Annotated in this window: 49 protein-coding genes and 1 pseudogene (1 of these 50 only partly in view); 31 read left to right on the forward strand and 19 right to left on the reverse strand. The window is 63.3% G+C overall.

The genetic code is table 11. The features are described from left to right. The 3 genes and pseudogenes from MUU55_RS05985 to purU form a co-directional block, all read left to right on the forward strand. Positions 1-97 (forward strand): annotated as a pseudogene (locus MUU55_RS05985) (electron transfer flavoprotein subunit beta/FixA family protein); the annotation flags it as partial. Positions 98-124: 27 nt separating this feature from the next. Then, the gene (locus MUU55_RS05990) at positions 125-1,054 is read left to right on the forward strand and encodes an electron transfer flavoprotein subunit alpha/FixB family protein (RefSeq protein ID WP_244759881.1); all 930 of its coding nucleotides are present in this window, start codon (positions 125-127) and stop codon (positions 1,052-1,054) included. Positions 1,055-1,152: 98 nt separating this feature from the next. Continuing rightward, positions 1,153-2,037 carry a formyltetrahydrofolate deformylase gene (gene purU, locus MUU55_RS05995; RefSeq protein ID WP_244759882.1) on the forward strand — a complete coding sequence of 295 codons (885 nt, stop codon included), beginning with the start codon at positions 1,153-1,155 and terminating at the stop codon, positions 2,035-2,037. A 49-nt stretch (positions 2,038-2,086) separates the two neighbouring features. Here the strand turns inward: purU and MUU55_RS06000 are convergent, their stop codons facing one another. Next, positions 2,087-2,983 (reverse strand): hypothetical protein, encoded by an 897-nt coding sequence (locus MUU55_RS06000; RefSeq protein ID WP_244759883.1) that lies wholly within the window; start codon positions 2,981-2,983, stop codon positions 2,087-2,089. Between the two features lie 17 nt (positions 2,984-3,000). Between MUU55_RS06000 and MUU55_RS06005 the strand changes: the two genes are divergently transcribed. From MUU55_RS06005 to MUU55_RS06015, 3 genes are all read left to right on the forward strand, one after another. Next, positions 3,001-5,139 carry a S8 family serine peptidase gene (locus MUU55_RS06005; RefSeq protein ID WP_244759884.1) on the forward strand — a complete coding sequence of 713 codons (2,139 nt, stop codon included), beginning with the start codon at positions 3,001-3,003 and terminating at the stop codon, positions 5,137-5,139. 160 nt (positions 5,140-5,299) lie between these two features. Continuing rightward, a complete protein-coding gene (locus tag MUU55_RS06010; protein ID WP_244759885.1) occupies positions 5,300-6,379 on the forward strand; it encodes a calcium-binding protein in 1,080 nt (359 codons plus the stop codon). 369 nt (positions 6,380-6,748) lie between these two features. After that, positions 6,749-7,078 carry a hypothetical protein gene (locus MUU55_RS06015; protein WP_244759886.1) on the forward strand — a complete coding sequence of 110 codons (330 nt, stop codon included), beginning with the start codon at positions 6,749-6,751 and terminating at the stop codon, positions 7,076-7,078. A gap of 47 nt (positions 7,079-7,125) precedes the next feature. Here the strand turns inward: MUU55_RS06015 and MUU55_RS06020 are convergent, their stop codons facing one another. From MUU55_RS06020 to MUU55_RS06045, 6 genes are all read right to left on the reverse strand, one after another. Then, complete coding sequence (locus MUU55_RS06020; protein WP_244759887.1) at positions 7,126-8,301, reverse strand: glycerate kinase family protein; 1,176 nt, start codon at positions 8,299-8,301, stop codon at positions 7,126-7,128. Between the two features lie 146 nt (positions 8,302-8,447). After that, positions 8,448-9,926, reverse strand: a complete 1,479-nt coding sequence (locus MUU55_RS06025; protein ID WP_244759888.1) for an SLC13 family permease — start codon at positions 9,924-9,926, stop codon at positions 8,448-8,450. A 34-nt stretch (positions 9,927-9,960) separates the two neighbouring features. Beyond that, complete coding sequence (locus MUU55_RS06030) at positions 9,961-10,317, reverse strand: hypothetical protein (protein ID WP_244759889.1); 357 nt, start codon at positions 10,315-10,317, stop codon at positions 9,961-9,963. A gap of 177 nt (positions 10,318-10,494) precedes the next feature. Continuing rightward, entirely contained in the window at positions 10,495-11,211 is a 717-nt protein-coding gene (locus MUU55_RS06035) for a DUF6065 family protein (protein ID WP_244759890.1), read from the reverse strand. Between the two features lie 254 nt (positions 11,212-11,465). Then, complete coding sequence (locus MUU55_RS06040) at positions 11,466-12,194, reverse strand: anti-sigma factor family protein (RefSeq protein ID WP_244759891.1); 729 nt, start codon at positions 12,192-12,194, stop codon at positions 11,466-11,468. Continuing rightward, positions 12,191-12,733, reverse strand: a complete 543-nt coding sequence (locus MUU55_RS06045; RefSeq protein WP_244759892.1) for an RNA polymerase sigma factor — start codon at positions 12,731-12,733, stop codon at positions 12,191-12,193. The genes MUU55_RS06040 and MUU55_RS06045 overlap by 4 nt, the downstream gene beginning before the upstream one ends. Before the next feature lie 109 nt (positions 12,734-12,842). On the opposite strand from MUU55_RS06045, the gene MUU55_RS06050 reads away from it, so the two are divergent. From MUU55_RS06050 to MUU55_RS06085, 8 genes are all read left to right on the forward strand, one after another. Continuing rightward, positions 12,843-14,261, forward strand: coding sequence for a S8 family serine peptidase (locus MUU55_RS06050; protein ID WP_244759893.1), 1,419 nt, complete (start codon positions 12,843-12,845; stop codon positions 14,259-14,261). A gap of 416 nt (positions 14,262-14,677) precedes the next feature. Beyond that, positions 14,678-17,098, forward strand: coding sequence for a TonB-dependent receptor (locus tag MUU55_RS06055; protein WP_244759894.1), 2,421 nt, complete (start codon positions 14,678-14,680; stop codon positions 17,096-17,098). Positions 17,099-17,150: 52 nt separating this feature from the next. Further along, positions 17,151-18,083 carry an iron-siderophore ABC transporter substrate-binding protein gene (locus tag MUU55_RS06060; RefSeq protein WP_342346047.1) on the forward strand — a complete coding sequence of 311 codons (933 nt, stop codon included), beginning with the start codon at positions 17,151-17,153 and terminating at the stop codon, positions 18,081-18,083. Positions 18,084-18,097: 14 nt separating this feature from the next. Next, on the forward strand, positions 18,098-19,117 hold the full coding sequence (locus MUU55_RS06065; RefSeq protein ID WP_244760876.1) for a FecCD family ABC transporter permease: 1,020 nt from the start codon (positions 18,098-18,100) through the stop codon (positions 19,115-19,117). Continuing rightward, entirely contained in the window at positions 19,114-20,100 is a 987-nt protein-coding gene (locus MUU55_RS06070) for a FecCD family ABC transporter permease (protein WP_244759896.1), read from the forward strand. The genes MUU55_RS06065 and MUU55_RS06070 overlap by 4 nt, the downstream gene beginning before the upstream one ends. After that, positions 20,087-20,884: an ABC transporter ATP-binding protein gene (locus MUU55_RS06075; RefSeq protein WP_244759897.1), complete on the forward strand. Its 798-nt coding sequence runs from the start codon at positions 20,087-20,089 to the stop codon at positions 20,882-20,884. Before MUU55_RS06070 ends, MUU55_RS06075 begins: the two co-directional genes overlap by 14 nt. 130 nt (positions 20,885-21,014) lie before the next feature. Continuing rightward, positions 21,015-21,965: a FecR family protein gene (locus MUU55_RS06080; RefSeq protein ID WP_244759898.1), complete on the forward strand. Its 951-nt coding sequence runs from the start codon at positions 21,015-21,017 to the stop codon at positions 21,963-21,965. A 59-nt stretch (positions 21,966-22,024) separates the two neighbouring features. Next, positions 22,025-22,309, forward strand: coding sequence for a DUF2218 domain-containing protein (locus MUU55_RS06085; RefSeq protein ID WP_244759899.1), 285 nt, complete (start codon positions 22,025-22,027; stop codon positions 22,307-22,309). A gap of 311 nt (positions 22,310-22,620) precedes the next feature. On the opposite strand, the gene MUU55_RS06090 is transcribed toward MUU55_RS06085, so the two are convergent. The 3 genes from MUU55_RS06090 to MUU55_RS06100 form a co-directional block, all read right to left on the reverse strand. Continuing rightward, positions 22,621-25,818, reverse strand: coding sequence for an efflux RND transporter permease subunit (locus tag MUU55_RS06090; protein WP_244759900.1), 3,198 nt, complete (start codon positions 25,816-25,818; stop codon positions 22,621-22,623). Between the two features lie 123 nt (positions 25,819-25,941). Further along, positions 25,942-27,132 (reverse strand): efflux RND transporter periplasmic adaptor subunit, encoded by a 1,191-nt coding sequence (locus tag MUU55_RS06095; RefSeq protein ID WP_244759901.1) that lies wholly within the window; start codon positions 27,130-27,132, stop codon positions 25,942-25,944. A gap of 50 nt (positions 27,133-27,182) precedes the next feature. Beyond that, positions 27,183-27,980 carry an alpha/beta hydrolase fold domain-containing protein gene (locus tag MUU55_RS06100; RefSeq protein ID WP_244759902.1) on the reverse strand — a complete coding sequence of 266 codons (798 nt, stop codon included), beginning with the start codon at positions 27,978-27,980 and terminating at the stop codon, positions 27,183-27,185. Positions 27,981-28,123: 143 nt separating this feature from the next. On the opposite strand from MUU55_RS06100, the gene MUU55_RS06105 reads away from it, so the two are divergent. Continuing rightward, complete coding sequence (locus MUU55_RS06105) at positions 28,124-29,044, forward strand: LysR family transcriptional regulator (protein ID WP_244759903.1); 921 nt, start codon at positions 28,124-28,126, stop codon at positions 29,042-29,044. A gap of 4 nt (positions 29,045-29,048) precedes the next feature. Here the strand turns inward: MUU55_RS06105 and MUU55_RS06110 are convergent, their stop codons facing one another. From MUU55_RS06110 to mtnK, 5 genes are read right to left on the reverse strand one after another with little or no spacing between them, the layout of a single operon-like run. Beyond that, entirely contained in the window at positions 29,049-30,167 is a 1,119-nt protein-coding gene (locus MUU55_RS06110) for a RuBisCO large subunit C-terminal-like domain-containing protein (RefSeq protein ID WP_244759904.1), read from the reverse strand. Continuing rightward, entirely contained in the window at positions 30,167-31,168 is a 1,002-nt protein-coding gene (locus MUU55_RS06115) for a transketolase family protein (RefSeq protein ID WP_244759905.1), read from the reverse strand. The genes MUU55_RS06110 and MUU55_RS06115 overlap by 1 nt, the downstream gene beginning before the upstream one ends. Before the next feature lie 2 nt (positions 31,169-31,170). Next, complete coding sequence (locus MUU55_RS06120; protein WP_244759906.1) at positions 31,171-32,106, reverse strand: transketolase; 936 nt, start codon at positions 32,104-32,106, stop codon at positions 31,171-31,173. A 4-nt stretch (positions 32,107-32,110) separates the two neighbouring features. Continuing rightward, positions 32,111-33,205, reverse strand: coding sequence for an S-methyl-5-thioribose-1-phosphate isomerase (mtnA, locus tag MUU55_RS06125; RefSeq protein ID WP_244759907.1), 1,095 nt, complete (start codon positions 33,203-33,205; stop codon positions 32,111-32,113). Continuing rightward, positions 33,202-34,473 carry an S-methyl-5-thioribose kinase gene (gene mtnK, locus MUU55_RS06130; RefSeq protein ID WP_244759908.1) on the reverse strand — a complete coding sequence of 424 codons (1,272 nt, stop codon included), beginning with the start codon at positions 34,471-34,473 and terminating at the stop codon, positions 33,202-33,204. The genes mtnA and mtnK overlap by 4 nt, the downstream gene beginning before the upstream one ends. 146 nt (positions 34,474-34,619) lie before the next feature. On the opposite strand from mtnK, the gene MUU55_RS06135 reads away from it, so the two are divergent. The 5 genes from MUU55_RS06135 to MUU55_RS06155 all read left to right on the forward strand — a co-directional run bounded on the left by MUU55_RS06135 (position 34,620) and on the right by MUU55_RS06155 (position 39,047). Further along, complete coding sequence (locus tag MUU55_RS06135) at positions 34,620-36,134, forward strand: sugar ABC transporter ATP-binding protein (RefSeq protein ID WP_244759909.1); 1,515 nt, start codon at positions 34,620-34,622, stop codon at positions 36,132-36,134. Next, positions 36,134-37,192, forward strand: coding sequence for an ABC transporter permease (locus MUU55_RS06140; RefSeq protein WP_244760877.1), 1,059 nt, complete (start codon positions 36,134-36,136; stop codon positions 37,190-37,192). Before MUU55_RS06135 ends, MUU55_RS06140 begins: the two co-directional genes overlap by 1 nt. Before the next feature lie 48 nt (positions 37,193-37,240). Next, a complete protein-coding gene (locus tag MUU55_RS06145; RefSeq protein WP_244759910.1) occupies positions 37,241-38,284 on the forward strand; it encodes a substrate-binding domain-containing protein in 1,044 nt (347 codons plus the stop codon). A 104-nt stretch (positions 38,285-38,388) separates the two neighbouring features. Beyond that, positions 38,389-38,634 (forward strand): type II toxin-antitoxin system VapB family antitoxin, encoded by a 246-nt coding sequence (locus MUU55_RS06150; RefSeq protein ID WP_244759911.1) that lies wholly within the window; start codon positions 38,389-38,391, stop codon positions 38,632-38,634. Next, positions 38,634-39,047, forward strand: coding sequence for a type II toxin-antitoxin system VapC family toxin (locus MUU55_RS06155; RefSeq protein ID WP_244759912.1), 414 nt, complete (start codon positions 38,634-38,636; stop codon positions 39,045-39,047). The genes MUU55_RS06150 and MUU55_RS06155 overlap by 1 nt, the downstream gene beginning before the upstream one ends. Before the next feature lie 6 nt (positions 39,048-39,053). Here the strand turns inward: MUU55_RS06155 and MUU55_RS06160 are convergent, their stop codons facing one another. The 3 genes from MUU55_RS06160 to hutC all read right to left on the reverse strand — a co-directional run bounded on the left by MUU55_RS06160 (position 39,054) and on the right by hutC (position 43,157). Beyond that, positions 39,054-41,108: a bifunctional aldolase/short-chain dehydrogenase gene (locus MUU55_RS06160; RefSeq protein ID WP_244759913.1), complete on the reverse strand. Its 2,055-nt coding sequence runs from the start codon at positions 41,106-41,108 to the stop codon at positions 39,054-39,056. A 59-nt stretch (positions 41,109-41,167) separates the two neighbouring features. Further along, a complete protein-coding gene (locus tag MUU55_RS06165; RefSeq protein WP_244759914.1) occupies positions 41,168-42,133 on the reverse strand; it encodes a sugar-binding transcriptional regulator in 966 nt (321 codons plus the stop codon). Positions 42,134-42,416: 283 nt separating this feature from the next. After that, entirely contained in the window at positions 42,417-43,157 is a 741-nt protein-coding gene (hutC, locus tag MUU55_RS06170) for a histidine utilization transcriptional repressor HutC (protein ID WP_244759915.1), read from the reverse strand. Positions 43,158-43,676: 519 nt separating this feature from the next. Between hutC and MUU55_RS06175 the strand changes: the two genes are divergently transcribed. From MUU55_RS06175 to MUU55_RS06200, 6 genes are all read left to right on the forward strand, one after another. Further along, complete coding sequence (locus tag MUU55_RS06175; RefSeq protein WP_244759916.1) at positions 43,677-44,696, forward strand: ABC transporter substrate-binding protein; 1,020 nt, start codon at positions 43,677-43,679, stop codon at positions 44,694-44,696. Positions 44,697-44,795: 99 nt separating this feature from the next. Continuing rightward, positions 44,796-45,653: an ABC transporter permease gene (locus MUU55_RS06180; protein ID WP_244759917.1), complete on the forward strand. Its 858-nt coding sequence runs from the start codon at positions 44,796-44,798 to the stop codon at positions 45,651-45,653. Beyond that, positions 45,646-46,476, forward strand: coding sequence for a quaternary amine ABC transporter ATP-binding protein (locus MUU55_RS06185; protein ID WP_244759918.1), 831 nt, complete (start codon positions 45,646-45,648; stop codon positions 46,474-46,476). Before MUU55_RS06180 ends, MUU55_RS06185 begins: the two co-directional genes overlap by 8 nt. Next, the gene (locus tag MUU55_RS06190; protein WP_244759919.1) at positions 46,469-47,962 is read left to right on the forward strand and encodes an HAL/PAL/TAL family ammonia-lyase; all 1,494 of its coding nucleotides are present in this window, start codon (positions 46,469-46,471) and stop codon (positions 47,960-47,962) included. The genes MUU55_RS06185 and MUU55_RS06190 overlap by 8 nt, the downstream gene beginning before the upstream one ends. Before the next feature lie 350 nt (positions 47,963-48,312). Next, on the forward strand, positions 48,313-49,464 hold the full coding sequence (locus MUU55_RS06195) for a CaiB/BaiF CoA transferase family protein (protein ID WP_244759920.1): 1,152 nt from the start codon (positions 48,313-48,315) through the stop codon (positions 49,462-49,464). Continuing rightward, positions 49,461-50,597 carry an extracellular solute-binding protein gene (locus MUU55_RS06200; RefSeq protein ID WP_244759921.1) on the forward strand — a complete coding sequence of 379 codons (1,137 nt, stop codon included), beginning with the start codon at positions 49,461-49,463 and terminating at the stop codon, positions 50,595-50,597. The genes MUU55_RS06195 and MUU55_RS06200 overlap by 4 nt, the downstream gene beginning before the upstream one ends. Positions 50,598-50,609: 12 nt before the next feature. Here MUU55_RS06200 and MUU55_RS06205 read toward each other — a convergent pair whose 3' ends face one another. After that, positions 50,610-51,398 (reverse strand): IclR family transcriptional regulator, encoded by a 789-nt coding sequence (locus MUU55_RS06205; protein WP_244759922.1) that lies wholly within the window; start codon positions 51,396-51,398, stop codon positions 50,610-50,612. A gap of 158 nt (positions 51,399-51,556) precedes the next feature. Here MUU55_RS06205 and MUU55_RS06210 point away from each other — a divergent pair, with 158 nt between their 5' ends. The 5 genes from MUU55_RS06210 to MUU55_RS06230 form a co-directional block, all read left to right on the forward strand. Then, positions 51,557-52,873 (forward strand): type 2 periplasmic-binding domain-containing protein, encoded by a 1,317-nt coding sequence (locus tag MUU55_RS06210; protein WP_244759923.1) that lies wholly within the window; start codon positions 51,557-51,559, stop codon positions 52,871-52,873. 127 nt (positions 52,874-53,000) lie between these two features. After that, positions 53,001-53,897 (forward strand): carbohydrate ABC transporter permease, encoded by an 897-nt coding sequence (locus MUU55_RS06215; RefSeq protein ID WP_244759924.1) that lies wholly within the window; start codon positions 53,001-53,003, stop codon positions 53,895-53,897. 13 nt (positions 53,898-53,910) lie between these two features. After that, on the forward strand, positions 53,911-54,777 hold the full coding sequence (locus tag MUU55_RS06220; protein WP_244759925.1) for a carbohydrate ABC transporter permease: 867 nt from the start codon (positions 53,911-53,913) through the stop codon (positions 54,775-54,777). Positions 54,778-54,780: 3 nt separating this feature from the next. Next, a complete protein-coding gene (locus MUU55_RS06225) occupies positions 54,781-55,878 on the forward strand; it encodes an ABC transporter ATP-binding protein (RefSeq protein WP_244759926.1) in 1,098 nt (365 codons plus the stop codon). A 1-nt stretch (position 55,879) separates the two neighbouring features. Next, positions 55,880-56,928 carry the 5' portion of a mandelate racemase/muconate lactonizing enzyme family protein gene (locus tag MUU55_RS06230; protein ID WP_244759927.1) on the forward strand. The gene runs 70 nt beyond the window's last position, so only the first 1,049 of its 1,119 coding nucleotides appear in the window; its start codon is at positions 55,880-55,882; the stop codon falls past the right edge of the window.

Consider the following 56,928-nt stretch of genomic DNA (forward strand, 5'->3'; position numbering starts at 1 on the left):
GAAGACCGAGGAGCCGTCGGGCCGCAAGGCGGGCGTCAAGGTCAAGTCGGTGGCCGAGCTGGTCGAGAAGCTCAAGACCGAAGCCGGCGTGCTTTGATCCGGACGATTTGAGGAGATTACGAACATGGCCATTCTTCTTCTGGCAGACCACGACAATGCAACGCTTTCCGACCAGACCGCCAAGGCGCTGACGGCAGCGGCGAAGATCGGTTCCGACGTGCATGTGCTCGTCGCCGGTTCCGGCGCCAGGGCGGCCGCCGATGCGGCTGCAAAACTCTCGGGCGTGACGAAGGTGCTGCTCGCCGACGATGCGAGCCTCGGCAACAATCTTGCCGAACCGCTGGCCGCGCTCATCGTGTCGCTGGCCGGCAATTACGATGCGATCGTCTCGGCTGCGACCTCGGTCGGCAAGAACGTTCTGCCGCGCGTGGCAGCGCTGCTCGATGTCGCGCAGGTCTCGGAAATCGTCGAGGTGGTCAGTGCCGATACGTTCAAGCGTCCGATCTATGCGGGCAATGCCATCCAGACGGTGCAGTCGACCGATGCGAAGAAGGTGATCACCGTGCGCACGGCGTCGTTTGCCGCTGCCGGTGAAGGCGGTAGCGCATCCGTCGAGACCATCTCGGCCGCAGCGAACCCGGGCCTTTCGAGCCACGTCAAGGATGCGCTGTCTTCGTCGGACCGTCCGGAACTGACATCTGCGAAGATCATCATCTCGGGCGGCCGTGCGCTGGGCTCGTCGGAGAAGTTCCAGGAGGTCATCCTGCCCGTCGCCGACAAGCTGGGTGCGGCCGTCGGTGCCTCGCGTGCTGCGGTCGATGCGGGCTATGCGCCGAACGACTGGCAGGTTGGTCAGACGGGCAAGGTGGTCGCGCCGCAGCTCTACATCGCCTGCGGCATCTCGGGGGCGATCCAGCATCTGGCGGGCATGAAGGACTCGAAGGTGATCGTGGCGATCAACAAGGACGAGGAGACCCCGATCTTCCAGGTCGCCGACTACGGTCTCGTCGCGGACCTGTTCGAAGCACTCCCGGAATTGCAGAAGGCCGTGTAAGCACACACCTGTTTGATCTTCGCCTCCCAAGCGAGGAATGGCGCGGTCCAAAAGGTCGCGCCATTTCTATGATATTCAAGGCCTTGGAGACACGCCCGATGAAAAGCCACGTCCTGACCGTATCCTGCCAATCGACCCGCGGTATTGTGGCCGCGATCACCGGCTACCTCGCCGAAAAGGGGTGTTACATCTCGGACAGTTCGCAGTTCGACGACCTGGAGACGGGCCTGTTCTTCATGCGGCTGACCTTCCTGTCGCAGGAAGGCGTGTCGGAGGAGGATATCAAGGCCGGTTTTGCGCCGGTTGCCAAGAAGTTCGCCATGACCTACCGCTTCAACGACAGCGACGAGCGCATGAAGGTGCTGCTCATGGTGTCGCGCTTCGGCCATTGCCTGAACGACCTGCTCTACCGCTGGAAGATCGGCGCGCTGCCGATCGACATTGTCGGCGTCGTGTCGAACCACTTCGATTACCAGAAGGTCATCGTCAACCACGACATTCCCTTCCACCACATCAAGGTGACGAAGGAGAACAAGCCGCAGGCCGAGGCCCGGCTGATGGAGGTCGTCGAGCAGTCCGGCGCCGAACTGATCGTGCTTGCCCGCTACATGCAGGTTCTGTCGGATGCGGTGTGCAAGAAGATGTCGGGCCGGATCATCAACATCCACCACTCGTTCCTGCCGTCGTTCAAGGGAGCGAACCCGTACAAGCAGGCCTTCGAGCGCGGCGTGAAGCTGATTGGTGCGACGGCGCATTACGTCACGGAGGATCTCGACGAGGGTCCGATCATCGAGCAGGACGTGGCGCGCATCACGCATGCGCAGTCGGCGGAGGACTATGTGTCGATCGGCCGGGACGTGGAGAGCCAGGTTCTGGCGCGCGCCGTGCACGCCCATATCCACCACCGCACCTTCATGAACGGCAACAAGACCATCGTCTTCCCGCCGTCGCCGGGCTCATATGCGTCAGAACGCATGGGGTGAGGACGATGTGCTGAACGATGGTTTCCTATGAGTTTCGGACCGGGAAAACCTAGCCAGGCTCTGTCCGAGCAATCATTTGTTGAGATTGTCGATGAGCCTGCGCAATGGCCCGGAATTTCACGGACTGCCAGCGCGCGTAGTCGAGGAGCAAGGATGGGGAGACCGACAGGTCGCCCTGATTGGCGGGAAGACTCCAGAGGAGCAATCCCTCCGCGCGGGCCCGCGAGAATATCCGCTGCACATGGCCGCGCGACAGGGTGTGGCGCGTCGAAATCTCGCTTGCATGAAGCGGCCCGAGACAGATCGGTTGGTCCACGCGCCCGGTATCCATCGGCAGGCGGCAGATCAGCTCATGCAGAATGTTGCTTCCCGATTCCGTGCGCACGAACAGGTCCACGCTTGCCGGTGGTTCGGCCCAGGCCGGATCGAAGACGAGGGCGCGAACCGCCAGCGGATGCATGCAGGCGAGACGGCGGGGATCCTCTGCAAGTTCTGAAACCCGTCTGCCGCCGTCCAGTCTGTCCAGGGCCGCGAGGTGGCTTTCCAGCCATTGACCGACAAGCGTTTCGGCATAGGGGCTAAGCTGCAGCGGCTTGATCCGCTTGTCCCTGCTGTCTTGCGGCACGAGCAAGCCATAGGCGCGCATTTCCGCGAGATGAGCCGTCAACGTATTCTTGCTGAAGCGCTGCTCCTGCGCGAAGAACTCGATGAGTGAGCCGGCGGTCAGTGGCGCGCGCGCCTCGTCGTGCTTTCGTTCGAAATGCAAGGCGATGATCGCCTGCGTTATGAGCCATTTCTGCATGCTGGCCACATAGCGCACGACCCTGGGTGCCGTATCGTGCATCGCAAGGAGTTGTTCGGCCGCATCGCGCAGAACGGCGAGGAATCGAGGATCGTGGTTTTCCATCATCGAATCGAAATGATCTATCCGTCCCGGAGGCTGCATCGTCGTCCTGTCGCGCCATGCGTTATGGCATTCTATCGGGCCTGCCTACCAGCCGTGTTTTGCATCGTGATGTCACGGTAGCCACCGGTGACTCAATTTTGGGTGCACCGCCGCCCAAGCGGTTTCCTGTGTTGATCCGATTGTCCTGTTCTCGCTATGAGTGCGCAGACTTTTGGGGAAAGATCATGAAATCAATCCTTTATCGCTTAAATACGTACTGCGCCATCGTGCTGTTGATGGCCCCCTCTGTAAAGGCACAGGACTTCCAGGCTGAGTTCGACAGCCAGTGGGGCCTGCGGATGATCGGCGTCGACAAGGCGCTCGAAAAGGGCCTCGACGGCAAGGATGTCAAGGTCGGCGTGGCGGATACGGGCCTCCAGATCGGCGGCAAGCTGCATTCCGAGCTTGTCGGGCGATACCGGGGGCTCGGCATCGATGGCTTCGGCGGAAGCCTGGATGACACCGATGGTCATGGAACCCACGTTGCCGGGATCATTGCCGCGAACCGGGACGGAAAAGGCATGCTCGGCGTCGCCTCGGGTTCCGAGATCGTGGCCTTGCGGGCGCTTCTGGACGGTGCGTCCCTTGAAGAGCAGCAGATCGCGACGATAAACGTCTATCGTTACGCCTTGAAACAAGGCGTGCGCATCTTCAACGCATCCTATGGCTATCCGGGTCCGTTTACCGATTATAGCCCGGAAATCATCGAGTCTTTCGCCGCCGGGGAATTGAACGTCTATCGCGAGGTCGTCAATGCCGGTGGTGTGATGGTCGTTGCCGCGGGCAATGACGGCTGGGAGGAGCCCAGTGTTCCCGGCGCGCTGCCGGTGCTGTTTCCGGAATTGCAGCGCGGCTGGATGGCCGTCGCGGCCGTGAACCCGGACGTTGAGCTCGCATGGTATTCGCAGGGCTGTGGCGGCGGGGCGAAGTACTTCTGCATCTCCGCGCCGGGCGGTGACGAATTCTATGGTGAAGAAGGCCTGATCAATTCGACCTGGCTTGATGGAAAATATCTTGGCGAGCAGGGCACGTCGATGGCGGCGCCCCATGTCTCAGGCGCGCTTGCCATCGCCAAGCAGCTCTATCCGAATGCCAGTGAGCAGGAACTCGCGCAGCTGGTGTTTCAGACGGCGACCGATATCGGCGATGCCGGACTGGACGATATCTACGGCTGGGGCCTGCTCAATGTCGGCAACATGGTGACGACCCGTGAAGCCGAGGCCGGCGCTATTTACGCTCAGGCCGCATGGTCCCACGCAACGACTGTGAACCGGGTCGCCGATATCATCGAAAGCCATGCCGATCGGCCGGACCTGGATCGCTACGGCTTCTGGCTGACCCCGTTCGCCGGTCGCACCGACCTTTCGCTTGGCAGCTCGGACCTTTCGGGCCAATTCACGACCGGCGGCCTCCTGGGTGGTTTCGACTATGCGATCGATGACCGATGGACTGCCGGAGCGGCAATCGGCTTCAGCCAGAACCGATTTGCGGCCGATAATGGCAACAAAGTCGAAGACACGTCCTATCACGCCGCGCCGTATATCGCCTATGAAAGCGATACTTTCTTCGCCGGCGCGACCATGGGTGCCAGCTTCTTTTCGAGCAAGACCCGCCGGGTCAGCGCACCGGGTATGGCGGATACGATCCTGGGCATGGCAGGTCTCGATATAGCCGGCGACCAGAGCGATCGCGCTTTATGGGCGACGGCGCGTGTCGGCAGGCACTTCGATCTCGAATCCGTTGACGTGTCCCCCTATGTGTTCAGCCGCGTCGCCCGTCAGCATCTCGGTGCTGTCGACGAAACGGGAACAAGCGTCCTCACGCTGAGGGCAGCGTCCGCCACGAACCTGACCGGTGACCTCGGTCTCGGCATGACGGTGCGTGCCAAGCCGATTGAGTGGAGCGACATCCTCGTGACGCCTTCGCTCAACGTTGCCTACGGACGGCGCGTCGGCACGTTCAAACGGTCGGTCGAGCTTCTGGGGTCGTCGATCACAAGCAAGATCGACCCGTCGAGAAACCGGGTGGAACTTGAGGCCGATCTGCTGCTGACCGGTACGTCATCCGCTCTCGAAGGGAGGGTGACTTATCAGGCCGGAGTGAGCAGCGACGCCGTCAGCCACACAGTCTCGGCAAACCTCAACATGAAGTTCTGAACGCAGAGAGGCGGGATTCTCCCCGCCTTTTCCGACCGCTTGCATCGAGAAAACAATCTTTCGTCTTTGGAGTATTGTCACGCGCTCGAGTGATCGCGGCTGCCTTCAAGACGGCCAGCAGCCCAAAAGGTGGTGCTCATGAGCGCTTTTTTCCGACGGCGTGCACAAGGTAACCAAGGTCTTCACTATCACAGTCACGGATATCCTGGAGACGATCAGCGGCACGGCGAAGAACGACGTGCTCAAGGGTGGCATCGGCCTGGACCGTTTACTGGGGCTGGCCGGGAACGACACGCTGCTTGGCTATGCCGGCAACGACGTGCTGGAAGGCGGTGACGGCAACGACGTCCTGATCGGCGGCGCCGGTGCCGATCGCCTTCTCGGCGGCAACGGCAGTGACACCGCCTCCTATGCCGGCGCGAAGGCGGGCCTGGTGGCGAGCCTTGCCATGCCGTCGATCAACACAGGCGATGCCAAAGGCGATACTTATTCCTCGATCGAGAACCTTACCGGCACTTTTCATGCCGACAAGCTGGTTGGCGATGCCAATGCGAATGTGCTGAATGGCGGCGCTGGCAATGACACGCTGGAAGGTGGCGACGGAAACGACCTTCTGATCGGCGGGGCCGGCGCCGACCGCCTTTTCGGCGGCAACGGCACGGACACCGCTTCCTATGTCGATGCAAAGGCGGTTGTCGTGGCGAGCCTTGCCGCCCCGTCGATCAACAAGGGCGATGCCGGCGGCGACACCTATTCGTCGGTCGAAAACCTCAGCGGCTCCTCCCATGCAGACAGGCTGACGGGTGACACCAAGGCGAACGTAATCGACGGTGGCGCTGGCAATGACCTGCTTTCCGGCGGGGCGGGCAGCGACCAGATCATCGGGGGGCTCGGCTTCGATGACCTTTATGGCGGGACGGGCAGCGATCGATTTGTCTTCCGGTCGGCAAAGGAGCTCGGCACCTCGAAGACGGCGACGGACACGATCTTCGACTTCTCGCAGAAAGAAAAGGACGTGATCGATTTCGCTGCCATCGATGCCAATATCGGAAAATCAGGCAACCAGGCCTTCAGCTTCATCGATACCGCCAAGTTCTCCAAAAAAGCGGGTGAACTGCGCTACGAGAAAACGAAGGCCAACACCTTCGTGTACGGGGATGTCAACGGCGATGGCACGGCAGACTTTGTCCTTCACATCGATGCGGTGCTTTCCCTGAAGCCGGGGGATTTCCTGCTATAGGGGCGTGGAAGTGCAGGTTTGGCCGATGGATCACAGCGTCGATCTTGCCGAATGCAGCAATGGCCGCCACTTCGCGGGGCGGCCAATGGCCATGCTCAGAGGTTTTCCTTGTAGAAGAGGATCGGCATGGCCAAAGCGCCAGTTCGCCGGATCCGGTTCGTCACTGGATCATTTCCGTGTGCACGGGCTTGTGGCATTGTCGATGAAGGTGCCGGGCGACACTTCGCGCAGACGGGGAAAACCGAAGATATAGGAGCCGTTCCGACCCCAATCCCTCGCGTCCTGACGATCCTCATCACATAGTTGCTGCTCGCTCTTCATTTCGCTGTTTCAGCGCTTGTGAAGAGACGATGCTCCAGGAGAATGCCAATGAACACGAGTTGTCCCGTTCTTACCGTGGCGGAGAATCACTACGTCCAGATACAGGAGAAGCTGGAGCGTGAGATGATGGCAACGATCTACGAGGCTATCGCGAAAGCCAGCGAGCAGGCCTCGCAGGAGATGCAGGCCGTCGAAATCGATGTGCCTGCGCCCGCCCGCGAATACTTCGTCTCTGTCGCTCACCAGAAGCTGTTTTTGTTGCTCTGTGGCGCTGACACCGAGACCTTCGAGGGGGGCGACCCCGAGATCGCCACCAATATAATCCAGAACGGTATGAACATCCGCGACCACTATTGGATCCGAAGGTCCGAGACGTAACCTGACGGCCTCGGAAGACCGCCAGGTACGATGTGCTCGCCCCGACCTCACGCCGCCCTGTGGGGGCGGTTCCGCAGGCTCATGCCAACCATCACCATGCGCGCGGCGTCCTCCGCTGCCCGGGCCAGCAGTTTCGGTGCGGAGGAAATGGCGTCCTCCAGCGAGCAGGGACGGCTGAGGATGGACGCGAATGCATCGATGCCATGCTCGAAATTGAGCTGTACGCCCTTGCCGAGCGTGCCGGCAAGCGCGATGACAGGGACACCCATGCCCTTTGCCCGCTGCGCCACCTCGGCCGGCACCTTGCCGAATGGCGTCTGCCCGTCGAGGCTGCCTTCCGCGGTGATGACGAGGTCGGCGGTCGCCATGAAGCGGTCGAGCTCCAGATATTGCATGACGATGTCGTAGCGCGGGTGCAGCTTGCCGCCGGCAAGACCGAGGATTGCCGCACCCAGCCCGCCGGAAGCACCGCCGCCCGGCGCCGAGCCGACCTCGATGCCTGTCGTGTGCCGGATGGCGGCGGCGTAGACTTCCATCGCGTCCGCGAGTATCTCGACCTGCGCCGGCGTTGCGCCCTTTTGCGGGCCGAAGACCCGGGCGACGCCGCGCTCGCCGAGCAGCAGGTTGTGCCAGTTGACGGCGGCATCGATGCGCACGGCATCAAGGCGTGGATCGCGGCCGGACATGTCGATGGATGCAAGGTCGGCGAGGGCCGCGCCACCGCGGGGCAGGGGTTGGCCGTTTTTGTCGAGCAGCCGTATGCCGAGCGCCTCGGCCATGCCGGCGCCGCCGTCGTTGATGCCACTGTCGCCGCAGCCGAGCAGAATGCGGCGAGCCCCTCGATCGAGGGCTGCGCGGATCAGCTCACCGACGCCGTAGCTCGTCGTCAGGCATGGATTGCGGCGGTCGCGCGGCACCAGGCTGAGGCCGGCGGCGGCTGCCATCTCGATGACGGCGGTCGGCTCGCTGCAACCGCCAAGGAAACCGAAATGCGCCGCGACCGGGTCATTGACCGGGCCGGTCACAGTGAGGGAATGGAGCGTGCCGCCGGTCGCCCTGACAAGGGCCTTGGTGAAGCCTTCTCCGCCATCGGCCATCGGCGCCTTCAGGATGGTGGCGCCGGGGAAGGCACGGTGGACACCGCGTGCGATGCAATCGGCCGCCTCGTCCGCAGAGAGGCTTTCCTTGAAACCGGAGGGGGCGACGAGAACCGTGAAAGCCATGGGGCGTTCCTTTTCTGTTGTGACACTCATGTGACAAGGGAGGAACGGCACGCCGCACGATCTATTCCATTTGCGACGAAAAAATTTAGCCGGCTAAATAAAAAAGACCGCCAGCGGCGGCCGTTTCTTCCCGATCGGAGGAAGCGTCAGCGTAACGGCAGGCCTTGTAGCGGCCAGACCACGGTGGCGAAAACGATGAGCAGGCCGATGAATGGGCCGATCAGATAGCTGGCAAGCCGCAGGAGATCGGACTGGCTGAAGGTCGCCTGGTCCAGGCTGCCGAAGAGAGCGACGGGCTTTGCCGATACCAGCAGGGTCTGGCAGAACCCGCTCGCTAACGTGACGACCATGATGAGGTTGAGCGGATCGACGCCGAGGGCGGCAAGTGGCAGGGCGAGTGCGGGAATGAGCACGGTGGCTCTTGCCGTTCGCGAGGTGATGACGAGGTGCGAGAGCGTTGCGGCAATCGCGGCGAAAGCGATGAGAAGTGCGGGCCGGGCTGCAATCCCGTTGCCGGCAAGGCTGACGACCCGTTCGGCCAGCTCCGCCGCCGTGCCGGTTTCGAGCAGCGCTTCGCCGATGACGAGCGTGCCGGCAAGGAAGAGCAGGAGATTCCATTCGACGCCTTTCAGCGCGATCTTGAGGGAGAGGCCCGAGATACGCTCCGTCGCCAGCAGCAATGCGGTGACGATCGCGATCAGCGCCATGCCGACGCCGTGCAGCGGCTGGATGACGAAAAGCACGACCATCGCGCCTGCTGTGGCCATAACGGTCCATTGCTGCCGCGTAACGCGGGCCGGCGCGTTTTGGGAACCGCACCGGGTAAGAACCATTCCACGCTCCTCGGCGCTCAGGAAGACGTACAGCAATACGGCGCAGGCGAGCAGCGAGCAGAGGAGGGAGAAGGGGCCAGCCAGGGCGAGCCAATCGACAAAATCGGGGCTGTGGCCGCGGGTTCGCTCCATCATTTCGGCGGCGACGAGATGGGCGCCGGCGCCGATCAGTGATGCGCCGGCGGAGAGCAGGATGATGGAGGGAAAGAGCAGCGCCAGCACCCGATTGACCCTTGTATTGCCGATAGCCGTGGCAAGGCCGAGATAGACTGGCGCCAGCATGGCGGCGCGGGCCGATGTGGAGGGGATGACGAAGGCGGTGGCGAAGATCAGGAGTGTCAGAACCCAGAACAGGCTCTTGACCGTGTTGAGCCGGGCGAGCAGGCGGCCGATGATCTGTTCGACCACGCCGACCTGCCGTAGCACGCCGGCGACGACGAAGGCCGCGAGCATCAGCCAGACGATGTCGTTGCCGAGCGAACGGTAGAGCACCGCCTCGTCGACGGCGCCGACGATCGGCAGCATGGCCGCGCCGGCCAGCGCGACGGGCGTATCCGGCAGATCGAGAATGGTCCAGGCAACGATGGTGGCGACGAAGACCGCAAGGGTCAGCCGCATGGGCAGGGTCAGGCCGTCGATTGCCAGGAAGATCAGCATGGCGCTGAAGATTAACACGACCGCCGCGACGATCTGCCTGACGCGGGCCAGCGGTACGACGGGCTCGCAAATCGGGGACGGTTCCCCACGCCGGTCGGCGTGGGGTGCGGGAGGGGCGATTGCATAAAGGGTCAAGGTCTGCCCTCCTTTCGGTTTTTCAGACTGCGTCTCAATCGTCGGAAGACGAGTTCGACGAGGAATTGGAGGACGAGTTCGAGCTCGAATTGCTCGAGGAATTGGAGGAGCTGTTCGAGGATGAGTTGCTCGACGAGTTGGAACTCGAATTGGAACTTGAATTGGAGCTGGAGTTGCGGGAGGAGTTCGACGAACTGTTGGAGTTGCGGTTGGAGTTCCAGCTGCCGCGGCGGTCGTCGTCCCGGTCGCGGCGGGCACGGACCTGGCCCGCCGTGTTGCTGCGCGCCATTTTCTGCAGGAAGCGCTGGACGGGATCGTCGGCGACAGCCGGTGCGGGGCCAGCGGTCCCCACCACAAGGAACGCGCCGAGGATTGCGATGAGTTTCTTCATGGTATTTCTCCTTTGCATGACAGCCTCGCCGGCTGCAAAGGAAGAACGATGGATGGTGACATCTATTCCCGATGAAATTATTTATTTTTCAATGACATAGTGGTTTGTTTCCGCGCATGCCTGTTCACCGCCGCTGCGCGTGGCAGAGCGGTGAACAGACAGGATCTGTCCTTGGTACTATCGCTGCGCGCGGGCGAACCTGCGGTACCAGCCGTCCGCGGCAAGCGTCTTGCGGAGGATCGATTTGCGGACGGCGCCCTCCGCCTCATGCTCGGCGCGGATATCCGCGTTGAGGTCGGAGGTCTCCCGCCGGAAGGGGATGACCTGCACGATGGGGGTGCCGCGTTCCAGGACATGCAGCCCGTCCTCGCCCGTGGCGAAGAAGGGAAAATGGATCTCCGACTGGTAGGTATCGGTGTCGACGATGCCGGAGACGACCTCGAAGATGCCGTTCGGCCGGTTGAGCGGCGGCACGAAGAGGCAGCTCCAGCCGGGCGGCGTGCGGATGGTCCAGTAGTTGTGGAACTTGCAGGGCGGCAAGGGGTCGCGTGGATTGCCAGCGACCTGGTGGTTTGCATGGTTGCTGACCAGGGTACGGTCGAAATCCCAGCCGCAATCCACGGTCCTGCCGTTGTCGGATATCTCCATGCGCACGGTGCCGGCAAGCCCGATCACCCAGCCGGCGGCCATGGCGTCGATAAAGGGCATGCAGCGTTTTACCGTCAGGCCGCTGTTGGTCGGCGAGACATGGGCGGCATCGACGGGTGGCAGTTTGCGGAACCAGTCGGGCAGGGCCGTCTTGGCGCGCACGGGAGGCGGAATGACGCCGTCGTCCTCCTTGCGGCAGAGAAAGGTCAACCGGGGACGCGGCTTTTTAAGCAGGGTGAGTGCCATCGCTGTTCTCCTCATCGTTCGATGGAGGAAGAACGGCACCGGGCGAGGTCTATTCCCGGCTTTGTGAAAAATAGGACTGGCGTCAGGCCGGGGCTCTCAGCAGGCGGTCACCGTCGAGGACCGGTTCTGCCGTACCCGAACCGAACCGTACCGCTCACAGCTTCGCCTCCTTCGAGGGAGAGAGGAAGATCGCCAACATCGAATCCGATAGGCGGTGGACTACGCCTGAAAGGTGCGTCGGGCGCGCTCCTGTTTCAGGGAGACAGCGCCTTGCGCTCCTCTTCGGCCGAAAGCGGTGCGCCGGCCTGGATCGAGGCGAGATAGGCATCGACGGTCTCCTGCGCGGAAGCAGGCATGTAACCATCGGTCTGTGGCGTCGTCAGCGCGAGCCGCGTCGCCCATGCGCCGTCCTGGCGGCAGGCGACGGTCTGCGTGCTGCTGCCTGGTTGCGTCAGCCGATATTCGCGGCAAAGGTCGCCGCGTTCATCGCGGAAGGTGGCGACGATGTGCAGCCGGGTGCCGGACGCGCCAAGCGCGACGTCCCGGCCGGAAGCCTCGCGGTCGAGGGCTGCTGCGACTTCGGTGCCGGAATCCACTGTCGAGGGCGCGATGCGCCCGAGCGTGAAGCCGATGACGCCGGTGATGACCGCGACGAGGCTTGCCGCGACCGGCATCAGCCAGGCCCGGGCCTGGGGCTGCGGTCGGACCGGGAGGGCGACGATATTGTCCTGCGGGGTTTCATTGCCTTCGGCCGCCTGCACCATACGGCGCACCGAGGCGGCAAGCGCGTCCGGCACCGGTTCGTCGATCAGCGGCTTGAGAGCGTCGCCGACCAGCCGGCGGCTGTCGAAGAAGACGGCGAGCCGTTCGGCAAGGGCCTCGTCCTCCGCCAGCGCTTCTTCCAGCGCAAGGCTTTGCGCCTCGTCCAGTTCGCCATCGGCAAAGGCCATCAATGTTTCGTCGTCGAATTGCTCTTTGCTCATAGAACGCTGCCTCTCGTATCGGACGAACGCCCTTCGTCGAAACTTATTCCCGTGAGTTCCATCAAATTTTTCCGTGCACGGGCAAGGCGGCTCATCACCGTGCCGATCGGAATCGCAAGCACCTCGGCGGCATCGCGATAGCTCATATCCTCCACGCAGACGAGAACCAGCACTTCGCGCTGTTCCGCCGGCAGTTTCTGCAGTGCGGCGGTCACCCCGGCAAGATCCATGCGTGCATGGGTGGCAGCCTCGCCGGAGGGGACGGACACATCGAGCGCTTCGTCTATATCGTCATGCGGGCCGGCGGTCTTCTGGCGGCGCAGGTGGTCGATCCAAAGGTTGCGCAGGATGCGGAACATCCATGCATCGAAGCGGCTATCGGGCGCAAAACTGTCGGCGGCGAGGATCGCGCGCTCGCAGGCCGTTTGCACCAGATCGTCGGCCAGCTCCCGCGAACGGCAAAGCGAAATTGCAAAACGTCTGAGGTTCGGCAGGAAGGCTACAAGCCGTTCCGGCACCGTCGGCATTGTGTTCGTCATGCGATTTCTTTGGCACGCCATGGAATAAGCTGTCGAGTCAAACGTATGTGCGAGATGACGATGAACAGAAGGCGACCCGGACGAGCGGCGTCGCCACGGGAGACGGACCATGTCGAGCCGCCTTGTGGACAAAACAGCACGCTTTTCCTTCCTCGCCGTGCTGGTCATGGTGGGGATTCTTGCCCTGCCAGCGCCGCAGGGCGGTCTCGCACCAGGCGTTGCCGTGGCCCTTGCCGATGACGGCGATGATGGCGGTGATGATGGCGGCGGCAGTGGCCGTGGCCGTGGCGGTGGCAGCAGCGGTCATCGTGGCGACCGTGGAGGCAACGGCCGCTTCGAGATACCACGCATCCTGCGCCCGCTCTTCTCCCGGTCCGAACGCCAGGCCCGTCGTGCGCCCGTACGTCGGTCGGTCGTGATACCGAAACAGGCGCCGAACGAGATCGTTGCGACGGGTCTCGATGACGGCGCGATTGCCGGCCTGACGCAGGACGGTTTTGTCATCGACAGCCGCATCGAGGTCGCGCTGATCGGCGGCGAGATGGTTCGCCTCCTTGTCCCCCGAGGCATGACGCTCGAGGCCGCGCGCGCCGCCGTCTCCGCTCGCAGCGCCACCGCAACGGTGGATTTGAACCACTTCTACCAGTCGCAGTCGGCGAAGGTTGAAAAGGCAGCCTGCATGCGGGAAAGCTGCAACCTGGCACGCCATCTGGTCGGCTGGCCGACCGGCGGCGACGGGAGCGGCATGGCCTGCCTCAAGCCTCAGCGCATCGGCCTCATCGACACTGCGATCAATGCCGAGCACGCGGTGCTCGCAAAGGCGCGGCTGGAGGTGTTGAGCCTTGGCGGCGGAAAAGACACGGGTTCGGGCGAGCAGCACGGCACGGCTGTCGCCGCCTTGTTGGTCGGCGCCCCCGGCAGCCGCGTGCCGGGCCTTCTGCCGGATGCGGAGATCGTCGCCGTCGATGCCTTCCAGCGTTTCCGCAAGACGACGGACATCGCCAATGTCTACGACCTCGTACGCGCGCTCGATCTCCTGACCCAGCGCGATGTCCGGGTGGTCAACCTGAGCCTCACGGGGCCGGCCAATGCGGTACTGCAGCGGGCGGTGGCGGCTGCTGTCGGCCGCGGAACGATCCTTGTCGCGGCAGCCGGCAACGATGGACCGAATGCGGAGCCGGTCTATCCGGCCGCCTATGACGACGTGATCGCCGTAACGGCGGTCGACAAGGCCCGCAATCCCTATCGCCGTGCGGTGCGGGGAGACCATATCGACATCGCCGCGCCTGGTGTCGGGGTCTGGACGGCGGCATCGGTGTCGGGTGCCCGGCAGAAGAACGGCACGTCGTTCGCTGCTCCCTTCGTCACCGCCGCCGTATCTGTCCTCCTCAGCGCAAGGCCCGGTCTTTCACCCCGCGAAGTCCAGGCAGACCTGATGAAGTCCGCCGAGGATATCGGCAGTCCTGGCAGGGACAGAATCTATGGCTGGGGGCTGCTTAATGCACGAAGCCTCTGCAAAAAGGGCTGACCGCAAACCTCGATCCCTGCATGGTGATGGAGCTCCTGTGCGTGCTGACACCGCAGGACGTTACGGCAGCCTGTCCCGTCAACTCTGGTTTTACGGGTGGCGAGCGATGGAATGTCATGCCGCCCGGGAGCCCTTCCCGGGGGGCGAATGCCCGCTCGCCTCGTGCGCGATAGGGCGCGAAGCTTTCTCACATGCCGAAGGTCAGGCCTGCGCCGGCTTCAGCGGTGGAGCGGTGCGCACCCGCGAAATTGCTGAACGCGGCGCTCCCGCACCGAACCGGACCGGGCGGTTCTGGAAAACATCGAACGGCAGGAGTCCCAAATCGGGAAACCCAATCGTCAAAGCCGTTGAGTGGGTGTGATCCGCTCCATTGGTGGACTGCGGCGCCTTGAACGCTGCATGGATTGGGGGTTTTGATGAATATGCGTTTTTCCGTCAGGGCGATGCTTCTGGCCGGGACTGCAGCTCTTGCGCTCGGCGCAGCGGCGCCGGCCGCCGCTCAGGCACAATTGCAGCCACAGTCCACGGCTCGCTCTATCACCGTGCCCGCCGGTCCGTTGACGCCCGCGCTGAACAGTCTTGCTGCCCAGACAGGCCTGCAGATCCTCTATGACGCGTCGCTTGCAGAGGGAAAATCGACGGCGGGCGCGCGCGGCAACCTGACGCCCGAGCAGGCGCTGAACACCCTGCTGGCAGGCACCGGTGTGGATGCGCGGTTCGCCGGCAGCAATCAGGTGACGCTGAGCATCGATCCGGCGGGAACCGGTGCCGCGACCGGTGAGGTCGATGAGAGCGCGACCATGCTGGAAGCGATCACGCTCTACGGCGCGCGCGAGGCGACGACGTTGAACGACACGACTGCAAGCGTCGGTATCGTCGATGCCCGGGCAATCCAGAATGGTCAGATCCGGCATACGCAGGATGCCTATCGCCGCCTTGCCAACGTGCTGGACAGCGCCACGGTCAATTCCGGCTTCGTCATCCGTGGCATGAGTTCCGAAGGCTTCGTCCCCGGTGGTGCGCCGGTCGGCTCGCTCTATGTCGATGGCATCCTCCAGACCCGCTACAATGCGCGTTTCGGCGCCCGCAACCTCTGGGATGTCGAGCAGGTCGAGGTCTATCGCGGCCCGCAGTCGACGCTTTCCGGCCGCGCCGCCATGTCGGGTGCGGTCTACATCAAATCGAAGGATCCGACCTTCGACAAGGAAGTGGAGCTTTCCAGCACTGTCGGCAGCAACAATCTCGTCGGTGGCGCTTTCGTCGTGAACACGCCGCTGGCCGAAGACCAGATCGCGCTGCGCATAGCCGGTGCCTTCGAGCGCTCGCGCTCCGATGTCAGCTACTCGAATTTCAGCCACTATGCCGGCTACGACGACCTGACCACCGATATCAGCGGCACGATCAGGGCCAAGGTGCTGATCACGCCGTCCGAAATGCCAGAGACCCGCGCGGTCGCGACCTATTCCTACTCGAAGGATCGTCCGAACGACCGTCTGGTCGGGCTCTATGACGGGCGCGGCGACTTCAACAACAACCCTGATACCTATACCGAGTATCGCTGGACCGAAGTCCACAATCTCGGCCTCGAAGTAACGCACGATATCTCCGATGCGCTGCGCGTCACCTCGCAGACAGGTTTCCAATACGGTATAAACAATCGGCGCTCGGTCGATGGCGATACGCCCGGCTATGTGACAGGCATTTGGGGTACGGACAACGATTCCATCGTCACCCAAGAGCTGCGTCTCAACTATGAGGCGGACCGCTGGAAATGGGTCGCCGGGGTCTTCGGCAGCCACCAGGTCTTCGACGGCGCATCGCGCTTCATCGCGGAGCCCTATCCGGATTTCATGCCGGGCGTGATCTACCAGCTCGACGACGATCAGAATCGCACCACCACGAACCTCGCTGTCTTCGGCGAGGCGACCTATGAGTTCGCGTCCACGTGGTTTGCGACCGTCGGCGGCCGCGTCGATTATCTGAAGGAAAAGAACACCGAGCTGAACTCCATGGTTCTCCACGGCACGGATCCGGTTTGGTCGCCGCCGAACGGCACCTCGTCCTTCAACGAGGTCAACTTCGTGCCGAAAGTCGGCCTGGTGAAGGAGTTCGGCGACAGCCACAAGGTCGGCGTCACCTATTCGCAGGGCTTCCGTTCGGGCGGCTCCTATGTCAACCGCAGCCAGGCGCCCATCTACACGATCGACACATACGATCCGGAACATTCGCAGAGCTACGAGCTGTCCTACAAGGGGATGCTGCTCGACGACCGGCTGACGCTGAATGCCAACCTCTTCTATACGAAGTACAAGGACCAGCAGATCGAGATCCGGCCGCGCTCCGACATACCGGGTTATCGCGTCACGGAGAATGCCGCCTCCTCGCGCGCCTGGGGTTTCGAGATCGAGCCGAACTATCAGGTTACCGATCAATTCTCGGCATTCGCGTCGATCGGTTATCTGAACACCAAGTTCCTCGAATGGAACCATGGCGGCCTCGGCGATCAGGCCGGCAAGTCCTTCCCGGAAGCGCCGGAATGGACCGTCGGTTTCGGTGGCCGATACGAGTTCGAGAACGGCGTCTATGTCGGCGCGGACGCCAAATATACCACGGACTACAATTCGCGTTTTGGCACGAAGGGCATGTACAAGATCGACTCCCGGTTCCTCGTGAACGCCCAGGCTGGGTTCAAGAAGGACAACTGGGAGATCACCGCCTTCGCGGAAAATCTCACCGACGAGAAATACTTCACCATCGTCGATCCCGATGCCGCCTTGCCCTTCGGCCAGGCCGGTGCGCGGCGGTCGTTCGGGTTGAATGTCCGCGCCAAGTTCTGATCGTGTCGCGGGGTGAAAGCCCCGCGACCGTCATCCGCATCCCTCCGAAACGGTGTTTGCCTTGCGTTTTTGTCTGATCGTCATGTTCCTTCTGTCTTCCTTCTCCCTGGCGAGTGCCGCCTGCCAGGGACGGGAGATAACGGAAGGTGTCTACAAGCCGCCGGTCTGCGTGCCGATCGAGGCAAAGAGGATCGTGACGCTCGATCCATTGCTGACGCTCGGCCTTCTCATCGAACTTGAGGCACCTGTCGTTGCCACGCCGTACATGGCCATCCAGGACGAACAGGTGCTGAATGCCGTCAAACAGGCGAAAATGGTGGATCTCGGCAATCCGCGCGAACCCAGTCTGGAGCGTGTCGCGGCTCTGAAACCCGATCTCATCATCGGCAGCACCGAGGGGCATGCCGCGATATACGAGACGGTGTCGAAGATCGCGCCGACGGTCTTCCTCGATCACACCGAGTGGAAGATCTATCGTCAGCGCATCGCGCGGATCACCGGCCGCGAGGGAGTGGCCGACGACGCGCTCGCGGCCTATGAAACGCGTGTTGCCGCGATCCGCGAGCGCATGAAGGACAAGGCTCTTACCGTGTCCACCGTCCGCTTCGCACCGGGCCGTTTCGTCGTTTTCCTCGACGGTCCTGCCGCCTACGCGCCCTTTTCGGTTCTGCACGAAGCGGGCGTGAAGCGCACCGCTTATGAGACGGTGACGGACGGCACGATCGTCAAGCGGCCGGATTGGGAAGAATTGGCCAATCTCGATGGCGATATTCTCCTCTATGTCTCCGCCAGCGGCTTCGAGAGCGGTCCGGACGATGCGCTTGAGAAGGAGGTAACGAACAACCCGCTCTGGCAGCTTCTGCCGGCCGTGCAGAATGGCCGAGCCCACCGGGTCGACCGGGCGACCTGGCAGAGTTTCCACGGCATCGCCTCCGCACATCGCATCCTCGACGACATCGAACGCTACATCCTGGCGGATCGATGATCCGCCCATACGGCATGAATACCGCACGTCGCATGGCGAATGACGGAGGCAGGCCTTTGGGCCTGCTTCTGCTGTTCTGCCTGCTCGTTGCCGCTGTGCTGTGGTCGCTCGCATCGGGTGCGAGGCATATCCCGCTTGCGACCGTATGGCATGCGGTTGTCGGCTTCGACGGGTCGCGGGAACACCTGCTGGTCATGCTGATCCGTCTGCCGCGCGTGCTCGCCGCCGTGCTCGCGGGCAGCGCGCTTGCCGTCTCAGGCGTCATCATGCAGGTGGTGACGAACAATCCTCTTGCCTCGCCGGGACTGCTCGGCATCAATGCCGGAGCCGCGTTTGCCGTCGTGCTGGTCATGACGCTTTTCGGGACTGGCACCGGCGATGTCTATATGTGGTATGCCTTCGGCGGTGCGGGCGCCGCCGCGCTGCTCGTCCATGGGATGGGATCCTTCGGCCCGTCGGGGCATTCGACGATCGGGCTGGTGATCGCCGGCGCCATCGTTGCGACCTTCCTGACGGCACTGACGAGCGCCATACTCATCTTCGACCAGAACACGCTCGATGCCGTCCGCCTCTGGACCGCGGGATCGGTGACCGGCCGGACGATGGCGCAAAACGCTGCGGTGGCACCCTACATTCTGACTGGGCTTGCGGCAGGCCTGTTCCTCGGGCGTCATCTCGTGACCCTGAGCCTTGGAGCGGAAGCCGCGCGGTCGCTGGGACAAAATCAGGCGGTCTGGCGGTCGGTTTCCATCGCCGTCGTCATCCTGCTGGCCGGCAGCGCCGTGTCGCTTGCCGGGCCCATCGGCTTTGTCGGGCTGGTCGTTCCCCATATCGTGCGGTTGACGATCGGTGCCGACTATCGCTGGGTCCTGCCTTTCAGTGCGGTCGGTGGCGCGCTGCTTGTCGTGGTCGCCGATCTTGCCGGCCGCATGATCTTCGGGAGCCAGGATTTTCCCGTGGGTGTGACGACAGCCCTGATCGGCGCGCCGTTCTTCCTCTGGCTGGCGCGCAGCCGTGCAGGGGGCGGATCATGACGCGCTGCCTTCTTGTCCTCGTGATCATCCTTGCCGGACTGGTGATCGCCAGCCTTGCACTGGGTGACGTCGCCTTGTCCCGGCAGGATCTCTGGGAAACGCTCACCGGATCGCACGACAGGACCTCCCGCAACGCCATGATCGTCTTCGATCTGCGGCTTCCGCGTGTGCTGCTTGCCGCCCTCGTCGGCGCCGCCCTCGCGACGGCCGGCACGATCACGCTCGCGATCATGCGCAATCCGCTCGCCGAGCCGGGCGTTCTGGGCATCAACAGCGGTGCTGCGGTTGCGGTGATGGCCGTCATCGTGCTCCTGCAGGACCCGCCGGCTCTTTTGCCTCCCGTTGCCGGCTTCGCAGGGGCGGCCGCGATGGCGGCTGCCGTGTTCCTTCTGTCATGGCGCGGCGGAACCTCGTCGTTGCGCATCATACTGACTGGCATCGGCCTTGGTTCGCTGGCCGGCGCCGCCACGACCTTCCTTTCGGCCTTTGGCGATATCGGCGATGTCCAGCGCGCGATGATCTGGCTGGCGGGCAGCGTCTATGACGCCAGCCTAGCCAAGGTGCGTTTCCTGTTCCTCTGGCTGGTCATTCCGCTTGCGCTGGCCTGGATGGCCTCGCGCGAACTGGATCTGATCCGTTTCGGGGACGACACGGCAAAAAGCTTCGGCCAGCCGGTCGATCGGACCCGCGGCCTGATGATCGTACTCTGCACGCTCATATCAGGAGCTGCCGTCGCCGCGGCGGGGCTGATCGGTTTCGTCGGGCTGGTCGCGCCCCATGTCGCAGGCCGGCTGGTCGGCCCGTCGCACGCGAGAATTCTGCCCGTGGCCGCCCTGTGCGGGGCGATCCTCGTGGTGGCCGCCGATCTCCTCGGGCGGCTGGTCATCGCGCCGGTCCAGATTCCGGCCGGGATCGTGACGGGGCTGATCGGAGCCCCCTTTTTCGCCTCTCTCTTGTGGAAACGCCGCCATGCCCGTGGATGAAAGCAACAGATCCGCAAAAATAGCCGGGCGGGGCGTGTCCATTGCCTATGGGAGCCGCCGCATCGTCGAAGACCTCGATCTTGTCGTGCCGGAGCGTCGTTTCACCGCGCTCGTCGGGCCCAATGGCAGCGGCAAATCCACGATCCTGCGCACATTCGCAGGTCTCATGAGAGCCACGGGCGGGTCCATTCTTCTGGATGGCAGAAGCATCGCGACACTCGGTGCGCGGGAGATGGCGCGACGTGTCGGCGTGCTTCTCCAGGGGCCGGTGGCGCCCGAGGGGCTGACGGTGCGCGATCTCGTCCAACAGGGGCGTTACCCGCATCGCTCGCTCTTCGGACGCTGGTCCGAAGCCGATCAGGCCGCCTGCGAGGAGGCGATGATGCTGACCGGCACCACGACATTGGCCGATACGCCTCTCGATACGCTCTCCGGCGGCCAGCGGCAACGCGCATGGATTGCGATGACGTTGGCGCAGCAAAGCGAGGTGCTGCTGCTCGACGAGCCGACGACCTTTCTCGACCTTGCGCATCAAATCGAGCTGATGAACCTGATCACGGTCCTCGTGCGTGATCATCGCAAGACCGTTGTCGCCGTGCTGCACGACCTCAATCAGGCGGCACGTTATGCCGAACATGTCGTCCTGTTGAAGGATGGGAGGATTGCCGCGGCTGGTCACCCATCGGACGTGATTTCGCAGGACACGATTGCCGATGTGTTCGGGGTGCGCTCGATGGTCATTCGCGATCCCGTTGCCGGAACGCCCCTTTGCGTGCCGTTGTAGTCTCGGGCGGATTGACGTTGCGCTGGACGGTTTGGCGCATTGCCTCGACCGTCCTCTTTGGATCGATTAAGAGTCCCGAACGGGCGATGCCAATCGTCTAGATGGTAGAGCGAGGCTCCGGGAGAAGGTGATGCGGGGCAACCGTGCCAATCAAATTCAGCGAAAACGCAACAGGGAGGCAACGGACTGGCTGTTGCGCAACCGTGATCCCGCGCAACCCGCGGAGGAGAAGGCGCATTTCAAGGATTGGCTGGACGATCCGGAAAACTGTCGCACATACCGGCTCGCCGAGACGCTGATGGGAGATGCCCGGTCTGCCATCCAGTCCGATCCGGCCTTGCGGAATACCAGAACCGAGCCGCGCAGCCGCGCCAAGCCCGTTGCGTCGGCCATGCTGCTCCTTGGCTGCGCCGCCGCGACGTTTCTTGCCCTCGACGGGCCGATGCGCCTGCGCGCCGACGCTATGTCCGGCATCGACGAAATGCCGATTCTGACCCTTGAGGACGGCTCCGTCGTGCAGATGAACGCGTCGTCCGCGATCGCCGTGGATTTCGATGAAAAACGCCGGACGATCCGGCTGCTGCGCGGTCAGGCGTTCTTCAAGGTCGCGCCTGCGCCCTCGAGGCCCTTTACCGTCGAGGCTGGAGATACGCGCGTGACGGCTCTCGGCACGGCTTTCGATGTCCGGTATGGCGCTCTGGATACGGGGGTTACGGTCACCGAGCACACCGTTCTGCTTGAAACCAGCGATACACGTTCGCCCTCCATGCGCCTCTCCGAAGGCGAGCAGGCCACCTATGAGAGAGCCAGCGGAAAGACGGAGATCCAGCCCGTGGACGGTCTCGTGGCGCTCGCCTGGCAGCGCGGCCAGCTCGCTGTGGAAAACGCGCCGCTTTCCTATGTCGTCGAGGAGATCGGCCGCCATTTCTCCGGCCGGATCGTTCTTGCCGGGAGCGGGCTCGCAAACCGCCGGGTGAGCGGCACGATCACCGTCTCCGACACGGCGTCGGCTCTTGCCTTCCTTCGCCAGGCGCTGGGTGTGAAAGTGACGCGGGTCGGCCCGCTGATCGTCATCCGCTGACAATGATCGAGACATTCGACCCTCGAGAGGGCGTAGCAACCGATGACAGGAGCGGCCGTATGATCGAAGCCACCGCAGTGATGAAAACTGAATTTGCATCCAGATATCTGGTCCAGATGTGCAAGCACTTTGCCCACAAGGTCGACGTTCAGTACACCGACACCCATGGCGAATGCCGTTTCAACGGTGGTGTCGCGACCTTCGAGGCAAAGGCGGACGGTCTGCAACTGGTCGTGAAGGCCCCGAGCGAAGAGATCGTCGCATGGGCTCAGTCAGCCATTGAAACCCATCTGGTGCGTTTTGCCTTCCGGGAAAAGATCGACGGCCTCGTTTGGCAGCGTTGAATCGTCGTCGTGCCGGCTGAGGCATATCCGCGTGGCGTTTCATGGCATCACCGAGCCCTCTGCCTGAAAATGCCGGCATATACCGTTGTGCCGACGGCAAGCCTCAAACGAAAACGCCCGCCGAAGCGAGCGTCTTGTCTGATGCATATGTCAGGTGAGCAGGCAGGATCGAATGGGTCGTTCGCGCGCATCTGAATGGTCGACTTTCGAAGGGCTTATTCTCACCCGTCTGCGTGGGGAGCGCCAGGCGCCGATGATCCGGCCCGCAGTTGCGGCCCGGATCGTTTCGTCGCGCGAGCGCGAGCGGCTTGTCAATGCTGGGGCGCTGCCACGCCTTCCGCTTCGTCGGCCATCGTCGAGCGGCCGTGCTGGACGAGCGGGCGATTGCCGGCCAGACGACGCAGCAGGACGTAGAAGACGGGCGTCATGAAGATACCGAAGAAGGTGACGCCGATCATGCCGGAGAAAACGGCAAGACCCATGGCGGCGCGCATTTCGGAACCCGCCCCCGTTGAGAGCACCAGCGGCACGACGCCCATGATGAAGGCCATGGAGGTCATGAGGATCGGGCGCAGGCGCAGGCGGCTGGCTTCGATCGCCGCCTGCATCGGCGTGCGGCCCTCGAATTCCAGTTCGCGCGCGAATTCGACGATCAGGATCGCGTTCTTCGCGGATAGTCCCACCAGCACCACGAGACCGATCTGAGTGAAGACATTGTTGTCGCCCCCCGTATACCAGACGCCGGCCAATGCCGCGAGCACACCCATCGGCACGATCATGATGATGGCGATCGGCAGCGTCAGGCTCTCATACTGGGCGGCCAGCACGAGATAGACCAGCAGCAGCGCCAGCGGGAAGACGACGATGCTCGAATTGCCGGCGAGGATCTGTTGATAAGTGAGGTCCGTCCACTCGAAATCGATGCCGGCGGGCAATGTTTCCGCGGCGATCTTTTCCACAGCGGCCTGGGCCTGGCCCGACGAGAAGCCGGGCGCCGGCCCGCCATTGATATCGGCGGCGAGGAAGCCGTTATAGCGTGTGGTGCGCTCCGGGCCGGTCGTCGCATCGACCTTCAGGAGGGCGGCGAGCGGGATCATCTCGCCGGATTGCGAACGCACCTTCAGCTGACCGATATCCTCCGGCTTGGCACGGAAGGCGGAATCGGCCTGGACGCGCACGCTGTAGGTCCGGCCGAAGGCATTGAAGTCGTTGACATAGAGCGAGCCGAGATAGATCTGCAGCGTCTCGAACACATCCGTCACCTTGACGCCGAGCTGCTGGGCCTTGGCCCGGTCGAGATCGGCATAGAGCTGCGGCACGTTGATCTGGAAGCTGGAGAACAGGCCCGCCAGTTCCGGCGTCTGGTAGGCCTTGCCGAGGAAGGCCTGCGTGGCGTCGTTGAGCGCGGCATAACCGAGACCTGCACGGTCCTCGATCTGCAGCTTGAAGCCGCCCGTCGTGCCGAGACCGTTGACCGGCGGCGGCGGGAACATGGCGATGAAGGCGTCCTGGATGCCGGCGAATTTCTGGTTGAGCTGCATGGCGATCGCGCCGCCGGAGAGATCCGGCGTCTTGCGCTCCTCGAAATCATCGAGCACGGCGAAGACGATGCCGGAATTGGAGCCGATCGTGAAACCGTTGATCGACAGGCCGGGGAAGGCGATGGCGTGTGCCACGCCGGGCTGGGCCAGCGCGATGTCGCTCATCTTCTTGATGACTTCTTCCGTGCGGTCGAGGGTCGCGCCATCGGGCAACTGGGCGAAGCCCACCAGATATTGCTTGTCCTGCGCCGGCACGAAGCCGCCCGGCACGGCATTGAACACCGTGTAGGTGGCGCCGACGAGGGCGAGATAGACGATCATGACCAGCGACTTGCGCGTGACGAGCCCGCCAATGGTGCGGCCATAGCCGTTGCCGGCCGCGTTGAAGGCGCGGTTGAAGCCGCGGAAGAACCAGCCGAACAGGCCATCCATGAGGCGGGTCAGCCAATCCTTCGGCGCATGATGATCCTTCAGCAGAAGGGCGGCGAGTGCCGGGGATAGTGTCAGCGAGTTGATCGCCGAGATGACCGTCGAAATGGCGATGGTCAGGGCGAACTGGCGGTAGAACTGGCCGGACAGGCCGCTGATGAAGGCGAGCGGCACGAAGACGGCGACGAGCACCAGCGCAATCGCGATGATCGGGCCGGAGACTTCCCGCATGGCGCGGTAGGTCGCTTCGCGCGGGCTGAGGCCATTCTCGATGTTGCGCTCGACGTTTTCGACGACGACGATCGCGTCATCCACCACGATGCCGATCGCCAGCACCAGGCCGAACAGCGTCAGCGCGTTCACCGAGAAGCCGAAGGCATACATCACGGCGAAGGTGCCGATGATCGAGACGGGCACGGCGAGCAGCGGGATGATCGAGGCACGCCAGGTCTGGAGGAAGACGATGACGACGAGCACGACGAGCGCGATGGCTTCGAGCAGGGTATCGACGACCTTGTCGATGGAGGCGCGCACGAATTCGGTGGTATCGTAGACGATCTCGTATTTCACGCCGTCGGGCATGGCGAGCTGGAGCTGGTCCATGGTGGCGCGCACATTGTCGGCGATCTCGATGGCGTTCGAGCCCGGCGCCTGGAGCACGGCGATGGCGACGGCGGGCTGGCCGTCGAGCAGCGAGCGCAGCGTGTAGTCGGCCGCGCCCAGTTCGACGCGGGCGACGTCCCGCAGGCGGGTGATTTCGCCTGATGCGCCCGTCTTGACGATGATGTTGCCGAACTCTTCCGGCGTGCGCAGGCGGCCCTGGGCGTTGACGTTGAGCTGGAGGTTCACTTCGTTCGGCGTCGGGGAGGCGCCGATGATGCCGGCGGCGGCCTGCACGTTCTGTTCGCGGATCGCGTTGCTGATGTCGCTGGCGGCCAGCGCATGTTCGGCCGCCTTCTGCGGATCGATCCACACGCGCATCGCATAGTCGCCGGCGCCGAAGACCTGCACCTGGCCGGCACCTTCGATACGGGCGAGCCGGTCCTTGATGTTGAGCGTGGCGTAGTTGCGCAGATAGGTCACGTCATAGCGGTCGGTCGTCGAGACGAGGTTGACCACCATGATGAAGTCGGGCGAACTCTTGACGGTCGTCACGCCGAGCGCGCGCACTTCCGCCGGCAGGCGCGGTTCGGCCTGCGACACGCGGTTCTGTACGAGCTGCTGGGCCTTGTCCGGGTCCGTGCCGAGCTTGAAGGTGACGGTCAGCGTCAGCACACCGTCCGACGTCGCCTGACTGTTCATGTAGAGCATGTCCTCGACGCCGTTGATCTGCTCTTCGAGCGGTGTCGCGACGGTCTCGGAAATGACGACGGGGTTGGCACCCGGATAGACGGCGCGCACCACGATGGAGGGCGGCACGACCTCGGGATATTCGGAAATCGGCAGTGATCGCATGCCGATCAGGCCGGCGACCACGATGAGGATCGACAGCACACCGGCAAAGACCGGGCGATCGATGAAGAAACGGGAGATGTTCATGTTAGCACCCTCTCCAGGATGAAATTCGGACGAACGGTCCTGTCCGGCGGGCATAGCTCCGCCGGCGGACATTGATTTGCTTGGGTTACGGGGCAGGGCGCGACTGCGCCCCGCCGGCCGCCGTTACTTCACGGAGGCGACGCTTTCCTGTTCCTGCGGATCGACCACGACGCCGGGGCGCACGCGTTGCAGACCGTTGACGACGACCTTGTCGCCATTGGCGAGCCCGCTTTCGACGATGCGCTCGCCGCCCGAAAGGCTGCCGAGCACGATCGGCCGGTAGGTGACCTTGTTGTCCTTGTCGACGACGAAGACGAACTTCTTGTCCTGGTCGGTGCCCACGGCCTTTTCGCTGACGAGGATCTTGCTCTCGGGCTTCGGTTCGCCCATGCGGATGCGCACGAACTGGCCGGGGATCAGCCTGCCGCCGGGATTGTCGAAGACGGCGCGCACCGAAATGGTGCCGCTGGCGGCATCCACCTCGTTGCCGATGAGCTGGAGCTTGCCGCGGATCGGCGTGCCCTCGTCGGCAAGCGTGCCGACTTCGACCGGGATCTGCTCGATCGGCTGGAGCGCGCCTTCGGAGGCGGGCAGTGCCGCGAGGGCTGCGGCGACCGTCTCTTCGCTGACATTGAAGCCGGCATAGATCGGGTCGACGGAGACCAGCGTCGTCAGCGCGGGGGAGGCCGAGCCGCCGGCGACGAGGTTGCCGGTGGTGATCTCCACCTTGCCGACGCGGCCGGAGACCGGCGCACGAACCTCGGTATAGCTGAGTTCCAGCTTGGCGGCGTCGAGGGCTGCCTGCGCCGTCTTGAGGCTCGCCTGCGCTTCGGAGAGCGCGTTCTGGCGCTGGTCGATATCGCTCTGCGAGACGCTGTTGCTCTGGGCGAGGCGTTCGCCGCGTTCAAGCTGCGTTTTCGCGAGTTTGACGCGGGCTTCCGCCGAGGCATATTGCCCCTCGGCCTGGGTGACCGCGGTCTGGAAGGGTTGCGGATCGATCGTGAAGAGCAGATCGCCGGCCTTTACCAGCGCGCCCTCGCGAAAATCGACGGACTGGATGGCACCGGCGACGCGCGAGCGGATCTGCACGCGGTCGATGGCTTCCAGGCGACCGGAAAACTCCTGCCAGGTCACGACATTCTTGTTCTCGACCACCGCGACGGTGACCGGTACGGCGGGCACTTCGGCCGTCGCCGCAGCTTCGGCTTTGGCGGGCTTGCTTGGAACCTGAACCATCAGGGCGGCGCCGAAAATGGACGCAGCCAGACCCAGGCCGGTGCCCGTGAGGGCCCAGCGTTTGCGCTTCGATAACATTGTTTTCTCCTTGTGGCCTCAGGCCACGCTATGCTTTGGGTTCCGTAAAATCAGTTAATGCTAATATTTTGAACAAAACCGGAAAACTGGCTGGCAAGATTGCCGGCCCATGGCCCGGTTCCATTGGATGTCCCGCTGTAGATCGTTGGCCAGCCTGTTCCTGCGGGAAGGACATGCTGCTGAACCTTGACGCCCGCCTGGGCGAGGCGATCGGCATAGCCCAGTGCTTCGTCGTGCAGCGGATCGTCCGCTGCCGTCAGCACGAGCGCCGGGGCAAGATCGGATAGACGTGAACACAGAGAGGGTGCGGCATAGGGGTGGCACACGCCGCCGCTGAGATAGTGGCTCCAGCCATCCGCCCAGCGCTGGCGCATGCCGATGGCGTCGGCCTCGCGGAAGGAGCGGCTGGCCATGAAGGGATCGAGCAGCGGCGAGAGCAGCACCTGGCCGTCGAGTTCGTCGGCAAAGTGATCGCGCGCCTTCAGCGCCACGCCGGCCGCGATATTGCCGCCCGCCTCCTCGCCGCCGATGAGGAGCGGCGACTTGCGGTCGCCGAGGCCGGCGCGCTTCTTGGCGAGATAGGAGAAGATCGAGAAGCCGACTTCCAGCGGCTTGGGGAAGACGCCGCCGCCGAGGGCATTGTAGTCAGGCACGGCGACGATAGCGCCGGTCGAGGCGATGCATTCGGCGAGCGGGCAATGCCTGAGCCCGGTTTCCGTGAAGGCGCCGCCGTGGAAATAGAGCAGGACAGGCGCGCCCTTGGAGTATTCGGCGCCCTGATAGACGCGCACCGACACGGGGCCGATGGCCACCTTGTCGAACGTCATATCCTTGATCTCTACCGGCATCGATTTTGTCCTGTGGGCCGCTTGGAAATAAGCTGGTCCCTCACCATTTATATCGTCAGTCATTTTGCCCAGATAAGTGTGGTAAAACCGATTTCACTGTCCAAGATTTCGAACAATCATAGCTTCCAACGTGGGAATGTTCCATGGATCAGCTTTCTGCGATGCGCGTCTTCCTCCGTGTGGTGGAGACGGGCAGCTTCACCGGCGCTTCTGCAGCACTCGGCATGCCCAAGGCGACGGTCAGCAACCTTATCCAGAATCTCGAAACGCATCTTCAGACCAAACTGCTCAACCGCACCACGCGCCGCGTCATGGTAACGACGGACGGCGCGCTTTACTACGAACGGGCAAACCAGATCGTCACCGAGATCGACGAGCTGGACGGCAGTCTCTCGCATTCCCGCATGAGCCCGAGCGGGCGCTTGCGCGTGGAAATGTCAGGCGCCTTCGCGGACCTGCTGATCATTCCCGAACTCAATGATTTCCATGAGAAATACCCCGATATCAATATCGATCTCGGGGTGGGTGACCGCACCGTGGATTATCTGGCGGAGAATGTCGACTGCGCGCTGCGCGCCGGCTCGCCGGGCAATGCCTCGCTGATCGCGCGGCGCGTCGGGGAGATGGGCCTGGTGGCCTGTGCTGCGCCCGCCTATATCGAACGCTTCGGCATGCCCGAGCATCCCTCCGACCTGGAAGCCGCGCATCATTGCGTGAACTACTTCCTGGCGCAGATCAACCGCATCATGCCCTTCGAGTTCACGCGGGATGGCGAGACGCTGGAGATCAACAGCCGCTACATTCTCTCGGTCAACGATGCGCGCAGCTATCTGGCCGCAGCGCTGTCGGGCCTCGGCGTCGCGCCGCTCGCCTGTTTCATGGCACGTGAGCCCATCGCCAGAGGGCAGCTCGTGCCGGTGCTGCCAGAGTGGCATATGGAGCCGGTTCCGCTCTACATCGTCTACCCGCCGAACCGGCATCTCAGCAACAAGGTGCGCGTCTTCGTCGACTGGGTCGTGCGGCTACTGGCGCGGACGGAGCTGACCGGCACCGGCAAATCCTGAGGGGTCATGCCTCGACGGCGGCGACCAGACGTTTGCAGGCGCCGACGAGGTCCGGTTCGGAGAGCAGCGCACCGCCGACGAGATACATGACATCATTGCCATAGGCGTCGCGCATTTCCGGAATGCGGGCAAAGGTCATGCCGCCGCCGGGTGCGGCGACGATGGCCTTCGGGCCTCCCATGTCCACGGCGCAAGCCCTCGCGATCGACTGGCATTCTTCTCGGGTGAAGCCGAAACGGCCGCCGAAATTCGGATAGACCACGACGTCAGCGCCCATCAGGCGGTGCAGCGTGCCGAAGAAGGCGCGGTGCGAGAAGCCGCAATCGGGGGAGACAACATTGGCGCCGGAAAAGGCCGGGTGGGAGACGATCGGCAGGGAAAAATCCGGATCGGCGGCCAGCGTGCGCACGATGTCGTAGCCGGCGAGCGCTGGCGCAATCATCACGCCGCCCGCACCAAGTTCTTGCGCCTGCTTCGCCCGCTCGATGATGGCGGTGGCCGGGCCTGTGATGTTGGGCACGAAGCTCGTTCTTCCGCCGCTCTTCGCATTGGCCTCACCGACGGCTTCGATGCAGGCCTTCAGCCGTTCATCGAAGGGCGCGGTCTTCTGGTCGACGAGGCCGTGGTCGTCCTTGACGAAATGCATGCCGCCCAGCGCGAAATCATGGGCAAGCCGGGCAAGCTGCGCGGTCGACAGGCCGACCGGCTTGATGGCGGACATCAGAAGCGGCGTTTCGCCGATACCGGCGCGGGCGCGCATACCCGCTATCCCATGGCGCGGTCCGGTGCAGAGAGCGAGCAGGCCGGGTGAGAGGCCGATATCCTCGACCTTCAGGCCCGGCTTGATCGAGCTGTTGCCAAAGACGATGTTGAGGAACTGCAGGAAATCGCCGCCGATATCATCCTCCGAATAGGAGATCGTGGCGAGGAAGCCCGGCCTGCCCTCGGGGTCTTTGTGCAGGCTTTCCAGCCGGCCGAGGATTTCGTCCTCGACATAGCCTGTCGGCACGACGCTGCGCGGAATTTCCACGGTCTGTTCCAGCGCGATGTCGAGCGCGCGCGCCTTGGCTTCCGCCTCGTCGGCGGCGCGCACGAAATATGTGACCGTGAAGCGAGCAGCCATCAGAGCGCCTCGGCCTTCTGGGCGGAATGCACGTGGTCGAGACGCACTTCCGCCAGCTCTTCCTCGCCGATGGCAAGGGGCTTGCCGGCAAGGCTTTCGATGGCCGCGACGAGTGCTCCGGCATCGAGGCCGTATTTCTTCATGAGATAGGGTTTCGAGGCGCCGTGCGCGAAAGTGTCGTTGAGGCCGAGGCGTTTCAGGCGAATACCGAGCCCTTCCTCCGCGAGGATTTCCGCGACCAGCGAGCCGAGGCCGCCGACGATCGTGTGGTTCTCCAGGGTTACGATACCCTTCTTGCCGCGTGCAGCCTTCAGCAGGCCATTCCGGTCGAAGGGTTTGAGCGTCGAGGCATGTAGATGGTGGACACCGATGCCGCGTGCCGCGATCGGCCCGGTGGCGCGCAACGCTTCTTCGGTGCACACACCGGAGGAAACGACGAGGATGTCGTCGCCTTCCGAGAGCGTGCGCAGCTTGTTGAACGCGAAGGGTGTCGAGAACAGCCGCGGCACCTCGCCGCGCAGGATGCGGACATAGACCGGACCGTCGATGCTATCGGCAACCTCAAGCACGGTCTCGACTTCGGTGGCGTCGCCAGTTTCGAGGATCGTCATGTTCGGCACGGCGCGCAGCACCGCGATGTCCTCGATGGCCTGATGCGTGATGCCGCCCGGCGTGGTGATGCCGGGCAGGAAGCCCATCAGCCGGACCTTGCGGTTGGAATAGGCGATCGAGTTGATCAGCTGGTCATAGGGCCGGCGATAGAGGAAGACCGAGAACGTATGGATGAACGGCCGGAACCCCTGCATGGCAAGGCCGCCGGCGAAGGACAGCATGTTCTGCTCGGCCATGCCGAGCGACAGGAATTTTTCAGGATGCCGGTCGCGAAAACCGTCGACCTCGCAGGACGAGGTAAGGTCGGCCGACAGGCAGAGGACTTCGGGACGTGCGGTGGCGAAGGCCTCGAAAGCTTTGGCGTAGGGGCGGTTGACGATTTCGACCATGGTCAGGCCCCTTCCATCGCGGTGAGATCGATGCCGAGTTCGACAGCGAGAGCGTCCCGCATTTCCAGCCGCTCCTCCGCACTCTTGAAGCGCACATAGTGCAGGCGCGGGAAGCGCTTCTTCAGGAAATCCATGCCCTGATAGGGCGAGGTGTTGGCGAGGATGACGAGCGGTTTGCCGGGTTCGGCGCTTTCCGCCGCTTCGCTGAGCGCACCGAGATCATGACCGTCCACCGAGCGGCAGGTCACGCCGAAGGCGGCGACGCGCGCGGCGAGATCGCCGAGGTCGAGCACCGAGGACATGGCACCGTCGCATTGCTGGCGGTTCACGTCGACGATGACGCGGATATTGTCGATCTTGTGATAGCTCATCGCCGCAAGGCATTCCCAGGTCTGGCCCTCCTGGAACTCGCCGTCCGACATATAGACCCAGACCTTGCCGGGCTCCTTCTTGCGCAGCCGCGCCCAGGCGACGCCTGAGGCCATGGAGAGGCCCTGTGCCAGCGAGCCCGTCGTCACTTCCATGCCGGGGCTGTGCTCCGCGCCGATCATCTCGACCGAGCCGCCGTCCTTGTTGAAATGGTCGAGCGCGTGCTCGTCCATGCGGCCGGTCTCGATCAACGCGGAATAGATGACGAGCGCATAATGGGCCGGCGAGATGAAGAAGCGGTCGTATTCCGGGCCGACAGGGCCGTGGTAACCGGCGCCGGTAAAGGCATCCGGATTGTGCGCCGAGGGCACGCCACGGAACGGTAACGGCACCTTCGGCAGCGTCGGTTCGCCGAGCTTCAGCACCTCGTTATAGAGCAGCGCAAGGCTCTCGGCGGCCGAGCAGGCCTGGCTGAGATAACCGCCATTGTGCTTCATCGTGTGGAAGAACACGCGGCGGCGGATGCCGAGCGCAATCTCCTCGGTGGATTTCTGGTTGGAGAGGCTCATCGTCTCAGCTCCGTTCCGGGAAGAGCGCCTTCAGGCCTTCGGGGGAGGGCGTGGCGATGCCGCGCTCGGTGATGAGGCCGGTGATGAGGCGGGCGGGCGTGACGTCGAAGGCGGGGTTGGCGGCGGGGCTGCCCTCCGGCGAGATGCGCACGCTGGCAATCGAGCCGTCGGCGGCGCGGCCCTGCACGAAGCTCACCTCGTCGGCGGTGCGCTCCTCGATCGGGATTTCCTTGACGCCGTCATGCACCGTCCAGTCGATGGTGGGCGAGGGCAGTGCGACATAGAAGGGCACGTCGTTGTCGCGCGCGGCAAGCGCCTTCAGATAGGTGCCGATCTTGTTGCAGACGTCGCCATTCGCCGTGGTGCGGTCGGTGCCGACGATCACCATGTCGATATCGCCATGCTGCATCAGGTGGCCGCCGGCATTGTCGACGATCAGCGTGTGCGGCACGCCGTGGCCGTTCATCTCCCAGGCGGTGAGATAGGCGCCCTGGTTGCGCGGGCGGGTCTCGTCGACATAGACGTGGACGGGAATGCCCGCCTCGACGGCCATGTAGATCGGCGCGGTCGCGGTGCCGTAATCGACGGTCGCAAGCCAGCCGGCATTGCAATGGGTGAGGATGCGTACGGGCTCACCCGACTTCTTCTTGGCGGCGATCTTGCGGATGACGTCGAGGCCATTTGCGCCGATGGCGCGGTTGAGCTCGACATCTTCTTCGGCAATTTCGGCGGCACGCGCATAGGCGGCGGCGGCGCGTTCAGCTTCCGGCAGCGGGCTGAGATGCTCGCGCATTGCATTCAGCGCCCAGCGCAGGTTGATGGCGGTCGGGCGCGTTTCGTTCAGCTCTTCCCAGACGGCATCGAGATGGGCGTCCGACGGGTCCTTGGCCATGGCGATGGCGACACCATAGGCGGCGGTGACGCCGATCAGCGGCGCGCCGCGCACCCACATGTCTCTGATAGCGACGGCGACATCGGCGACGGTCTTCAGCGTGACGACGCGGAATTCATGCGGCAACCAGCGCTGATCGATGATGTCGACGGCGCGGCCGTCCTCGTTCAGCCAGATCGTATGATAGTGGCGTTCTCCGACTTTCACGCGAGGATCTCCTTTTCAAGCCGCTCCACCGTCTCGCGGATATCGCGGAGGCTGTGGATGCGCTGCCGGTTGACGGCGAGGTGACGCCCGAACTTCAGCGCCTTGCTTTCGCAGGGCGCGCGGCGGTCGGGGTCGGCGATGGTTTCGAAATCGGCATTGTGAGCAAGGCCGAGGATGCGGCGATGGATCTCGATGCCTGCAAAGCCGAGCATTTCACGCCAGATCTCGTCGATGACGATGTTGAGCGCCTGCTCGGCGGCGAGCGGGTCATTGCGGTCCTCGAAGAGGCTGGCCTGATAGAGGATGCCCTTGCGTTCGGTGCGCCAGAGATGGGAAAATTCGGCACGGAACGCCTCCCAGAGCGTATCGATCGTATCGAGCAGGTAGGCGCGCATGCTGTCGCGCGCGCCGGGGGAGGCTTCGTGGCCGGCCTGCGAGAAATAGCTCATCCAGAAATTGGCGATCAGCATGCCGACATCGAAGCTGATCGGGCCGTAGAAGGCGAATTCCGGGTCGATGACGCGGGTCTCGTCGTCGGTCACCATGACGGAGCCGGTGTGCAGGTCGCCATGGCAGAGCGTTTCGGCCTTGGCGGAGAACAGATGTTTCAGCCGCTGTGCCTCGACCTTGAGGTCGCGATCGGCACGCAGTTCGGCAACGAGCGGATCGAGTTGCGGCGTGGTGTGACGGTTGAGCGCGGCTTCGAAATAGGGATCGGAGAAGACGAGATTTTCCGAGATGTCGCAAAGCTCGACATTGTCGGAAAACAGCGCGACATCCGCCTTCTTCTCGCGCGTCACCATGGAGAGATCGGAGCCGCGGAACAGCGTGCGGGCGACGAAGAGGCCGAGGTCGCGGCCGATCTTCGGCAGCTCCCGGCCATCGATCAGCGCGCGGCGCAGGATGACATGCGGCGTCAGGAACTCCATGACGATGATGGCCTGCGCCTCGTCGAAGAAGAGGATATCAGGCACCATGCCGGGATCGCGCGCGCCCTGGCGCTTCAGCGCGTGATATTCGAAGAAGGAGCGCTTCAGCGGCAGCGGCCAGCTCTCGCCGACGAGGCGCACATAGGGCAGCGCCTGCTTGACGATGACGGCGCCCGTTTCGCCCGTGACGATGAAAACCAGATTGAGGTTACCGTCACCGACTTCCTTGACCATCCAGCGCGACCTATCGCTGCCGATCTTCTCGGTGAGGGCGGCATTGTTGCCAAGCCTTTCCGGCAATGTCTCGGCGCTCAGCGCTTCGAAGACGGGACTGCTCATGATGTTCTCCTCCTGCGCACGGGGCTGCCTCCATTGCCTGCCGCCGTGCCGTTCATGCCCACAGCTAAGGCATCATTCTGTCAAATGTCAACGGCCTTGACATTTGATGAGAGCCTATCCTAACGTGGCGTCATTGGGAGGATTGAATGAGCGAACAGGCAGTGTTTCGCATTGAGGGCGTGCGCAAATCCTTTGGCCCGGTACCGGTGCTTCAGGGTGTGGACCTCGACCTCAAGGCAGGCGCAGTGACGGTTTTGATGGGCGCCAACGGTGCCGGCAAATCCACGCTCGTGCGCATCCTCTCCGGCGTCTACACAAGGGACGCCGGCACGATCACGCTGGCGGGTACGGCCTTCGAACCGGCAACGCCGGCCGAGGCGATCCGCGCCGGTGTCGTCACGGTGCACCAGAACATCAATGACGGCGTCGTCGCCGATCTGGACGTCGCGACCAATCTCACGCTCGACCGGCTGAACGGTCGAGGTGCGCGGCTGTTCTTCAATCCGCGCCGGGTGCGCCGCGAGGCGGCTGCCGTCGCCTCGCGCATGGGCCTGTCGATCGACCTTACCGCCAATATCAACGACCTGACGCTGGCCGACCGCCAGATGGTGGCCATCGCGCGCGCCATGGCGCATGAGCCGAAGGTGCTGATCCTCGACGAGCCGACCTCGTCGCTGTCGAGCGCGGAGGCCGACCGGCTGTTCGATCTCGTCGATCGCCTCAAGGCGCGCGGCGTCGCCATACTCTATATCTCGCACCGCATGTCGGATATCCGGCGCCTCGCCGACAGCATTCTTGCGCTGCGCGACGGCCGCATTACCGGTCGTTTCGAGGGGCCGGAGCTCGACTATGAAGGCGCGGTCAATGCCATGCTTGGCCGCAAGGTTTCGGCAGGCCAGGTGGCCGTGCGTGAGGCGGGCCGTCCGGTCTTCAGCGTGCGCGGGCTGAAACTCTCCGAACAGACGCGACCCTTCGATTTCGATCTCGGTGACGGCGAGATCGTCGCCGTCACCGGCCTTGTCGGCGTCGGCAAGACGGCGCTTGCTGAAACCCTGTTTGGCGCGCGTGCGCCGGCGGCCGGCGAGATGACGCTGGACGGCAAGCGCTATGCGCCAAAGACGACGGGGCAGGCGATTGCCCAGGGTGTCTTCCTTGTCGCCAAGGACCGCGCGATCAGCGGCATCGTGCCGGATTTCAATATCTACGAGAATATCAGCCTGCCGTTCCTGCGTCGTCTTTCGTCTTTCGGCATTGCCAGTCGGCGTGCGGAAAAGACCAAGGCCCGCCAGCAGATTTCGGCGCTGGGCGTCGTCTGCCGCAGCGAGCGCGACGAGATGCAGACGCTGTCGGGCGGCAACCAGCAGAAGGTCATGGTCGGCCGCTGGCTGTCCGAACCCTCGCGCCTCCTGATCCTCGATGAACCCTTCCAGGGCGTCGACATCGCCGCCCGCCGCGATATCGGCGAGAAACTGCGCGCGTCTGCGGCGGGGCGCACCACCATTCTTTTCCTGACGGAACTCGACGAAGCCTTCGAGGTCGCCGACCGCATCCTGGTGATGTCGGAACAGACCATCGTCGGCGAGCACCGCAATGCCGACATCGATGTCGAGCGGCTGCTCTCCGAGATCGCCGGGCAATTCTATCAACAGGTCAGTGCATGATGACGAGCGAACAGAGCAACTCCGCCGCAAACGCAGCCACGGGCGCCGTCCCGCCGGCCGCCTTCAACATCCGGGAAACCGCGATCAAATACGGCTTCCTCGTGCTGCTCGCCGGCATGGTGCTCTATTTCTCGGCGGTGACGGGCGGTTTCGCCTCGCCGCAGAGCGCGGTCTTCATCCTGCAATCCGTGTCGATAACAGGCATTCTGGCGCTCGGCGTCACCGCGACGCTCGTTGTCGGTGGCTTCGACCTTTCCATCGGCTCCGTCGCGACCACGGCCATGATGGCCTCGTCCTATGTGATGGTGGTCATGGGCGGTGATGCGCTGACGGCGACGCTCGTCTGCCTTGCCGTCGGCGTGCTCGTCGGCCTGATTAACGGCATCATCATCGTCTATATGCGCGTGCCGGATCTTCTGGCGACGCTCGGCATGATGTTCCTGCTGCTCGGCCTCCAGCGCATCCCGACCGAGGGCCGCTCGATTGCGACCGGCATGACGCTGCCCGACGGTTCGACGGCGACCGGCGCCTTCAGCCCGGCCTTCCTGGCGCTCGGCCGCCATCGCTTCGATCTGATCCTGCCCAATCTCGTGCCGGTCTCGGTGGTCGTGCTGATCGTGCTCGCCATCGTCATCTGGTTCTTCCTCGAATACACCCGCTTCGGCCGCATGATGTATGCCGTCGGCTCCAACGAGCGCGCGGCCAGCCTCGCCGGTGCGCCGGTCAATGCCTACAAGATCTCGGCCTATATCATCTCCGGCGTCTTCGCTTCGATCGGCGGCATCCTGCTTGCCGCCCGGCTCGGGCGCGGCGATATCGCCTCGGGCAACAACCTGCTGCTCGATGCCGTGGCGGCAGCACTCATCGGTTTCGCTGTGCTCGGTGCCGCCAAGCCGAATGCCTTCGGCACGGCCATCGGCGCGCTCTTCGTGGGTATCCTGCTGCAGGGCCTGACGATGATGAACGCGCCTTACTACACCCAGGATTTCGTCAAGGGCGCCGTGCTCGTCATCGCCCTGATCTTCACCTTTGCGCTCTCGAAAAGAGGCAAACGCTGAGGGGGAGCCTCGGCGGATAACCAAAGTTCACCAGTGGAGGAGACTGACATGAATTTTACGCGTAGAACCCTGGGCAAGCTGACGCTCGGGCTGATGGCCGCGGCATCGTTTGCCGTGCCGTCCTTTGCGGCGGACATGCCCAAGCCGTTCGACAAGCCCGGCGACGTCAAGATCGCGCTCGTGCGCTACCTCTCGACCGGCGACTTCTTTCAGTCCTATCTGGCTGGCGTGGAAGCGCAGGCCAAGGCGCTCGGCGTCCAGCTTCAGGTCTTCGACAGCCGTCAGGATGCGGCACTCCAGGCCGACATGGTCGACCAGGCGATCGCGCTCGGCGTGCAGGGCATCATCATCCAGCACGGCCTGACGGAATCCATGAAGGAAGCCGCCCAGCGTGCGGTCGATGCCGGCATCAAGGTCGTCGCCTTCGACGTCAATGTCGAAAACGACAAGATCCCGCAGGTCGAGCAGTCCGACCGTGACCTCGCCCGCCTCGCGCTCGAGCAGGCGATCAAAGACAATGGTGAGAGCTTCAAGGCTGGTTACGTCTATGTCGCCGGCATTGCGCCGCTCGACCGCCGCGACGAGACCTGGAAGGAGTTCAAGGCGAAGTATTCGGGCATCAACGAGGCCGCCCAGTTCGGCACGATGGACAACCCGATCGCCAACTCCGTCGCCAACCAGGCGCGCTCGGTGATCTCCGCCAACCCCGACATCACCGTGATGTTCGCCCCCTATGACGAATTCGCCAAGGGCGTGAAGATCGCCGTCGACGAAGCGGGCCTGTCCTCCAGCGTCAAGATCTACTCGGCCGACATTTCCACGTCCGATATCGCTGCGATGCGCGAATCCGGCTCGGCCTGGGCTGCGACGGCCGCGACGAACCCGGCCGTTGTCGGTCAGGTCTCGGTGCGCTCGCTCGCCATGCTGCTCGCCGGTGAAGATCCGGGCAAGCAGGTCATCGTGCCGCCGACGTTGATCACCCAGAAGGACCTGAACGACCAGGACATCAAGAACATGGAAGAGCTCGGCACCAAGCTGCCGCAGTTCGCCCATGCCGATGTCGCCATGCCCGCATGGATGCCGAAGCCCTGATTTCGGCATATGGAATGAAGAAGGGGCGGTCCATCGGGCCGCCCCTTTTTATTTGCGTGCAAGATATCCCAAGCGTATATCTTGATATCTGAAGGAGATATTCGATGGCGCTCTTTATTCGTGACGACGAGGTCGATGCGCTTGCCGCCCAGCTGCAAAAAGCCATGAACGCCCCGACGAAGAAGGAAGCGGTGCGCCGTGCGTTGCGAAACGAACTTGACCGCGAAAAGCACAAGGCATCGCTGCGGGAGAGGCTTGCACCTCTTCAGGAGAGGGTCGCGACGTGGGGCAAGCCTGATCCGAACTTCGACATGAAAAAGTTCACGGATGAGATGTGGGACGATCTCTGATGTTCATTGACGCCTCCGCAATCGTCGCCGTGATGACGCGCGAGCCGGGCTGGGAGGACATCGTCGAGCGGCTTGACGGAAGTGAAACGAGCTTTTCGGTCAGTTCATTGGCTCGTTTCGAGGCTGTGCTCGCACTGGCAAGAAAACAGCCTTCAAGTTCGGACAAGCGGCAGGCGATTGCGTCCGCGCGTGAGGCGGTAGCGAATTTCTTGTCCGAGATTGGAGCGGACGAAATCACGGTGACGCCTCGGATCGGCGAACTCGCTCTGGATGCGGCGATGGCCTACGGCAGAACCGCCGGTCACCCGGCGGCTCTGAATTTCGGCGATTGCTTCGCGTACGCCTGTGCGAAGGCGCTTGGCGTCCCTCTTGCCTATAAGGGCGACGACTTCGCCCAGACGGACCTCGCCTGATCTCCGCTAGCGCATCGCCGCGGCGATATTGCCGCCATCGACGGTCGTAACGTCGGCGGTGGTGCGTTCGGCGAGGGCGTGATGCACGAAGGCGCGGGCGACGTCTTCGGCGGTCACTTCGAGGCCGAGCAGGTTGCCGCCCATATAGTCCTTGACGGAGAGGCCGCGGGCGGCGGCGCGGTTGGCGATCATCTCATCGTTCAGCAGGCCGGATCGGATGCGGTCGGCATTGACGGCGTTGACGCGGATATTGTCGGCGCCGTGTTCCAGCGCGTATTGCCGTGAGAGGAAGAGCGTCGCGGCCTTCGGCAGGCCGTAGGCGCCGAACTTTGCGCCGGGATTGACCGCCTGTTTGGAAGCGTTGAACAGCAGCACGCCGCCGGTCTTCTGCGCCTTCATGATACGAACGGCATTCTGCGCCACCGTCTGGTGGGCAAAGAAGTTCAGTTCGAAACTCTTGCGCAGCAGGGCGTCATCCATCGTGGCGATCGGGCTTTCCCAGGCGGCACCTGCGTTGGAAACCACGATATCGACACCGCCAAAGGTGGAGATCGCCTTGTCGAAGGCAGTGCGGACGGAGACGGGATCGGTGATATCGCAGGCGATGCCGATGGAGTTGTTGCCGGCCGTCTTGGCGACCGCTGCCGCCTTCTCGCCATCGAGATCGAGTGCCACGACATGGGCGCCTTCGGCCGCGAAAGCCTTGACGACGGCAGCGCCGATGGCGCCAGCCCCGCCGGTGACGACGGCGACCTGGCCGGTGAAGGGCTTCGGCTTGGCGCCGGCGAGCTTCGCCTGTTCCAGCGACCAGTATTCGAGATCGAAGAGATCGGGACGGCTGACCGGCTCGAAGCGGCCGACGGATTCGGCATCGCGTGCCGCCTCGATCCACATCTCGCCGACATCGACGGCGATGGTCGCATCCTTGAAGGTCCGGCCGTGGCCGAACATGCCGAGACCCGGCACCAGTGTCAGGCGCGGCATGGGATCGAGCATGATGCGCTTGACGTCGTCGCGGGCGTCGTTGCTGTGGAAGTATTCGGTGTAATCGGCGGCGAAGGCGGCGACGTGCTGGTCGATGACCGCGCGGTAGCCTGCGAGATCATCGCTAACCGGGGCCGGCAGCACCATCGGGCCGGTCTTGATGCGGATGGAGAGGTCGGGCGTCGAGACCCCGCGCGCTGCCATGTCCTTGACTTCGGCTGCGTTGACGAAATCGAGAATGGCCGGTGAGGCGCGGAAGATGCTGACCATGCGGTCGTAGCGGCCTTCACCTTTGTCGACGGCGACGGCGCCGCGCAGCATCGGGGCGATATCGGCCGGGCTTGCAAGCTTTGCGGGCAGGGTGGCCGGCGTGAAGGGATTGCGGCCGTTTTTCCTGACGTGATCCTCGGCGACCGTGACGTAGTGGATCATCCGGTCATAGGCTTCCTTCGCGGTGTCGCCGAAGGTGAAGATGCCGTGTTTGTCGAGGATCAGGCCCTCGACCGTCGGGTCCTGCTCGAACACTTCGGCAGCGGCCTTTGCGAGCGCGAAGCCCGGCATGATATAGGGCACAAAGCCCATCTTCGTGCCGAACAGCTCGGCGCTGATTTCGCGGCTCTTCGCCTGGTCTGCGATGGCGAGAATGGCGGTCGAGTGGGTGTGGTCAACAAATTTGTGCGGCAGGAAGGCGTGTAGCAGCGCTTCCACCGACGGGTTCGGGGCTGCGGGATCGATGAGATTGGCGCGCAGCAGCGTCACCATGTCCTCGTCCGAGAGTTTGTCGAGCTTGCGGCTTTTCAGCAGCGCGGTGATCTTCACGGCAGGCAGGCCCGGTGGCTCGATCGTGCCCATGTCCCAGCCGCTGCCCTTGACGCAGAGCACGGCGTGCGTGTCGCCAACGAGATCGGTCACTTCGGTCTTTACGGAGGTGTTGCCGCCGCCATGCAGCACGAGCCGCGGCTCGCCGCCGAGCAGGCGGGTCGTATAGGTGCGCAGCGCCAGATCGCGGTTGACGCCCTTTGCGGCATAGTTCGCTACGACCTTTTCCGCCTCGTCGTCGCGCCAGAGATTTTCCATCGTGTCAGCCTCCCGATAAACCGGCCCTGCCGGCATCGGCGGACCCAAACAGTCTTGGTTCAAGCCTTGCCCGAACCACCCTTTTCCCAGCGTTCCAGAATGCGGCGCGCCATCGACGTGGTGACGATGAGATGCGAGACGAAGCCGCCCTTCAGCGCCGCCATCAGCGGCTCGAACTTGTTGTCTTCCTGCACGACGAGCATGCGCTTGCGAATCGCTCTGATAGAATCGAGATCGGCGGAAATGCAGCGCCGGTTGTGGTTGCAGTCCATCCACTGGCCGTCATGGTCGATCAGCTGGCCGGCGATGACGCCGGCCGCACCCTTTTCGCCCATGGCATGCATGTCGGCGGCCGACAGCGCGCCGCATTTGACGAGGTGGCTATCATCCTCGATGCCGCCGACGGAATAGAGCGCGAGATTGCAATCCGAGATCGTCGCAAGCTGTTCCTTGATGACGGGTTCGCCGCGCAGTTCCTCGGCAAGACGCTCGGAGGACAGCACGAGCGGTGCATAGAAATTGATGCCCTCGGCATTCAGCCGCCGGGCGATTTCCGTGGTGCATTGGTCCGGGCGGTAGGAATAGGGCGCGCCGAGATTGCCGCAGAGCTGCACGACGGTGACGCCGCGCAGGTCGGCGAAGGGCATGACATCGGCGATGTGATAGACGGTGCGGCCCCAGGCCACGCCGATCCGGTCGCCCTTGTTGATGAGCTCGAGAAAGACTGAAGCCGCAACGACAGGCATTTCCGCCGCGGGATCCATCGCCTGGCGGTCTTCCGGCACCAGCCAGGCCGTGGTCAGCCCCGTGGCGTCTTCCAGCTCGCGCGCCAGCACGTCGTCGGAAAACAGTTCCGAGGAGGTCGAGATCGTGACGATCCCCATCTCGCGCGCCTTGCGCAGATACATGGCGATCGAGGCGCGGGAGATGCCGAGCCGCTGCGCGACTTCGTCCTGCCGCAGGCCATGCGTGTAATAGAGCCAAGCGGCCTTGTGAATGATCTGGTCGTTCGGTCGGACAGGCATCAGGGTTCTTTCATCGGATGTTTTGACATTAGTCATCGACGCTGACAAAAGTCAACGCGGCAGGACGCGAAGTGTCAGGGAATGCCAATCCTATCGTGAATATTCGATTGTGCTTGTAAAGAAATTCGCCCGAAGCCGGTTGCGCGCAGCGTTCGCTCGCGTCGGATGTCAAGCGATCAAGGTCCGTCGTGAAAGGCGGCGAGCTGATCGCTCGCGCGCGCCCGTTTCATCAATCGATGAGGCTCGGCCGTGGGAGGGCGCAGCGGTTTCAGCCGTCCGCGGCTCAGAAGTTGCTCTGCAGGCGGTACCGCGAGCCCGGATAGAGCAGCCGAACCGACGTCACCACGCGGTCGTGCGACCAGGTGCGGCGGCGGATGAGGATGCAGGGCTCGAAGCGGGCAATGGCAAGAACCTTGCATTCCCAGGGCTGCGGCAGCACGGCCTCTATGAACTGCTCCGTCTTGGCAATCGGCGCGATGCTCGTCAGGAAGGCGTTGGGTGTCGTCGCGGCGAAATCCTGCTCCAGATAGTCTGGTGCGATGGCGGGATTGACGAAGCGGTCCTCCAGCTGGATCGGTACGTCGTCTTCGTTGTGCACCATGACCGAATGAAAGCACTGTGCGCCGACATCCAGTTCCAGTGCTGCCGCCAGTTCATGGCCGCAGGTCTCGCTCTGCGCGAGGATCAGTTCCGTACGGTGGACCGAGCCGCGTTCCAGGATTTCGTCGGCGATGTTGCGCACGCCCAGCGCCGGCGCGCTACGCTTCTTGGGTGCCACGAACGAGCCCTTGCCCTGAACGCGGGTGATCACGCCCTCGTTGGCAAGTTCGCGCAATGCCCGATTGGCCGTCATGCGGCTGACGCCAAGCGATTCCACCAACTCGTTTTCCGAGGGGATGCGATGGTTGACCGGCCACTCGCCGGTTTCGATCCGTGCACGGATTTCGGTCTTCATCCATTCATAGATCGGCGCGCCACGGTCCTTCGCGTCCCTCGCCGAAAGGCCGGTGTCTTGGTTCAGCATCGCCACGGCTCCCCGCGTTGAGATCAGCACCTGCTTACAGAATATATCGGACGAAAGTAAGCATGGTTTTCGATTTGCGCCACTTGCTTGTCTGCTCAAAACCTGCAATGTTGCATATACAACTTGAGTGAGGTTGGCGAGCTTGTCTTTTCAGCGGCCTTCAATCAGCGAAGAGGTCCGCCCGGCGAGGCGAGTCAAATGTGCGGATGGCCCGGAGGATAGGTGGTCACCTCTCGCCGAAGTGCTAAAAAGTCTGAGAATGCTTGAGATTGTGCACTGTAGGATGGCTGTGTCGGTGCGTGGGCGCCGCTTGCGACATTCGAGGGTGCCGGTTCTGCGATCATTTGGAAAGCGCCAAAAAATGTCGCCACAGGGCGCGCTCCCTTATCGGCATCGCAGGATTAATGTCTGTTAAGTTGTATAGTGAACTTGAGGAAAGGTTCCACATGGCATGCCGGCCGCGACAGCGGCCTTCCAAATCCGGTTTTCAACGTCGCATCATCAAAAAGGGGAACTGACATGCTGAATTCCAAACTGAAATACGCATTCCTGACCGCCGCAGCGCTTCTCGGTGCTTCCGCCGGGACCGCCCAAGCCTCCTATTGCGGTGATGGCAAGACCGTCACCTTTGCCGGTATCGACTGGGAAAGCGGCGCCTTCATCACCGAGGTGATGAAGGAAATCCTCGCCAAGGGTTACGACTGCAAGGTTGATTCGATTCCCGGCAACTCCGTGACGCTGGAGCAGGCGACGGCCAACAACGACGTGCAGATCTTTGCCGAAGAATGGATCGGCCGGTCCGACGTCTGGAACAAGGCTGCCGAAGCCGGCCAGGTCAAGTCGGTCGGCAAGACCTTCGTCGGTGCGGCGGAAGGCTGGTTCGTGCCGGAATATCTGGTCAAGGGCGATGGGGCCAAGGCGCCGGATCTCAAGAGCGTCGAGCAGCTTTCCGACCCGAAATTCGTCGAACTGTTCAAGGATCCGGAAGAGCCGGCCAAGGGCCGCTTCCTGAATTGCCCCTCGGGCTGGACCTGCGAGGGCGTCAACACCGCCAAGCTCGAAGCCTACAAGCTCGGCGATGCCTATGTGAATTTCCGCCCCGGCACCGGCACGGCGCTCGATGCCGCCATTGCCGCCGCCTATCTCCAGCAGGAGCCGATGCTGTTCTACTACTGGAGCCCGACGGCGATCATGGGCAAGTACAAGCTCGTCCAGCTCGAGGAGCCGGCCTACAGCGAAGCCTGCTGGAAGGAACTGACGAGCGCCGACGGCAAGCGTGAGGCCGGCTGCGCCTTCCCGTCCGTGGAAGTCGCCTATGGTATCAACAGCACCTTTGCGAGCGAAGCGCCGGAGATCGTGGAGATCCTCGAAAAGGCGACCTTCCCGCTGGAGGACGTCAATGCCAGCCTCGCTTACATGACCGATCAGAAGGTCGATGCGGTCGCAGCCGCCAAGAACTTCCTGCAGACCAAGGCCGACGTCTGGGGCGGCTGGGTTTCGGCGGACGCCAAGGCGCGCATCGAAGCCGCCGTCAAGTAATCGCAGGACTGCGCGCCGGAAAACCGGCGCGCAGTCTTTTCCCGTCAGGACAGGGGCCAGCTGCCGGAGGGGCAGCCGGCGCGCGCGAGGATGTCACCGATGTTTCCTGAAGCTTTCCATATATCCATTCGAGGCCCGATCAACGATTTCGTGCAGTCGCTGGTGGTGAACTACGGGTTCGTCTTCAAGGCGATCTCGCAGACGCTGCTTCAGGCCATTCTTTTTGTGGAATGGATCCTGCGTGGCCTGCCCTGGTGGGCTGTCTTTCTCGTCTTCCTGGCGCTTGCCTGGGCCGCGTCGAAGAAGGTTTCGCTGGTCGTCACTGTCGCCGTCATGCTGTTCGTTGTCGGCGCGCTCGGTCTCTGGGACCTGACGATGCAGACGCTGGCATTGATGCTGATCGCCAGCCTCATCTCGGTGGCCATCGGCGTGCCCATGGGCATCTGGCTTGCCAAGAGCGAACTGATGCGGCGCATCACGTTGCCGGTGCTCGACGTCATGCAGACCATGCCGAGCTTCGTCTATCTCATTCCGGCAATCATGCTCTTCGGCCTCGGCAAGGTGCCGGCGGTGCTTGCCACGATCATCTACGCCGTGCCGCCGCTCATCCGCCTGACCGATCTCGGTATTCGCCAGGTGGACGGTGAAGTCGTCGAAGCCGCGACCGCCTTTGGCGGCAGCCCGACGCAGATCCTCTTCGGCGTCGAACTGCCGCTCGCCACGCCCACCATCATGGCGGGCCTCAACCAGACGATCATGATGGCGCTTTCGATGGTCGTCGTCGCATCGATGATCGGCGCGCGCGGCCTCGGCGAACAGGTGCTGAACGGCATCCAGACGCTCGATGTCGGCAAGGGGCTGGAAGCGGGCCTCGGCATCGTCATCCTCGCGATCGTGCTCGATCGCATCACGCAGGGTTTTGGCCAGATGAGCCGGAAGGAGCGCGGCAATGACTGACATCAAGATCCGCAACGTTTCCAAGATTTTCGGCGGTAGCTGGAAGGCGGCGCTCGCCATGACCCAGCAGGGCGCGGACAAGGGCGAAATTCTCGCCAGGACGGGGTGCAGCGTCGGCCTCGACAATGTCAGCCTGGATATTCCGGGGGGCCGCATCTTCGTCATCATGGGGCTCTCGGGCTCCGGCAAGTCGACGCTGGTGCGCCACATCAACCGTCTGATCGAGCCGACGAGCGGGGAAATCCTCGTCGACGGCAGCAATGTACTGGACCTGAAGCCGAAGGATCTGCGTGATTTCCGCAACCGCCGGGTCAGCATGGTCTTCCAGAATTTCGGCCTGATGCCACATCGGACGGTGTTGCAGAATGTCGTCTATGGCCAGCGCGTGCGCGGTCTGACCAAAGTCGACGCCAAGCCGATCGGCATGAAGTGGATCGAGACCGTCGGTCTTGCCGGCTACGAGAACAAGTTTCCGCATCAGCTGTCTGGCGGCATGAAGCAGCGTGTCGGTTTGGCGCGGGCGCTTGCCGCCGATACGGACGTTATCCTGATGGACGAGGCCTTTTCGGCGCTCGACCCGCTGATCCGCGCGGATATGCAGGACCAGCTGCTCCAGCTTGAAAAGAACCTGCACAAGACCATCGTCTTCATCACGCATGATCTCGACGAGGCCTTGCGCATCGGTGCGCAGATCGCGATCCTCAAGGACGGCAAGCTGGTGCAGGTCGGTACGCCGAATGAAATCCTCAACAGCCCCGCCAATGACTATGTCGCCCGCTTCGTGCAGCGCCGTGCCGGCGCAGGAGAGCCGCATCATGCCTGAGACGATCGTTCTCGATCGCCCGCTGACCTTCCAGGAGATCGCCGCCGTCGCCAGGGGCGCGGCGCTCTCCCTTTCCGACAAGGCATGGCAGCGCATCGCCGATGCGCGCGCCATCGTCGATGCGCTCGTCCAAAAACGCGTGCGTGGCTATGGCATCAATACGGGCGTCGGCGCGCTCTGCGATGTGATCGTGGATATTCCCCAACAGCAGAGGCTCTCCCGCAACATCCTGCTCAGCCATGCCTGCGGTGTCGGCGAACCGCTCGGCCGGGAAGAAACCCGCGCCGTGATGGCCGCCCAGATCGCCAACTTTTCGCACGGTTACTCCGGCGTGCGGGTCGAGACGGTCGAGACGCTGCTGGCATTGCTGAATGCCGATATCCTGCCGGTCATCCCGTCCAAGGGCTCGGTCGGCTACCTTACCCACGCCGCCGCCATCGGCATCGTGCTGATCGGTGAGGGGGAGGCACGCCATGATGGTGAAAAGCTCACCGGCGGGCAGGCGCTCGCAAGACTGGGCCGCGTGCCGCTGGTGCTCGGCGCCAAGGAGGGCCTCAGCCTCGTCAACGGCACGCCCTGCGCCACGGGCTTGGCCAGCCTTGCACTTGTCCGCGCCGCGCATCTGCTCGACTGGGCGGATGCCGCCGCCACGATGAGCTACGAAAATCTCGGTGCGCAGGCCGATCCCTTCGCTGCCGCGCCGCTGGCGCTGCGCACGTCGCCCGGCCTTCAGGCCGTCGGCGAGAACCTGCGCCGCCTTCTGTCCGGCAGCGCGCTGCTTGCCCGCTCGGCAGGTTCCCGCACGCAGGATCCGCTCAGCCTGCGCGCGGTGCCGCAGGTCCATGGCGCAGTGCGCGACAGCGTCGCGCAGGTCGCGGAGGTGGTGAACCGGGAATTGTCGAGCGTCACGGACAATCCGGTCGTCGCCGGCTCGCCGGAGGCGCCGGAGGTGCATTCGCAGGCCCACGCCGTAGGGGCGGCACTTGGGCTTGCCCTGGATGCGCTCGGCACCGCGGCCGCGGAGCTTACCGCCATTTCCGAACGCCGCATCGACCGGCTCGTCAACCCGCTGGTGAGCGGCCTGCCCGCCTTCCTGGCGGAGAGCAGCGGCGTCTCGTCCGGTTTCATGATCATTCAGTATACTGCGGTCGGGCTCGTGGCGGAAAACCGCCGCCTTGCGGCCCCCGCCAGTCTCGACGGGGGCATAACCTCCGCCCTGCAGGAAGATATCCTCACCCACGCCACGCCTGCCGCCGACAAGGCGCTGGCGATCATCGCCAATCTCGAAACGGTGCTCGCCATCGAGGTCCTGGCGGCCGCGCAAGCCTACGACATGCAGTCCGATCCGAGCGGCCGGGCGGCCGGTACCAACGATCTCCACGGTCGCGTGCGCGCAACAGTTCCGGTCTACAGGGATGACCGCCCTCTCAACACACTGGTGTCGGCGGTGCAGGCCCTGTTGCGCTCGGGTGTTTCCGAAGACTGACGTTCCCCTCAGGCGGTTTTCATTCCGGCTTCAGGCCCATTGCAGCAGGTGCTGCAATGGGCCCTTTCGCGTGATCCGTCCAACCCCGCCGAGCTGGCTGTGGCTCAAGCCCGATTCCAACTCGGGATTCGGCGGCCGGCCTCATGTGCCGTGCATAGTCGACCTGCCGGATCATTCATAAAGGACACGTTTTCGTCTCGGAGAGACCAGTTTCAGAGGGCGCATAGCGCATTGCAGCGCTTGTGTATCGATCAGCGCCGTGTTGACAGTGCATCTTTCACACTCATATATAAAGTAAGCATTCACATAAAAATTCTATCGAGCGGTACCGGCTCGATCTGGGAGGGAAAATGGACGAGAACGGGTTGCTGGCCGGCTTGACCGTCGTCGATATGAGCCAGTTTCTGTCTGGCCCCTATTGTTCGCTGCGATTGCTCGACCTTGGCGCGCGCGTCATCAAAATCGAGCGGCCCGACGGGGGCGACCTTTCACGGCGGCTTTACCTCAGCGATACCGAGGTCGGCGGGGATTCGACGCTGTTCCATGCCATCAACCGGGGCAAGGAAAGTCTCGGCATCGATCTGAAGAACGCGGAAGACCTGGCGTTCCTGCGCAAGCTGATCGGCACGGCGGACGTCGTCATCCAGAATTTCCGACCGGGCGTCATCGAGCGGCTCGGTCTCGACTACGAGGCGGTCAAGGCGATCAATCCGGCGATCGTCTATGCCTCGATCAGCGGCTATGGCGAGGAGGGACCCTGGGTCATGCGGCCCGGACAGGACCTGCTGGCGCAGGCGCGCTCGGGCCTGATGTGGCTGAACGGCGACGAACAGCAGGGCCCGGTGCCGTTCGGCCTTGCCGTCGCGGACATGCTGGCCGGCGCCAATACCTGCCAGGGCATCCTGGCCGCGCTTGTGCGCCGCGGTATTTCCGGCAAGGGCGCGCATATCCAGACGAGCCTGCTTGAAAGCCTCGTCGATTTTCAGTTCGAGGTGCTGACAACGCATCTCAACGATGGCGGTCGCAAGCCGAAGCGGTCCGGCTTTCGCAGCGCGCATGCCTATCTTTCGGCGCCTTATGGCGTCTATCCGGCCAAGGACGGTTTCCTCGCCATCGCGATGATGCCGATCGGACGCTTGCAGGACCTGCTGGAGCTGGACGCGTTGGCAGTCTATCGCGATGACGCCAAGGCCTGGTTCACCGAACGCGATACGATCAAGCAGATCATCGCGGCGCGCATCGCGACCGAAACGGTCGATCATTGGCTTTCCATTCTCGAACCTGCGGATATCTGGTGCTCGAAGGTGCTGGAATGGCCGGAGCTTTTGACGAGCGAAGGCTTCCAGATCCTCGACATGCTGCAGACGGTGACACGGGAGGACGATGTCGCCATCGGCACGACCCGCTGCCCGATCCGCGTCAATGGTGAAAGACCAAGCGGCGGCCGCGCCGCGCCGCGCATCGGCGAACATACCGTGCGCATCCGGGAGGAATTTGCATGACCGCGATCACCCTGAAGGGCATGACCTGGAGCCATCCGCGTGGCTACGATCCGATGGTCGCCTGCGCCGAGGACTGGCTGAAGCGGACGGGCGTGCGCGTTGAATGGGACAAGCGCTCGCTGCAGGATTTCGAGAGTTTTCCCGTCGAGGAGCTTGCCCGCCGCTACGATCTCATCGTGATCGACCATCCGCATGTCGGCCAGATCACGGCGGAAAACTGCCTTGCAGCGTTGGATATACCAGGTCGCGAGGCGGATTTCGCCGCGCTTGCGGCCGGTAGCGTCGGTGCGTCTTTCCCGAGCTACAACTGGCGCGGATCGCAATGGGGCTTTCCGATCGATGCCGCCACGCAGGTGCTGGCCTACCGGCCAGACCGTTTGAACGCGGCGCCGCGGACCTGGGCAGAGGTGCTCGATCTGGCGAAGGCCGGGGAGGTACTGCTGACGCTGCGCCCGCCGCACTCGCTCATGTGCCTGTTTTCACTCTGCGGCAATCTCGGCCGGCCGTGCTCGGTCGATAAGGACCAACCCTTCGCCGATGCGGAGATTGGCGTTCAGGCTCTTGAGATGATCCGCGAACTGGCGGCGCTGGTCGATCCCGCCTGCCTCGGCATGGACCCCATCGCGGCGCTGGACAGGATGGGCGAGGCAGGTTCGCCCTATACCGTCTCGCCGCTGATCTACGGTTATGTCAGCTATTCCCTGGACGGGTTTCGCGCGAACCGCATCGCCTTTTCGGACATGCCGGTGGCCGGGGAGGCGGGGCCGACAGGCTCGGCACTCGGCGGCACGGGCATTGCCGTTTCGGCCTTCTCCAAAAATCGGGAAGCGGCCATCGACTTCGCCTATTGGATCGCAAGTGGCCCGGTGCAGGCCGACCGCTACTGGAGTTCGGGTGGCCAATGCGGCCATGCCGCGGGCTGGGAGGACGATGAGGCGAATGCTGCCACGCTCGGCTTCTACCGGGAAACGCGCAAGACGCTGGAAGGGGGCTGGCTGCGGCCGCGCCACGATGGCTACATGCCGTTTCAGGCGGCGGCGTCCGAGCGTATCAATCAGGCCGTCACCAGCAACGAGCCGGCGGCCAGGGCGATTGCCGACCTGAACGATCTCTTCGTGAAGAGTTTCCGGTAGGGGCCTGGCGCCTTAGTCTTCGGCTGAAAAGCCGGCGCCTGCCATGTCCGACAGCGTCTTGGTCGCCTCCATCAGGAGCTGGATCGTTGTCGAAATGTCAGGTGCCGCCGGCGCATTGATCAGCGTGATATAGGGCACGGTAAGGGCCGCAATCGCGGTGCCGTCGGCGCCGAGCACAGGGGCCGAAAGGTTGATGACCCCGGCCGTCTGGGCGCTCGGCATCATCTCGTAGCCGCGCGCGCGGATGAGATCGAGGCGCGCGAGAAATTCCGGCGTCACGCGGGCGTCATCACCATCGCTGCCGACATTCTCGGCGATCATGCGCATGCGCTCCTGCGGGGAGCGGAACGCCAGCAAAGCATGGCCTGAGCCGGTTTCGAATAGGCTGATGCGCGAGCCGACGCGAATGGAAATGCCCCAATAGCCGGGCGCTTCCTGTTGGGCGATCACGACGGGATTGCCGCGGTCGAACACGACGAGCTGGTTGGCCTGCCGCGAGGTCTCGGCAAGCTCGCGCATCAAGGGGACGGCGAAGGAGACGAGGCGTCGCACCGGGGCGTGGAGCTGGGCCAGGCCGAAGAGCTTGAGTGTGAGCGAAAAACGGTCGCCGTCGATGCGCGTGACATAGCCGCGTTTCACCAGGCGATCGAGCATCCGGTAGAATTCGTTCGGGCTGCGGTCGAGCCGCTTGGCGATCTCCGCCTGGGTCAGTCCCCCATCCACGGCGGCGAGAAGTTCGAGGATATCCAGGCCCTTGTCGAGCGCCGGCGCCCTGTAGCGATCATTTTCGTCTTCTGACACGCGCCATCCCCTGTGAATAAGCAATTTCATATACGCATAAATCAGTCATGACAATCGAACGTTTTCAGTTATTGCTTGACGACGGATGAATAAATGGTTTGTATATGAATGAAGCCCTTATTGGTAAGGGCTGGCGAAAAGCCACTTGGGAGGAGAAGATGACGAGATTTCTAGCCGGCGTTGCCGCCGGTGCCGTGATCTGCGCGTGGGCCGGATCCGTGCTCGCGGCCGAGCTGCCGGGCAAGTTCGATGGCGTGACCGTCGATGCGAAGCTTATCGGCGGTCAGCAGTATGAGGCGCTCTATGCGCGCATCGCCGAATGGGAAAAGGCGACTGGCGCGAAGGTGAACGTTCTCTCGAAGAAGAACCATTTCGAGCTGGACAAGGAGATCAAGTCGGACATCGCGACCGGCAACATCACCTGGTGCGTCGGTTCGAACCATTCGTCCTTCGCCCCGCAGTACCCGGATATCTACGCCGACCTGAACGGTCTCCTGTCGAAGGAAGAGATCGACGCCTTCGTGCCGGCCAACATCGCGTCCTCGACGCTGGGCGGCAAGCTGGTCATGCTGCCGCGCGCGCAGTTCGACGTCTCGGCGCTCTACTACCAGAAGAGCCTCTACCAGGACGACGCCAAGAAGGCGGCGTTCAAGGAGAAGTACGGCTACGATCTCGCCCCGCCGGACACCTGGCAGCAGGTCACCGACCAGGCGACCTTCTTCTCCAGCCCGCCGGATTTCTACGGCACGCAATATGCCGGCAAGGAAGAGGCGATCAACGGCCGCTTCTATGAGATGCTGGTCGCTGAGGGCGGCGAATATCTCGACGCCGATGGCAAGCCCGCCTTCAATTCTGAAGCCGGCGTGCGCGCGCTCGACTGGTTCGTGAACCTCTACAAGGCCAAGGCCGTTCCGGCCGGCACGACCAACTATCTCTGGGATGATCTCGGCCAGGGCTTCGCCTCCGGCACCATCGCGGTCAATCTCGACTGGCCTGGCTGGGCGAGCTTCTTCAACGATCCGAAGTCGTCCAAGGTCGCCGGCAATGTCGGCGTGAAGGTGCAGCCGGCCGGCTCTTCCGGCAAGCGCACCGGCTGGTCCGGGCACCATGGCTTCTCGGTGACGGAAAGCTGCGCCAACAAGGAAGCGGCCGCCTCGCTCGTCTGGTTCCTCACCAACGAGGACAGCCAGAAGCTGGAATCCGCCGCCGGCCCGCTGCCGACGCGCACGGCCGTCTGGGAATACAACATCCAGCAGGCTGAAAGCGATCCCTATCGCAAGGAAGTCCTGAGCGCCTTCCAGGAAGCCGCAAAGCACGCCTTCGCAGTGCCGCAGACGGCATCGTGGATCGAAATCTCCAACGCCGTCTATCCGGAGCTCCAGGCCGCCATCCTCGGCGACAAGACCTCCAAGGAAGCGCTGGATGCCGCCGCCGCCAAGGCGACGCAGATCCTCGAAGACGCCGGCTCGCTCTAAGAGCAACCTGTGGCGCCGGTCAGCCGGCGCCACTTGCCACCCCTAGTGACATTTCGGAAAACAGAGAACGCCGCCGGTTTCGGCAGGCGCGGTTTTCCTTGCATTCATGAAGACAGGAGAAGCCGATATGAAAGGCTGGAGGCCACCGGCACCGTTTCTGCTTCTGCTGCCCGCCGTTCTGGTGCTCGCAGCCGTCGTCATCATTCCGCTGATCCTGTCGCTCTATTCGAGCTTCACGCCTTTCCGGCTGACGCAGCCGGCATCGCTCTTCACGCTGATCGGCTTTCGCAACTATGTGCGCATCCTGACGGATATCGAGTTCTGGACGGCGTTCGGCCGCACCGTGCTGCTGCTCACCGTCGCGCTGAACGTCGAAATGCTGCTTGGCCTCGGCCTTGCCATGCTGGTGGAGAAGGCGACGCGCGGCCAGCGGCTGCTGCGCACCATTATGATGTTCCCCATGATGTTCTCGCCGATCCTCGTCGGTTTCCAGTTCAAGTTCATGTTCAACGACAATATCGGCCTCGTTAACAATGCGCTGCAATCCCTCGGCCTGACCGATCAGGCGATCCCGTGGCTGATCGACGGCTCGCTTGCCTTCTTCGCGATCCTCGTTGCGGAGGTCTGGTCGTCCACCTCAGTCTTCGCCATTCTCATCCTGGCCGGCCTGCTTGCCATGCCGAAGGAGCCGATCGAGGCGGCGCGCGTCGATGGCTGCACGCCGTGGCAGACGTTCCGCTACGTCACCTGGCCCTTCATCATGCCTTTCGCCTATATCGCCATGACGATCCGCTCGCTCGATGTGGCCCGCGCCTATGACATCGTGAAGATCATGACGGATGGCGGCCCGGCCAAGCGTACGGAGTTGCTCTGGACGCTCATCTCGCGCACGGCTTACGCCGATGCCCGCATGGGCCTTGCCAATGCCATGGCCTATGTCGCGATCCTCTTGTCCATCCTCTTCACCGTCTATTTCTTCCGCAAGCTTTCGGCCGCGCGGACCCAGATCGCAGCCGAATGGTAAGGGGAGTGGCGATATGAATGAAAACGCAAAAGCCCGTATCAACGGCTTCTTCCTTTCGGCCGCCCACAAGATCGGCCTGTTCCTGGCGATGACCGTCATCTGCCTGCCGGGCCTGTGGATCGTGCTCGCCTCCTTCCGTCCCACAGTCGAGATCATGGCAAAACCGCCGGTCTGGATCCCGCAGGACCTGTCGTTCGACGCCTATATCGCGATGTTTTCCGGCGTCGGGCAGGGCGGTATTCCGATCATCGAATATTTCCGCAATTCGCTGATCATCTCCGTCACCTCCACGGCCATCGCACTCGCCATCGGCATGGCCGGCGGTTATGCCTTCGCGCGCTTCCGCTTCAAGGCGAAGTCATCGATCTTCCTCGGCCTGATGCTGACGCGAACCGTTCCGGGCATCGCGCTCTCGCTGCCGCTGTTCTTCGTCTATTCGAAGCTCGGCATCATCGACACGCATTTCGGCCTGATCACCGCCTATGTGGCGCTCAACGTGCCCTTCACCATCTGGCTGATCGACGGCTTCTTCCGGCAGGTGCCGAAGGATCTCGCCGAGGCCGCGCAGATTGACGGCTGCACGCGCTGGCAGGCCTTCTGGCAGGTTGAATTTCCGCTCGCCGGCCCCGGCATCGCGTCCGCCGGCATCTTCGCCTTCCTCACCTCGTGGAACGAGTTCGCGCTCGCCTCGCAGCTCACCCGTTCCGTCAATTCAAAGACCCTGCCGGTCGGCCTGCTCGACTACACCTCGGAGTTCACCATCGACTGGCGCGGCATGTGCGCGCTGGCGGTGATCATGATCATTCCGGCCCTCGTCCTGACCTTCATCGTGCAGAAGCATCTCGTTTCCGGCCTCACCTCCGGCGCAGTCAAAGGATAATCCATGGCAACCGTTTCCCTTGAAAAGCTGGTGAAGCGCTACGGCTCGCTCGAAGTGGTGCACGGCATCGATCTCGAGGTAGCAGATCGCGAATTCATTGCGCTCGTCGGCCCCTCCGGCTGCGGCAAGTCGACGACGCTGCGCATGATCGCCGGTCTCGAGCCGGTCTCCGGCGGCAACCTCAAGATCGGCGGCCGCGTGGTCAACGACCTGCCGCCGCGCGCGCGCAACCTCGCCATGGTCTTCCAGTCCTACGCGCTCTATCCGCATATGACGGTGCGCGAGAACATGGGCTTCTCGCTGAAGATCGCCGGCCAGAAGCCAGAGGATATCGCCCCGCAGGTGGAAGAGGCGGCGAGAACGCTCGACCTCACGCACTTGCTCGACCGCCGTCCCTCACAGCTCTCCGGCGGCCAGCGCCAGCGCGTCGCCATGGGCCGCGCCATCGTGCGCCAGCCGGATGTCTTCCTGTTCGACGAGCCGCTGTCGAACCTCGATGCGAAGCTCAGGACCCAGATGCGCGTCGAGATCAAGAAGCTGCATGCCAAGGTTCAGTCGACCGTCATCTATGTCACGCACGACCAAGTGGAGGCGATGACGCTCGCCGACCGAATCGTCATCATGCGCGATGGATACATCGAGCAGGTCGGCACGCCGGAGGATGTCTTCCAACGGCCCAAGTCGAAATTCGTCGCCGGCTTCATCGGTTCGCCGCCGATGAATCTCAAGGATGCCGAAATTGCGGATGGCCAGGTGGTTTTCGCCAATGGCGACCGCCTGCCGCTGCCGGCCCGCTTCAGGGATCGCGTGACGGCCGGCCAGAAGGTGACCTTCGGCCTGCGCCCGGATGATCTCTACCCCGCCGGCCACGGCATTCATTCCGGCGAAGACGCCGATGTGCACAGGCAGGACCTGCGCGTCATCCTGACGGAACCGCTCGGCAACGAAACGCTTGTCTTCTCCGACTATGCCGGCGCCGAATGGGTCGGCCGCATGCTGAACCCGCGGCGACTTTCGCCGGGCGAGGCGCTGCCTTTCTGCTTCGACCTGTCCCAGGCCCATCTCTTCGACCGCGAAAGCGGCCGCACGCTGAGAGGCTGACATGGCAAAGATCGAACGCGTCGAACTGAAAATGGTCGACCTTCGCCCGAAGGTCGAGCGCACCGATGCAATCCAGAGCTTCGTTTCGCAGGAAACGCCGCTCGTCACCATAACCGACAGCGACGGCGCCGTCGGCACCGGCTATAGCTATACGATCGGCACCGGCGGCTCCTCCGTCATGCGGCTGCTCGCCGATCATCTCGTGCCGCGCATCATCGGCCGCGATGCCGACCGGATCGAGGCGATCTGGCACGAACTGGAATTCGCGACCCACGCCACCACCATCGGCGCCATCACCTCGATTGCGCTCGCTGCCATCGACACCGCGCTGTGGGATCTGCGTGCCCGCAAGCAGAACCTGCCGCTCTGGAAACTCGCTGGTGGCGCAAAGGATCGCTGCCCGCTCTACACAACCGAGGGCGGCTGGCTGCATATTCCGGTCGAAGCGCTGGTCGAGGATGCGCTGGACGCCAAATCCAAGGGCTTCACCGGCTCGAAGGTGAAGATCGGTAAGCCGCATGGGTCGGAAGATGTGGCCCGTCTTTCTGCTGTCCGCAAGGCAGTCGGAGATGGCTACGAGATCATGACGGACGCCAACCAGGGTTTCGCTGTAGACGAGGCGATCCGCCGGGCGGAGCGCCTGCGCGATCTCGATCTCGGCTGGATCGAGGAGCCGCTGCCGGCCGACGATATCGACGGCCATGTCCGCCTCAACCAGTCCACATCGACGCCGATTGCCATCGGTGAATCCCTCTATTCGATCCGCCATTTCCGCGAATATATGCAGAAGGGCGCCTGCTCCATCGTGCAGGTCGATGCCGGCCGTATTGGCGGCATCACGCCCTGGTTGAAGGTGGCACATGCGGCGGAAGCCTTCGACATACCGGTCTGCCCGCATTTCCTGATGGAGCTGCATGTCAGCCTGACCTGCGCGGTGCAGAACGGCAAATATGTCGAATACATCCCGCAGCTCGACGACATCACCACCTCGCGCCTGAAGATCGAGAACGGCATGGCGCTCGCGCCGATGACGGCCGGCCTCGGCATCGA

It is taken from the genome of Shinella curvata (genome assembly GCF_022899935.1).
GTDB lineage: Bacteria > Pseudomonadota > Alphaproteobacteria > Rhizobiales > Rhizobiaceae > Shinella > Shinella curvata.

What these genes read in the sequence shown, in the direction of transcription:
- MUU55_RS06155 (WP_244759912.1), top strand. Translation starts at nt 38,634, where the DNA reads ATGTTCATTGACGCCTCCGCAATCGTCGCCGTGATGACGCGCGAGCCG.
- MUU55_RS06210 (WP_244759923.1), top strand. Translation starts at nt 51,557, where the DNA reads ATGACGAGATTTCTAGCCGGCGTTGCCGCCGGTGCCGTGATCTGCGCG.
- MUU55_RS06185 (WP_244759918.1), top strand. Translation starts at nt 45,646, where the DNA reads ATGACTGACATCAAGATCCGCAACGTTTCCAAGATTTTCGGCGGTAGC.
- MUU55_RS06005 (WP_244759884.1), top strand. Translation starts at nt 3,001, where the DNA reads ATGCGTTATGGCATTCTATCGGGCCTGCCTACCAGCCGTGTTTTGCAT.
- MUU55_RS06215 (WP_244759924.1), top strand. Translation starts at nt 53,001, where the DNA reads ATGAAAGGCTGGAGGCCACCGGCACCGTTTCTGCTTCTGCTGCCCGCC.
- MUU55_RS05990 (WP_244759881.1), top strand. Translation starts at nt 125, where the DNA reads ATGGCCATTCTTCTTCTGGCAGACCACGACAATGCAACGCTTTCCGAC.
- MUU55_RS06135 (WP_244759909.1), top strand. Translation starts at nt 34,620, where the DNA reads ATGAGCGAACAGGCAGTGTTTCGCATTGAGGGCGTGCGCAAATCCTTT.
- MUU55_RS06160 (WP_244759913.1), bottom strand. Translation starts at nt 41,108, where the DNA reads ATGGAAAATCTCTGGCGCGACGACGAGGCGGAAAAGGTCGTAGCGAAC.
- MUU55_RS06035 (WP_244759890.1), bottom strand. Translation starts at nt 11,211, where the DNA reads ATGGCACTCACCCTGCTTAAAAAGCCGCGTCCCCGGTTGACCTTTCTC.
- purU (WP_244759882.1), top strand. Translation starts at nt 1,153, where the DNA reads ATGAAAAGCCACGTCCTGACCGTATCCTGCCAATCGACCCGCGGTATT.
- MUU55_RS06200 (WP_244759921.1), top strand. Translation starts at nt 49,461, where the DNA reads ATGACCGCGATCACCCTGAAGGGCATGACCTGGAGCCATCCGCGTGGC.
- MUU55_RS06045 (WP_244759892.1), bottom strand. Translation starts at nt 12,733, where the DNA reads ATGACGAACACAATGCCGACGGTGCCGGAACGGCTTGTAGCCTTCCTG.
- MUU55_RS06220 (WP_244759925.1), top strand. Translation starts at nt 53,911, where the DNA reads ATGAATGAAAACGCAAAAGCCCGTATCAACGGCTTCTTCCTTTCGGCC.
- MUU55_RS06050 (WP_244759893.1), top strand. Translation starts at nt 12,843, where the DNA reads ATGTCGAGCCGCCTTGTGGACAAAACAGCACGCTTTTCCTTCCTCGCC.
- MUU55_RS06140 (WP_244760877.1), top strand. Translation starts at nt 36,134, where the DNA reads ATGACGAGCGAACAGAGCAACTCCGCCGCAAACGCAGCCACGGGCGCC.
- MUU55_RS06040 (WP_244759891.1), bottom strand. Translation starts at nt 12,194, where the DNA reads ATGAGCAAAGAGCAATTCGACGACGAAACATTGATGGCCTTTGCCGAT.
- MUU55_RS06000 (WP_244759883.1), bottom strand. Translation starts at nt 2,983, where the DNA reads ATGCAGCCTCCGGGACGGATAGATCATTTCGATTCGATGATGGAAAAC.
- MUU55_RS06110 (WP_244759904.1), bottom strand. Translation starts at nt 30,167, where the DNA reads ATGGCTGCTCGCTTCACGGTCACATATTTCGTGCGCGCCGCCGACGAG.
- MUU55_RS06115 (WP_244759905.1), bottom strand. Translation starts at nt 31,168, where the DNA reads ATGGTCGAAATCGTCAACCGCCCCTACGCCAAAGCTTTCGAGGCCTTC.
- hutC (WP_244759915.1), bottom strand. Translation starts at nt 43,157, where the DNA reads ATGCTGAACCAAGACACCGGCCTTTCGGCGAGGGACGCGAAGGACCGT.
- MUU55_RS06015 (WP_244759886.1), top strand. Translation starts at nt 6,749, where the DNA reads ATGAACACGAGTTGTCCCGTTCTTACCGTGGCGGAGAATCACTACGTC.
- MUU55_RS06085 (WP_244759899.1), top strand. Translation starts at nt 22,025, where the DNA reads ATGATCGAAGCCACCGCAGTGATGAAAACTGAATTTGCATCCAGATAT.
- MUU55_RS06020 (WP_244759887.1), bottom strand. Translation starts at nt 8,301, where the DNA reads ATGGCTTTCACGGTTCTCGTCGCCCCCTCCGGTTTCAAGGAAAGCCTC.
- MUU55_RS06120 (WP_244759906.1), bottom strand. Translation starts at nt 32,106, where the DNA reads ATGAGCCTCTCCAACCAGAAATCCACCGAGGAGATTGCGCTCGGCATC.
- MUU55_RS06100 (WP_244759902.1), bottom strand. Translation starts at nt 27,980, where the DNA reads ATGCCGGTAGAGATCAAGGATATGACGTTCGACAAGGTGGCCATCGGC.
- MUU55_RS06080 (WP_244759898.1), top strand. Translation starts at nt 21,015, where the DNA reads ATGCGGGGCAACCGTGCCAATCAAATTCAGCGAAAACGCAACAGGGAG.
- MUU55_RS06225 (WP_244759926.1), top strand. Translation starts at nt 54,781, where the DNA reads ATGGCAACCGTTTCCCTTGAAAAGCTGGTGAAGCGCTACGGCTCGCTC.
- MUU55_RS06175 (WP_244759916.1), top strand. Translation starts at nt 43,677, where the DNA reads ATGCTGAATTCCAAACTGAAATACGCATTCCTGACCGCCGCAGCGCTT.
- MUU55_RS06070 (WP_244759896.1), top strand. Translation starts at nt 19,114, where the DNA reads ATGACGCGCTGCCTTCTTGTCCTCGTGATCATCCTTGCCGGACTGGTG.
- MUU55_RS06180 (WP_244759917.1), top strand. Translation starts at nt 44,796, where the DNA reads ATGTTTCCTGAAGCTTTCCATATATCCATTCGAGGCCCGATCAACGAT.
- MUU55_RS06065 (WP_244760876.1), top strand. Translation starts at nt 18,098, where the DNA reads ATGAATACCGCACGTCGCATGGCGAATGACGGAGGCAGGCCTTTGGGC.
- MUU55_RS06165 (WP_244759914.1), bottom strand. Translation starts at nt 42,133, where the DNA reads ATGCCTGTCCGACCGAACGACCAGATCATTCACAAGGCCGCTTGGCTC.
- MUU55_RS06090 (WP_244759900.1), bottom strand. Translation starts at nt 25,818, where the DNA reads ATGAACATCTCCCGTTTCTTCATCGATCGCCCGGTCTTTGCCGGTGTG.
- MUU55_RS06145 (WP_244759910.1), top strand. Translation starts at nt 37,241, where the DNA reads ATGAATTTTACGCGTAGAACCCTGGGCAAGCTGACGCTCGGGCTGATG.
- MUU55_RS06030 (WP_244759889.1), bottom strand. Translation starts at nt 10,317, where the DNA reads ATGAAGAAACTCATCGCAATCCTCGGCGCGTTCCTTGTGGTGGGGACC.
- MUU55_RS06150 (WP_244759911.1), top strand. Translation starts at nt 38,389, where the DNA reads ATGGCGCTCTTTATTCGTGACGACGAGGTCGATGCGCTTGCCGCCCAG.
- MUU55_RS06055 (WP_244759894.1), top strand. Translation starts at nt 14,678, where the DNA reads ATGAATATGCGTTTTTCCGTCAGGGCGATGCTTCTGGCCGGGACTGCA.
- MUU55_RS06190 (WP_244759919.1), top strand. Translation starts at nt 46,469, where the DNA reads ATGCCTGAGACGATCGTTCTCGATCGCCCGCTGACCTTCCAGGAGATC.
- MUU55_RS06075 (WP_244759897.1), top strand. Translation starts at nt 20,087, where the DNA reads ATGCCCGTGGATGAAAGCAACAGATCCGCAAAAATAGCCGGGCGGGGC.
- mtnK (WP_244759908.1), bottom strand. Translation starts at nt 34,473, where the DNA reads ATGAGCAGTCCCGTCTTCGAAGCGCTGAGCGCCGAGACATTGCCGGAA.
- MUU55_RS06195 (WP_244759920.1), top strand. Translation starts at nt 48,313, where the DNA reads ATGGACGAGAACGGGTTGCTGGCCGGCTTGACCGTCGTCGATATGAGC.
- MUU55_RS06095 (WP_244759901.1), bottom strand. Translation starts at nt 27,132, where the DNA reads ATGTTATCGAAGCGCAAACGCTGGGCCCTCACGGGCACCGGCCTGGGT.
- MUU55_RS06105 (WP_244759903.1), top strand. Translation starts at nt 28,124, where the DNA reads ATGGATCAGCTTTCTGCGATGCGCGTCTTCCTCCGTGTGGTGGAGACG.